The organism is Kitasatospora sp. NPDC058190 (assembly GCF_042883685.1).
Taxonomy (GTDB): Bacteria; Actinomycetota; Actinomycetes; order Streptomycetales; family Streptomycetaceae; genus Kitasatospora.
The window spans coordinates 1-57,671 of record NZ_JBHVVI010000002.1; the positions used below are offsets into that span (position 1 = coordinate 1).

A 57,671-nucleotide genomic window follows, 5' to 3' on the forward strand; every position below is an offset into this window, starting at 1 on the left:
GGCTCCCAGTAGACGACTGGGTTGATAGGCCGGATATGGAAGCCCTGTGAGGGGTGGAGTTGACCGGTACTAATAGGCCGAGGGCTTGTCCTCAGTTGCTCGCGTCCACTGTGTTGTTCTGAAACAACGACCCCAACCATGCGTGGTTGGTGCGGTTGACAGTTTCATAGTGTTTCGGTGGTCATAGCGTGAGGGAAACGCCCGGTTACATTCCGAACCCGGAAGCTAAGCCTCACAGCGCCGATGGTACTGCAGGGGGGACCCTGTGGGAGAGTAGGACGCCGCCGAACAATCATTCAGAAGAACCCCCATCCGGATTCCGGATGGGGGTTCTTCGCGTTTCCGGGGCGTCGACCGCGAAAGAATCTTGGCCGGTGATGTCGAGAACCCGTGGCCTGCTCCGTCCCCGGGGTGAACGCGGCCACAATGGGTCGCATCAGCACCGAGGGAGAAGCACGATGGCCAAGTACCTGCTGCTCAAGCACTACCGGGGCGCTCCGACGGCGGTCAACTGCGTACCGATGGACCAGTGGACGCCGGAGGAGGTCACGGCGCACATCACGTACATGCAGGACTTCGCGGCCCGGCTGGAGAAGACCGGCGAGTTCGTCGACGGCCAGGCGGTCGCGCCCGAGGGAACGTGGGTCCGGTACGACGGCGAGGGGCGTCCGCCGGTCACCGACGGCCCGTTCGCCGAGACCAAGGACCTCATTGCCGGCTGGATGGTGATCGACGTCGACAGCTACGAGCGCGCCGTCGAGCTGGCCGGCGAACTGTCGGCCGCCCCCGGGGCAGGGGGCAAGCCGATCCACGAGTGGCTGGAGCTTCGTCCGTTCCTGGCGATGCCGCCGACCATCACGGAATGACCTCTCCGTTGAACGAGGTTCTGATCCGGAGCCTCACCCCGAGCGTGCTCGGCGTCCTCGTCCGCCGCGGAGCCGACTTCGCGGCGGCCGAGGACGCCGTGCAGGAGGCGTTGATCGAGGCGGTTCGCGTCTGGGAGGCCGATCCGCCGAGGGACCCCAAGGGCTGGCTGGTCACCGTTGCCTGGCGCAAGTTCCTGGACGCGACCCGGGCGGACTCCGCCCGCCGTCGGCGTGAGGACCTCGTCGACCAGGAGCCGGAGCCCGGGCCCGCGGCCGAGGTGGACGACACGCTCCAGCTCTACTTCCTGTGCGCCCACCCGTCGTTGACGCCGTCGTCCGCGGTCGCGCTCACGCTGCGGGCGATCGGCGGGCTGACCACCCGCCAGATCGCCCAGGCCTACCTGGTGCCCGAAGCGACCATGGCGCAGCGGATCAGCCGCGCCAAGCGCACGGTCTCCGGCGTGCGTTTCGAGCAGCCGGGCGACGTCGCCACCGTGCTTCGGGTCCTCTACCTGGTCTTCAACGAGGGCTACTCCGGCGACGTCGACCTCGCCGCCGAGGCCATCCGGCTCACCCGGCAGCTCGCGGCGGCGATCGACCACCCCGAGGTGGCGGGCCTGCTCGCGCTGATGCTGCTTCACCATGCCCGGCGGGCCGGGCGGATCGCGCCGGACGGAAGCCTGGTACCGCTCGCCGAGCAGGACCGCAGCCGGTGGGACACCGGGTTGATCGCCGAGGGGGTCGGGATCCTGCAGGCGGCCCTGGCCCGCGACCGGCTGGGCGAGTTCCAGGCCCAGGCCGCCGTCGCGGCGCTGCACGCCGACGCGCCCACCGCCGAGGAGACCGACTGGGTGCAGATCGTGGAGTGGTACGACGAGCTCATGCGGCTGACCGACAGCCCGGTCGCGCGGCTCAACCGCGCGGTCGCGGTCGGCGAGGCCGACGGGGCGCGCGCCGGGCTGGCGGCGCTCGGAGAATTGGACGACTCGCTGCCCCGCTACACCGCGGTGTCGGCGTACCTCCACGAGCGCGACGGCGATCTGGTGACGGCGGCCCGGCTGTACGCCGAGGCGGCGGACAAGGCGTCCAACCTCGCCGAGCGCGACCACCTGACACGCCAGGCCGCTCGGCTGAACGCCGGCCGCAACAGCTGAACGGCCGACTCGGCTGACTCAGCGGGTCAACTCACAGCCGGCCGGCGGCCTTCAGCGCCAGGTAGGTGTCCGCCAGCGCCGGGGCGATCCGGCTCGGCGGGGCGTCGAGGACGGTGACGCCGTGGCGAGTGAGCCGGTCGGCGGTGGCGCGGCGGTCGGCGCGGGTCTGCTCGGCGGCGGCGGCGCCGTAGACGGCCTCCAGGGTGCCGCGCCCGGCGGCGAGGACGTCCAGCTGCGGGTCGGCGACCGAGGCGAGGACGACCTCGTGGCGCTTGGTGAGCAGCGGCAGCAGCGGGCGCAGGCCGTCCTCGACGGGCGCCGCGTCCAGGCCGGTGAGCAGGACGATCAGCGAGCGGTGCGGCGCCATCTTGAGGGCCGTGGAGACCAGCGAGCGCATGTCGGTCTCGTGCAGCGCGGGCTCCAGGACGGCCATCGCGTTGGTGAAGGCGGGCAGGATCTCGTTCGCCGAGCTGCCGACCACGGCCGCGCGCTTGCGGGCGTCGTGGGCGAGCAGGTCGACCCGGTCGCCGGCGCGGGTGGCGAGGGCGGTGAGCAGCAGGGCGGCGTCGAGGGCGGCGTCCAGGCGGGGCGCGTCGCCGACCCGGCCGGCCGAGGTGCGGCCGGTGTCGAGGACGACGAGGATGTGCCGGTCGCGTTCGGGCCGCCAGGTGCGGACGGCGACGGTGTGGCGGCGGGCGCTGGCGCGCCAGTCGATGGAGCGGACGTCGTCGCCGGGCAGGTACTCCCGCAGCGAGTCGAACTCGGTGCCCTGGCCGCGGGTCAACACCGAGGTCCGGCCGTCGAGTTCGCGCAGTCGGGCGAGTCGGGAGGGCAGGTGCTTGCGGCTGGCGAACGGGGGGAGAGCGCGGACCGTCCAGGGGACGTCGTGCGAGCCCTGACGGGCGGCCAGGCCGAGCGGGCCGTGCGAACGGACTGTCACCCGGTGGGCGTGATGGTCGCCGCGGCGGCTCGGGGTGAGCACGGAGATCGCCCGGCGGCGTTCGCCGGCGGGGACGGCGAGGGTGTGTCGGGAGGCGGTCTCGGCGGTGCCGGGGCGCCAGGCGGAGGGGGCCCAGGCGTCGCGGACCAGGGCCCGGAGCGGTCGCCCGGCGGGGTTGGTGACGGTCAGTTCGACCGAGGCGCTCTCGCCGAGTCGGACGGTGGTGTCGCCGCCCCGGTCGATCCGCAGGCTGCGGACGGGGGCGGCGAGCACGAGGTCGACCAGGACAGCGAGCAGGACCGCGCCGGTGACGAGTCCGATCCCGGCCCAGGAGGGCAGCAACAGGCCCACGACGAGCGCGCCGAGCGCGGCGAGCAGGGCGGTTCGCCCGGTGAGGGCCATGCGGATGCGCTCCTTCGGAAGCCCGTGGATTCGGGAGCCCGTCAATTCCGGGTGCCCGTGGGCCGGAAGCTCCGGGACGCCGACGGGCGGTGGATCTGAGGGCGGTGGGTCAGCGGGGGGCGGGCGTCTGCGCCAGGACGGCCTGGATGACGGAGTCGGCGGTGACGCCCTCCATCTCGGCCTCGGCGCGCAGCGCGACGCGGTGCCGCAGGGTGGGCAGGGCGAGCGCCTTGACGTCGTCCGGGGTGACGTAGTCGCGCCCGGCCAGCCAGGCCCAGGCGCGCGAGGCCGCGAGCAGGGCGGTGGCGCCGCGCGGGGAGACGCCGATGGACAGGGACGGGGACTGCCGGGTGGCGCGGCAGAGGTCGACGATGTAGGCGAGGACCTCGGGGGAGACGGTCAGCTCGGCGATCTGCGCGCGGGCGGCGGCCAGGTGCTCGGGCCCGGCGACCGGGCGGACGCCGGCGGCGGCGAGGTCGCGCGGGTCGAAGCCGGCGGCGTGCCGGGAAAGGACCTGGAACTCCTGGTCGCGGTCGGGCAGCGGCAGGATCAGCTTGAGCAGGAAGCGGTCCAGCTGGGCCTCGGGCAGCGGGTAGGTGCCCTCGTACTCGACCGGGTTCTGGGTCGCGGCGACCAGGAACGGGACGGGCAGCGCGCGCGGTTCGCCGTCCACGGTGACCTGCCGCTCCTCCATGGCCTCCAGCAGGGCGGCCTGGGTCTTCGGCGGGGTGCGGTTGATCTCGTCGGCGAGCAGCAGGTTGGTGAAGACCGGGCCGGGCTGGAAGGAGAACTCGGCGGTGCGGGCGTCGTAGACCAGCGAGCCGGTGACGTCGCCGGGCATCAGGTCGGGGGTGAACTGGATCCGCTTGGTCTCCAGGCTGAGCGCGGTGGACAGGGTGCGGATCAGCAGGGTCTTGGCGACGCCGGGGACGCCCTCCAGCAGCACGTGGCCGCCGCAGAGCAGCGCCACCACGAGGCCGGTGACGGCGGCGTCCTGGCCGACCACGGCCTTGCCGATCTCGGCGCGCAGGGCGGTCAGGGCCGCGCGCGGGTCGGTGGCGGGGGTAGCGGGCGCCGTGGCGGGGGTGGCGGGTGCCGTGCCGGGGGTGATGCGGAGCTGGGCGGTTGCCTGTTCGGTCACGGGTTCCGTACCTGCCTTTCGAGGGCGTCGAGGTCGTCGGCGAGCCGCAGCAGTGCGGCGTCGTCGGTCGGGGGCGGGCCGTACAACAGGGCCCGGACGTCCCCGGCGGGGTGTGTGGGGAGGCGGCCGGCCACGGCCGCGCAGAGGGCTTCGGGCTCGGGCGCGCCGGCCTGCAGCGGGACGCCCAGGGCGGGGGCGAGGCGGTGGGCGGCGGCGCGGCGCAGGGCCTCGGCGGCCCGGCCGCGGGCCTTGGCCCGCCGGTAGAGGCGGGCGCGGCCTTCGGTGGTCTCGGCGGCGCGGACCACCACGGGCAGGTTCTCGCTGACCACCGGGCCGAGTCGGCGCCCGCGCCAGAGCGCGGCCAGGCCGGCGGCGATCGCGAGCTGGTAGAAGGCCCAGTGCCAGCCCTTGGGGATGTAGTCGTCGAAGGTCTTGCGGCCGGTGCCCTCGGCCGGCGGCGCGGAGTAGTCGGGCAGGTGCCAGGTGAGGCGCGGCTGCGAGCCGAGCAGGCCGAGCGCCAGCGAGGCGTTGCCGTCCTTGGCGAGTTCGCCGTTGGTCAGGAAGGTGCCGCTGCCCAGCACGATGACGTCGCCGTCCTCGGTCGGGGTGCTCACCAGCGGGTAGCCGTGGCCGTGCGGGTAGCAGCCCTCGCCGCGGCTGCCGCTGGTGTAGAGCATGCCGCCCATCGAGGCGCTGCCGGCCCGGACGGCCTCGGGGAGCGAGCAGCTCATGCGGGTGCTGCGGACGGGGGCGTACGGGACGCCGCCGTCCTCCTCGGAGGGGCGGATGCCGGGGACGAGCGCGGTGAGGGCGGCCGGGCCGGGGGCGATCAGGATCAGCCGCTTGTGCCCGGCGGCGGCGATGGCGCGCAGCTGGGCCTTGTCGAGCAGGTCGGGCTCGGGCAGCACCAGGGTGTCGGCGCCGCCGGTCGCGGCCGCGGGGTCGGTGGTGAGGTCGGTCTTGAGGCCCTGGTGTTCGAGCAGCGCGACCACGGCGTGGGTGCCGTCGGCGTCGTAGGAGCGCGGGTCGGCCGGTGGGTACCGGTGTCCCCGGCCGAGGGTGGCGATGCAGACGGCGCCGATCAGCAGGGCGACGAGGAAGACCAGGTACCAGCGGGCCCGGCGGAGCAGGCCGCGCCCGGTGGGGGCGAGGCTGGTCGGTGCGGGGGCGGCGGTGGGCCGCTCGGCGGCGGGGGGAGCGGGGGCGGTGCTGGTCATGCGGCTCCTCCCGTGGTCGGACCCGGGGCGGAGGCCGTGACCGGGGCCTGGGCGAGGGCCGGGCGGGTGCGTTCCAGGGTCCGGTCGAGGTCCAGCAGCAGCTGGTACGCGGCCTGGTCGGCGGTCCGGTCGCCGTAGGCGATGTCGTCGAAGGTACGGGCGGCCGCGGTCAGCGCGGCGGCGTGTCGGGGCAGGGCCAGGCCGGCCTCGGCGGCGGCCTCGTCGGCGGTGCGCCCGGGGCGGGTGTCGAGCAGGGTGCGTTCCTCCAGGGCCCGGACCAGTGCGCGCATCTGCTCGCGGACGGCCTCGGCCCAGCGCCCGGCGGCGGCGTGCCCGGCGGCGTCCGCCCGGTACTGCGCGGCGCTGCGCGGGCCCTCGGTGCCGTACACGCCCAGGACGGTGCGGGCGGCGCGCTTGGGCGCGCCGAGGCGCCACCAGACGGCGGCGGCGATCAGTGCGGCGACGACCAGGAAGAGCACCAGTCCGGTGGTGCCGTCGGTGCCGTCGCCGGAGATGCTGCCGAGCGCGTGGTTGATGTGGTCCCAGAACCAGTCGGTGACCCGTTTCAGGACGGACGGGTCGTTCTTGTGGTACTCGGCGTTGAGCAGCTCCTCGCGGGCGGCGTCGCGGGCCGGGTCACGCGGAACGGTGACCGGGGCGCCGCCGGCGGCGAGGAGCCTGTCCCCCCAGATAGGCATCCGGCTCAGCGCCTCGCCGGGCTCTGGTCGGCCCGGCCGTTCCAGTCGGTGCCGCCCTGGTCGGGCAGGCCGGCGGCGCGGGCGAGCTCGATGTCCAGGGCCTCGCGGCGGATCCGCTGGTCGATGTAGACCAGCACGCCGACCGCGGCCATGAACGGGGTGGTGAGCGCGGAGGCGATGATCCCGGCGACGGCGACCACGACCAGCATGCCGATGGACTGCTTGCCCTGGTCCCCGAGGCTGTCGATGCTGCCGAAACCGAGCACCAGGCCGATGAACCGGGCCGGGATGAGCAGGACCATCCCGATGACCACGGACAGCACCTTGCTCAGCAGGACGATGCCGAAGACCCGCCACCAGGAGCCGCGGACCAGCCGCCGCGAGCGGGACAGCGCCGTCACCACGCCCTGCTTCTCCAGCATCAGCGCGGGGGCGGCCAGGCTGTAGCGGATCAGCAGCCAGCCGGCGACCGGGACGGTGAGCAGACCGACGAACGCCAGCAGGGCCTCCGTTCCGGGCGCGCCGGAGCCGCCGGCCCGGTAGCCGAGCAGCGGGGTGAAGCCGAGCAGTACCACGCCGGCGCTCATCAGGGTGGTGAGCACGGTGAGCCCGAGCAGCTGCAGCAGCCGGGGGCGGGAGTCGCGCCAGGCGTCCCCGGCGGTCACCGGCCGGCCGAGGACGGCCCGGCTGACCACCACGGTCAGCAGCGCGGTGGCGAGCGCGTTGAGCAGTAGCAGCACCGGCATCCGGGCCAGCAGGGTGAGCAGCTGGGTGGACGCTCCGGTCTTGCCGTTGACCAGCAGCTCGGAGGCGATCGCCCCGGCCTGGTCGACGACGGCGATGCCGAGCGAGAGGGTGAGGGCGGTGCGCCAGTGCCGGCGCACGGTGGTGACGGCTCCGTCGAGCAGTTCGCCGACGGCGAGCGGGCGCAGCGGGATGACCCCGGGCCGGGGGCTGCGCGGGGCGTTCCAGCCGTACGGGTTCGGGCCGCCGGGCGTCTGCCCGCCAGCGGACTGTCCGGGCCGGGTGTTCCAGCCGGGGGCGGCCTGCGGTGGTGCCGACGGTCCGGGCACGGCGGCGGGCGCGTCGGCCGGGGGCCGGGTGCCGTCGCGGGATGGCTCGGACGAGCTGGGCGGGGCCCAGCCCGGAGTGTCGGTCATCACTGCTCCTCGGAGGGCGTCACGGGCGCGGCTCCGGGCGGATCTTTCGCCCGCGCGCGGTGCCCATCGTGCCATGGGGCCCGAACAGGCCCCAGGGGTATCCGGTTGCTGATCGGCAACAGGGCTTTCCGGGAGGTGGGACGGCAGGTTCCGGACCGTTCGGAGGCGCTCCGGCGAGGGCTATTCGCCTGGTATGACCGGAATGCACCGGCGGGGGAGTTGGCCGTTGTGGAGCATTGGCACTGCTGTGCGGCAGGTCACAATCCGGTAATGAGAAGATGGACGCATGAAGGGACGCGTCCTCGTCGTTGATGACGACTCCGCACTGGCCGAGATGCTCGGCATTGTGCTGCGTGGTGAGGGTTTTGAGCCGTTTTTCGTCGCCGACGGGGACAAGGCGCTAGCCGCGTTCCGGGAGAGCAAGCCGGACCTGGTGCTGCTGGACCTGATGCTGCCCGGTCGGGACGGCATCGACGTGTGCCGGCAGATCCGGGCGGAGTCCGGTGTTCCGATCGTCATGCTGACCGCGAAGACCGACACGGTCGACGTCGTGGTGGGCCTGGAGTCCGGCGCCGACGACTACGTCACCAAGCCGTTCAAGCCCAAGGAGCTGGTGGCCCGGGTGCGCGCCCGGCTGCGCCGCGCCGAGGAGCCGACCCCCGAGCAGCTGACCATCGGCGACCTGGTGATCGACGTGGCCGGCCACTCGGTGAAGCGGGATGGCCGCAGCATCCCGCTGACCCCGCTGGAGTTCGACCTGCTGGTCGCGCTGGCCCGCAAGCCCTGGCAGGTGTTCACCCGCGAGGTGCTGCTGGAGCAGGTCTGGGGCTACCGCCACGCGGCGGACACCCGCCTGGTCAACGTCCACGTCCAGCGACTGCGTTCCAAGATCGAGAAGGACCCGGAGCGCCCCGAGATCGTGGTGACCGTCCGCGGCGTCGGCTACAAGGCCGGACCCAGCTGACGTGACGGACCGGGTTGACGACACCCCGCCGGGTACCGCGACCGGCGGGGCGGGGGCCGTGCGCGGGGACGTGCTGAGTTCGACCACCCGCCGCCGTCGCGGCCCTTCCGGAGTCTTCGGCCTGATGAAGCGTCAGTTCCGCCGTCCCGCGCACCGGGCGTCCGCGCTGTACCGCCGCTCGATCCAGCTGCGCGTGGTCGCGGTCTCCCTGCTGGCCTCCATCGCGGTGGTCCTGGTGCTGGGTGTGGTCGTGGTGGCACAGGTGCGCACCGGCCTGCTCGACACCAAGATCGACGCCGCCCGGGCGCAGGCCCGGATCGGCTTCCAGGTCGAGCAGAAGAAGATCGACGAGGCCCGCGACCTCAAGCTGCGCAACATCGCCGACCCGACCACCGAGGAGACCGGCACCTGGCTGCTGCGGCAGGTCAACGACCTGGCCGCGAGCGGACAGACGGTCTACTCGGTGATCGCGATGGCCCCCGGCACCGGTGCCGTTGTCCCGGACACGGCCGGCTTCGCGCCGCGCTACTCGGGCGACATCCAGCCCAGCAGCGTCCCGGACACCCTGCGGGCCAAGCTCTTCGACGAGCCCGGCCAGATGTTCGACCAGTCGACCCGGATCCACCGCTCGCCCGAGAGCGGCGGCAAGAGCGAGCCCGGTCTGGCCCTCGGCATGCAGTTCGTCGGCCCGGCCGGGACCAGCTACCAGCTGTTCTACGTGTTCTCCTTCGGCCAGGAGACCGACACCCTCAACCTGATCACCGGCACCCTGGCGACCGCCGGCGTGTTCGTGGTGATCCTGATGGGCGGCATCGCCTGGGTCGTGGTGCGCCAGGTGGTCACCCCGGTGCGGATGGCCGCCGGCATCTCCGAGCGGCTCGCCGACGGGCACCTGGAGGAGCGGATGAAGGTGACCGGGACGGACGACATCGCCCGCCTCGGTGAGTCCTTCAACCGGATGGCCAACGCCCTCCAGGCGCAGATCCGCCAGCTGGAGGAGCTGTCCCGGGTCCAGCGGCGCTTCGTCTCGGACGTCTCGCACGAACTGCGCACCCCGCTGACCACGGTCCGGATGGCCGCCGACCTGATCTACGACAGCCGCGAGGACCTGGACCCGATGGCGGCCCGCTCCGCGGAGCTGCTCCAGGGCCAGCTGGACCGCTTCGAGTCGCTGCTGGCCGACCTGCTGGAGATCAGCCGCTTCGACGCCGGCGCCGCGATCCTGGACGCCGAGCCGGTCGACCTGCGCGAGATCGTCGCCCGGGTGGTGGAGGCCGCCGACCCGCTGGCCCAGGCCAAGGGCAGCACGATCGTGATCCGCGGCGACGGCGAGCCGGTGCTGGCCGAGGTGGACTCCCGCCGGATCGAGCGCATCCTGCGCAACCTGGTGGTCAACGCGTTGGAGCACGGCGAGGGCCGCGACGTCGTGGTCCGGCTGGGCTCGGCCGACGGCGCGGTCGCGGTCGGCGTGCGCGACTACGGCATCGGCCTCAAGCCGGGCGAGGCGTCCCGGGTGTTCCACCGCTTCTGGCGGGCGGACCCGTCCCGGGTGCGCACCACCGGCGGCACCGGCCTCGGCCTGTCCATCGCGGTCGAGGACGCCCACCTGCACGGCGGCTGGCTCCAGGCCTGGGGCGAGCCCGGCGGCGGCTCGCACTTCCGGCTCACCCTGCCGCGCACCCGCGGCGGCGACATCAACCGGGCACCGTTCCGGCTGGAGCCGGAGGACTCCCGCAACAACCGGGGCCTGGGCGCCTACGGCACGCCGTACCGGCGGGCGATCGCCCCGGCCGGCTCGACCGCGCTGTCCGCCGCCGAGGAGCAGGCGGAGGCGCCGGAGGGGCCCGGCAGCGGGTTGGGCAGCGGGCTGGGCGGGGTGCTGAACATCGGCCCCGGGCTGGGCCGGAACCGACTGCCCGAGGGACCGCGTGCGGACCCCTCGGACGTACGGACCGCAGGGGCCGGCTACGGCGCCACCGGCGCCCAGGTCATGGTGGACCCGACGCCCGGACGGCCGTCGGTGGCACAGCGGACGGCGGAGCCGGACGTGACGGGTGGGACGGACCTGGAGGGGTCGCAGCGTGCGAAGGACGAGCAGCAGGACTGAGCCGCGGCTCACGGCGGTGGCCGGCGCGGTGCTCGGCGCCCTGGTGGCGAGCGGCTGCGCGGCCATGCCGGACTCCGGCGGCATCACCAAGGTGGAGCTGTCCCAGGGCTCGGCCGACAAGAACCTGCAGGCCAGGGTCTACCCGGTGGCGCCCGGCAAGGGCGCCAAGCCGCGTGAGCTGCTGACCGGGTTCCTGGACGCGGTGACGGCCGACGAGGGGTACGACACCGCGCGCAAGTACCTCACCGAGAGCGCCGCCGCGAGCTGGAACCCGGAGGCGGGCATCCAGGTGCTCGCCAGTACGACCATCAAGGAGCCCGGTCAGGCCGTCTCCGACGCCGACACCACGGTCTCCGAGACGGTGACCGGGCAGATGGTCGCCAAGGTCGACGAGAAGCACTCGTACCTGCTGGTCGCCGGGCAGAACAACAACGCCTCCTCCGACTTCACCTTCGTCCGGGAGAAGGACGGCGAGTGGCGGATCGACACCCTGCCGCCGGGCGTGATCATGAACGAGGCCAACTTCCGGAACAGCTTCCGGCAGGTCGAGCGCTTCTTCTACACCGCTCCGGACCCGTCCTCCGGCAACGGCGGCCAGGAGGTGCTGGTCGCCGACCCGATCTACCTGCGGCGCCGGATAGACCCGCTGACCGCGGCCGCCAAGGCGCTGGTCGCCGGACCCTCGAACTGGCTCTCGCCGGTGGTCCGGACGGCCTTCCCGGCCGGCGCCTCGGTCGACAAGGTCAGCATCGACGACAGCCGGGCGGCCCACGTGCAGCTCGGCGGGGCGGACCTCGGCGAGCCGACGACCTGCCGCCGGATGGCCACCCAGCTCTTCTACACCCTCGCCGACCAGGGCAAGGGCCAGGTCGAGCGGCTGGAGCTGAAGGGCCAGCGCGGCTCCTGCACGGCCAGCCGCGCCGACGCGCCCGCCACCGGCCCGGGCGCCCTGACCGCCCAGACCTCCGTCCAGTACTACCAGCGCTCCGACAACGGCGTCCTGATGGCGACCGACGACGGCCGCACCGGGGACCCGGTGCACGGCGTGCTCGGCAAGCCGCAGTCGAACCCGGCCGCCCAGCCGGGCTCCGTCGCGGTCAGCCGGGACGGCTCCTGGGCCGCCGCGATCAGTGCGGACGGCCACCAGCTCTACTCGGTGGCGCTGTCCGACAGCACCGTGGCGATGCCCGAGCCGCTGCTCACCTCGCCGGTGAAGGCGGGCAGCAAGGACGAGGGCTTCGCCTCGCCCAGCTGGGACGGCCGCGGCGACCTGTGGGTGGTGGACCGCAACCCGCAGGGCCCCCGGGTGGTCATGGCGCGCGGCAACAAGTCGTACACCGTGCCGGTCGAGGGGCTGACCGGGCAGACCGTGCAGGCGCTGCGGATCTCCTCCGACGGCACCCGGGTCGCCCTGGTGGTGAAGTCCCCGGGCGTGGCCACCAGCTCGCTGATGTTCGGCCTGGTGGTGCACGGCGGCACCACGGCGGCGCCGACCGCGAAGATCACCGGGCTGCGCCGGGCCGCGCCCTCGCTCACCGACGTGGCCTCGGTGTCCTGGGCGGAGAGCGACCAGCTGCTGGTGCTCGGCAACGAGGCGGACCGCCCCAAGCAGCTGTACTACATCAGCACCGACGGCTCGCAGAGCACGGACAGTCAGCTGCAGGGCGGCCTCGGCATGCTGAGCGTCTCGGCCTCGGAGTCCCGGGGTGACAGCCTGGTTCCGGCGCCGCCGGTGCTCGCGGTGGCCGAGGGCAAGGTCTACCGGCTGGTCAACAACCAGTGGCGGGAAGCCCAGTTGCTGGACAAGGCCCGCTCCTTCTTCTACGCGGGCTGACGCGCGGCCAGGCGTACGCCCCGGCTTGAGGCACGCCCCGGCGGATCAGCCCTCCGGCCGCACCGCGGTGGCCGCGACCGTGGCGGCCGCCCGGGCCGGCAGTCCGGCGTCGGCCAGCGCCCTGGCGGCCTCGGCCAGGCTCGCCCCGGTCGTCACCAGGTCGTCCACCAGCACCGGCTGACGGCCGGCCAGGCCGCGCCGGGCGCGCGGCAGGACGGTGAGCGCCCCGTGCAGGTTGCGCCGCCGCTCGGCCGCGTTCAGCCCGGTCTGGTCGGCGACCGGACGGGCGTGCCGCAGCAGCGGTGCCGCCCGGGCGTCCAGGCCGGCCCGGCGCAGCGAGCGGGCGGCGGCCCCGGCCAGCCGCAGCGTCGGGTCGTGGCCGCGGGCGCGGACGGCCGCGCGGGCCGAGGGCATCGGGACCAGCAGCAACGGCGCGGCTCCGGCCCTGGCCCCCAGCGCGGAGCGCACCGCCCGTCCGAGCGCCTCCCCGAGCGGCCCGGCCAGCCGCAGCGCGCCGCGCTCCTTGTGCGCGAGCAGCAGCTGCCGGACCGGGTCGGTGTACGGGGCGGCGGCGTGCGCCCAGGGCAGCAGGGTGGGGCCGGGGCGGGCGGTGGCCAGCGTGTGCCGGCAGGCCGGGCAGAGCTGGGTGCGCTCGGTGCCGCAGCCCGCGCAGTCGGCGGGGAGCAGCACGTCCAACAACCCGGACAGTGCGTGAGCGAAGGGTGTCCGGGCGGACGGCGGACGGGCGGGGGAGGGGGTCGGCGACACGGCTGCTCCTGGCGGCGGCAGGCACGGAGAGTCAGCAAAGGATGCGCCGTATGGGGGGTGTTGTCTAGGTATTTACCCATACTTCACTCGTGGGAGGGTAGACAGGGTGCAGCAGCTTGACCGCCTGCCCGCAGTATCGGGTCCTACCCACCTCCTCGCCCGGGGAGGCGAAATCCCCGCGTGAGGTGTTCGATAAGGCTCCAGGGGGTTTCAACCGTCCCTGATGGGGAGGAAGTGAGATGAGGGCCAGTCGTTTCCGCCGCTGGCGGCGGGGGCGGGGGCCGGCAGTGGATGGGCTGGTCCAGCTGGAGCTCAGTCCGGTCCGGTAGCACCCGGATCGGCGTCAGCACGAGGGATCGGAGTTCTGCGTGGACATCGTCGTCAAGGGCCGCAAGACCGAGGTGCCCAAGAGGTTCCGCGAGCACGTGGCCGAGAAGCTGGAGAAGGTCCAGAAGTTCGACGGCAAGGTGATCAGCCTCGACGTCGAGGTGTCCAAGGAGCACAACCCGCGGCAGGCCGACCGCTCTGACCGCGTGGAGATCACTCTCCGTACCCGGGGCCCGGTGATCCGGGCCGAAGCAGCCGCCGCCGACCCGTACGCGGCGCTCGACCTGGCGTCGGCGAAGCTCGACGCCCAGCTGCGCAAGTCCGCGGACCGGCGTCGGGTGCACAAGGGCGGCGCGAACGGCCGCACCCCCATCAGCGTCGCCGAGGCGACCGCGGCCCTGGCCGCGCTGCCGTCGACGACGGCGATGGAGGGCGAGACCAACGGCGCCGTCCGCAAGACCATGATGGGATCCCTGGAAGTGGAGGGCGAAGGCCCGCTGGTGGTCCGGGAGAAGACGCACTCGGCCGCCCCCATGGCGCTGGACCAGGCGCTCTACGAGATGGAGCTGGTCGGCCACGACTTCTACCTCTTCGTGGAGAAGGACAGCGGCCTGCCGAGCGTCGTGTACCGCCGACACGGCTACCACTACGGTGTCATCCACGTGCAGCCCGACATGGCGGCAGGCGTGGCCAGCGGTGCGGGCGGTGCGATCGGTCGGTCCGACGACGAGGACTGACCGTCCGAGCAGTGATGGAGGGGTGACCCCCGCGGCAGCGGCCGCCGGGGTCACCGGCGTTCGGCGGCGGGGCGGGCCGCACGGTGGGGCGGGGCGGGCGCCGCGACGGGACGGGTTCGAACGGTGCTCGGACGCACTGGGGTCGAGGGGTCACCCGAAGCGGGGGAATCGGCGCCGGAGGGTGACCGTGGCGACGGCGGGGCGTGGAATGATTGGCGGACGACGACCCGCGAAGGGGGAGGAGCGGATGGGGGATCACTTCGGGCTGGGGCCCGGTGCGGGGCCGGTCGCCGGACTGCCGCCGGGGCCGGAGGAGGAGCCCGCGTACGCGCCGCGCCGGGGTGAGCCGATCCGCGTGCTGGTGGTGGACGACCACGCACTGTTCCGCCGGGGGCTGGAGATCGTGCTCGCGGAGGAGCCGGACATCAAGGTCGTCGGCGAGGCCGGGGACGGCGCCGAGGCGGTGCTGAAGGCCGCCGACCTGCTGCCCGACATCATCCTCATGGACGTCCGGATGCCGCGTCGCAGCGGGATCGAGGCGTGCACGGCGATCAAGGACGTGGCGCCCAGCACCAAGATCATCATGCTGACGATAAGCGACGAGGAGGCCGACCTCTACGAGGCGATCAAGGCGGGGGCCACCGGCTACCTGCTCAAGGAGATCTCCACCGACGAGGTCGCCACCGCGATCCGCGCGGTCGCCGACGGGCAGTCGCAGATCAGCCCGTCGATGGCCTCCAAGCTGCTCACCGAGTTCAAGTCGATGATCCAGCGCCGCTCCGACGACCGGGACCTGGTGCCCGCGCCCCGGCTCACCGACCGGGAGTTGGAGGTGCTCAAGCTGGTGGCGACCGGGATGAACAACCGGGAGATCGCCAAGGAGCTGTTCATCAGCGAGAACACCGTGAAGAACCACGTGCGCAACATCCTGGAGAAGCTCCAACTGCATTCCAGGATGGAGGCGGTGGTGTACGCGATGCGGGAGAAGATCCTCGAAATAGGGTGAGCCGGGGCCGCTACTCGGCGAGCAGCTTCTCCAGGGCCGGGCGCAGCCGCTCGTCGTGCAGCGCCCCGACCCGCACGGTGTCGCAGCCGACCCAGGCGGCGGCCTCGCGCAGGGCGGTGGCCAGCGCCTCGACGTGCCGGGCGCCGGATCCCCGGTCGCCGGTCAGCGAGACCTGGCGGGCGACCAGGGTGCGTCCCTCCCTCGCCGGGTCGACCCGGCCGACCAGGCGACCGCCGGTCAGCAGCGGCATCGCGAAGTAGCCGTGCACCCGCTTGTGCTTGGGGGTGTAGGCCTCCAGCCGGTGCGTCATGCCGAAGATCCGCTCGGTGCGGGCGCGGTCCCAGACCAGCGAGTCGAACGGCGAGAGCAGCGTGGTGCGGTGGCGCCCGCGCGGGGCGGTGGCCAGCGCGGCCGGGTCGGCCCAGGCGGCGGCGGTGCCGCCGTCCGGTCCCCAGCCGGCCACCTCGACCGGGACCAGCCCGCTGTCCTCGAGCACCGGGTCCAACTCCTCGGCGCGCAACCGGTGGTAGTCCAGCAGGTCGGCCCGGGTGGCCACGCCGAGCGCGGCGCCGGCCTGGGCGACCAGGGTGCGCACGCACTCCCGGTCGGACCGCTCCTGGCCGAACAGCGCGTCGGGGACGGCCTGTTCGGCCAGCGCGTAGACCCGCTTCCAGCTCCGGCGCTCGGTGCAGACCACGTCGCCGAAGGCCAGCGCCCGTTCGACCGCGATCTTGGTGTCGGACCAGTCCCACCACTCGGCGGTCCTCTTCGCCCCGCCGAGCTCGGTGGAGGTCAACGGCCCCTCGGCGCGCAGCTTGTCGAGCACGGCCCGGTACGTCTCGGGCGCGACCTGGTGGCCCCAGAGGTGACCGCGGTCGCGGTAGCGGCGGCGCCGGAAGGCGAACAGCGGCCACTCCTCGACCGGCAGGATGCAGGCCGCGTGCGACCAGTACTCGAAGCTCGCGCCCGCGCCCCAGTACGCCGCCTCGACGGCCGGGCGGCCGACCGCGCCGAGGCGGGCGTACGGCACCAGCTCGTGCGAGCGGGCCAGCACCGAGATGGTGTCCAACTGGACGGCGCCCAGGTGCCGCAGCACCCCGCGGACCCCGGCGCGGCGGTCCGGTGCGCCCAGCAGGCCCTGGGCGCGCAGGGCGATCCGGCGGGCGTCGTCGGCGCCCAGGACGGTGACGGGGGTGCGGTCGTCGGCTGCGGCGGTCATGCCGGCGAGCGTAGCCGGGGGCACCGACAGCGGGCCGGGGCCCCGGGTTCGGCTCGGGTCGGGTTCCGTCCGGGTCCGTTCAGTCCAGGTCGGAGGGGAGCAGCGAGGCGACCCAGGAGTCCTGGAAGACGCCGCGCTGGTCGGCGTACGAGCGCAGGGTGCCCTCGTAGCGGTAGCCGACCCGCTCGGCGACGGCGCGGGAGCCGTCGTTGCCGACGTAGGCGAGCCACTGGAGGCGGCGCAGGCCGAGGTCGGTGAGGGCCCAGCGGGCGACCGCGCGGGCAGCCTCGACGGTGTAGCCGCGGCCGCGCTGCTCCTTCACCGTCCACCAGCCGACCGAGGCGGCGCTCGGGTCGGCGGCGAAGCGGACGACCGCCTGGGCGCCGACCAGCCGCCCGGTGTCGCGTTCGACCACGCACCAGATGAACTCGCTGTCCTTGCCCAGGCCCTCGGGGGCCAGGGTGCGTACGAAGAACTCCGCGTCCTCGCGCCGGTACGGGACCGGCACGACCGTCCAGCGCTGGATCTCCTCGTCCTGGCAGGCCGCGAAGATCGCGTCGATGTCGGACTCCCGCGGGGCCCGCAGGACCAGGCGGTCGGTGGTGAGGGTCGCGAGTTCGCCGCGGGATTCTTCCATGAACGGATTATTTCGCCGATCGGGGAATGCGGGCATCCGAATACGTGGCCAACTCCCGGCCCCTTCGACCGTTTTGTCCCGGTGGACGGTGCTATCGGTCCATGTGCTCGGTCGGGTGACACGGGAATACCGTGCTGACGCACCTCCCGGCGCATTGGACTCCTCGCATACGATGGCCCGTGCGGTGGGGTGGACCCGCCGTGCAGTCGTCCAGTGCCAATACAGGCAAGGAGCCCGCTCAAGTGTCCGTCTTCGACAAGATCCTGCGCGCCGGCGAAGGCAAGATCCTTCGCAAGCTGCAGCGGATTGCTGCCCAGGTCAACTCCATCGAAGAGGACTTCGTCAACCTCACCGACGCCGAGCTGCGCGCGCTGACCGACGAGTACAAGCAGCGGCTCGTCGACGGCGAGTCGCTGGACGACATCCTCCCCGAGGCGTTCGCCACCGTCCGCGAGGCCGCCAAGCGCGTGCTCGGCCAGCGGCACTACGACGTCCAGCTGATGGGTGGCGCGGCCCTGCACTTCGGTTACGTCGCCGAGATGCGCACCGGCGAGGGCAAGACCCTCGTCGGCACCCTGCCCGCGTACCTGAACGCGCTGACCGGCAAGGGCGTCCACCTGATCACCGTCAACGACTACCTCGCCGAGCGCGACTCGGAGTGGATGGGCCGGGTGCACCGCTTCCTCGGCCTCGAAGTCGGCGTGATCCTGGCCAACATGACGCCCGTCGAGCGCAAGCGCCAGTACGCGATGGACATCACGTACGGCACGAACAACGAGTTCGGCTTCGACTACCTGCGCGACAACATGGCCTGGTCGAAGGACGAACTCGTCCAGCGCGGCCACAACTTCGCGGTGGTCGACGAGGTCGACTCGATCCTCATCGACGAGGCCCGCACCCCGCTGATCATCTCCGGCCCGGCCGACCAGGCGACCAAGTGGTACGCCGACTTCGCCAAGCTGGTGCTGCGTCTGAAGATCGACCGCGACTACGAGGTCGACGAGAAGAAGCGCACCGTCGGCATCCTGGAGGAGGGCGTCACCCGGGTCGAGGACTACCTCGGCATCGACAACCTCTACGAGTCGGTGAACACCCCGCTCGTCGGCTTCCTGAACAACGCCATCAAGGCGAAGGAGCTGTACAAGAAGGACAAGGACTACGTCGTCATGAACGGCGAAGTCATGATCGTCGACGAGCACACCGGCCGCATCCTGGCCGGCCGCCGCTACAACGAGGGCATGCACCAGGCGATCGAGGCCAAGGAGGGGGTGGAGGTCCAGAACGAGAACCAGACCCTGGCCACCATCACCCTGCAGAACTTCTTCCGCCTGTACGACAAGCTGTCCGGCATGACCGGTACCGGCACCACCGAGGCGGCCGAGTTCCACCAGATCTACAAGCTCGGCGTGGTGCCGATCCCGACCAACAAGACGCCGCTGCGCATCGACCAGCCCGACCTGATCTACAAGTCGGAGCCGGCCAAGTTCGCCGCCGTGGTCGAGGACATCGCCGAGAAGCACGAGAAGGGCCAGCCGGTGCTGGTCGGCACCGTGTCGGTCGAGAAGTCCGAGTACCTGTCGCAGGAGCTGCGCAAGCGCGGCATCCCGCACGAGGTGCTGAACGCCAAGCACCACGAGCGCGAGGCGCAGATCGTCGCGCAGGCCGGCCGCAAGGGCGCCGTCACCGTCGCCACCAACATGGCCGGCCGTGGCACCGACATCATGCTCGGCGGCAACCCGGACCACCTCGCGGCGGCCGAGCTGGCCCAGCGCGGGCTCTCCGCGGGCGACAACCCGGAGGAGTACGAGGCCGAGTTCCCGGCCGCGCTGGAGAAGGCCAAGGTCTCGGTCAAGGCCGAGCAGGAGGAGGTCAAGGAGGCCGGTGGCCTCTACGTCCTCGGCACCGAGCGGCACGAGTCCCGCCGGATCGACAACCAGCTGCGCGGCCGCTCCGGTCGTCAGGGCGACCCGGGCGAGTCCCGCTTCTACCTGTCGCTGGGCGACGACCTGATGCGCCTGTTCAAGGCCGGCATGGTCGAGCGCGTGCTCTCGATGGCCAACGTGCCCGAGGACGTGCCGATCGAGTCCAAGATGGTCACCCGCGCGATCGCCTCCGCGCAGACCCAGGTCGAGCAGCAGAACTTCGAGATCCGCAAGAACGTCCTCAAGTACGACGAGGTGCTCAACCGCCAGCGCGAGGTCATCTACGGCGAGCGCCGCCGCGTGCTGGAGGGCGAGGACCTGCAGGAGCAGGTCGGCCACTTCATGGACGACACCGTCGAGGCCTACGTCAAGGCGGCCACCGGCGAGGGCTTCGAGGACGACTGGGACCTGGACAAGCTCTGGTCCGCGCTCAAGCAGCTCTACCCGATCACCCTGGACCTGGAGGAGCTGGAGGAGGAGGCCGGCGGCAGCGCCGGGCTGACCCCCGAGTTCCTGACCAAGGCCATCCAGGAGGACATCCAGGCCCAGTACGGCGCCCGCGAGGACCAGCTCGGCGAGGAGATCATGCGCGAGCTGGAGCGCCGGGTCGTCCTGTCGGTGCTGGACCGCCGCTGGCGCGAGCACCTCTATGAGATGGACTACCTCCAGGAGGGCATCGGCCTGCGGGCCATGGCGCAGCGCGACCCGCTGGTCGAGTACCAGCGCGAGGGCTTCGACATGTTCACCGCGATGATGGAGGGCATCAAGGAGGAGTCCGTCGGCTACCTGTTCAACCTGGAGGTCCAGGTCGAGCAGCAGGTCGAGGAGGTCCCGGTCGAGGACACCCAGGTGGTGCTCGACAAGCTGGAGAAGGACGCCGCCCGCCCGGAGATCAAGGCCAAGGGCCTGGAAGCCCCCAAGCCCCAGCGGCTGCACTACACGGCCCCCTCGGACGAGGTCGGCGGCGGTGTCATCGAGGGCGACTTCGAGGACCTGGCGCCGGAGGACGAGGGCGACGGGCTGACCCGCGCCGAGCGCCGCAAGGCCGCCAAGTCCGCCAAGGGTCGCCGCCGCAAGGGCTGAGCCCACGGAAGGACGCCGGACAGGGCGCCGCACCCGTACGGGTGCGGCGCCCTGCGCCGTCCCCGGGCACCGTGTGGTCATCGGGCCTCCACGGCGGTGCACTGCCACTGCCCGGCCGGGCCGCGCTGCTCCAACCGGAAGGCCACCATGTGGTGCCGCCGGCCGAGGTCGACCCGGACGCAGGCCTCGACCGCGTCGGGCGAGGGTGACCGGTCGTGCACCGGGCCGAGCCGCGGCCGGTCGGCGGGGCCGCCGCGGCGCAGCGCGCCGACCCGGACCAGCGAGGCGAGCTGCCCGTAGCCGTCCAGGCTGGTGTGCCGCATCAGCTGGCCGGAGGGCCGGGCGCCGGTGAGCACCTCGACCAGCTGGTGGGCGAAGCGGGCGGCGAGCGCCCGGGGGTCGTGCTCGCGGGGCGCCGCGGCGGCGGTGCAGGCGGCGCGCGGCCGGCGCGGTCGGCGCCCGGCCGGGTCACAGCTCCCGAGGGTGCGGACGCGGCGGTGCGGGCGGGCGGTGAGATGGGCGGTCACGGTGGCTCCCGGTACGGGTGGTGCGAGTACGGACGGGTCCAGGCTGGCGGCGCCGCGCGCGGGGCGGCAACGCGTTTCCCGGCCGCCCGCGGCCAGGCACGAAGTTCACCTATCCGGGTGAATCGACCAATGTGGCGACGGGCCCGGCGGGCCGTCCGGCGGTGCCCCGGTTGACGCGCGGGGACGGTCCGTACGGTCCAAAAGGGGACGCCCCGATACGGCGGATCGGGTGGTCCCGCTCGAGCCTCCCGTTGCCCGTGCGACCGTCCGCGGGCACCATCGGAGCCTGATCCGTTCCCGACGACGACGGGCGGCCGGGATGACGACAACCGGAATCACGACACGGACGGCGGCGGCCCCGACCGCCACCGCCGGGGGCGCGCCCCGGCGCGGCCTGGTGCTGGGCGGCGGCGGGATGCTCGGCGCGGCCTGGACGGTGGGCGCGCTGTGCGCCGTCGAGGAGGTCACCGGGCGGCAGCCGGGCGGGGCGGACGTCCTGCTCGGCACCTCGGCGGGCGCGATCCTGGCCGCGATGCTGGCCGGCGGCGTGCGCCCCGAGCAGCTGCGCGCCCACCAGTGCGGCCTGCCGATCACCGAGGGCCCGCTGGCCGGGGTGGCCTTCGACTACGGCACGGCGGTCGGCGGGCCGCTGCCGCCCCGTCCGCGGGCCGGGATCGGCTCGCCGGACCTGCTGCGGGACGCCGTCCGGCACCCGCGCGAGTACCCGCTGCTGACCATGGTCTCGGCGATGGCACCGCACGGCCAGGGCTCGCTGGCGTCGGTCGGCGAGCTGGTGCGCGACCTGCTCGGCCCGGGCGGCTGGCCGGCCCCGGGAACGGCCGAGCCGGGCCCGGCCGCGTTGCCACTGCGAGTGGCCGCCGTGGACTACCGCAGCGGCCACCGGGTGGTCTTCGGCGACCCGGACGCCCCGGCCGTCGCCGTCGCCGACGCCGTGATGGCCTCCTGTGCGATTCCCGGCTGGTTCGCGCCGGTCCGGCTGAACGGCTCGGCGTACGTGGACGGCGGCTGCTGGTCGGCCACCAGCGCCGACCTGATGCTCGGCCGCGGCCTGGAGGAGGTGTACGTGCTCGCCCCGATGGCCCTGCGGCTGGACCCGCACGCCGATCGCTCCGACCGCGGCACCCTGGCCGCGCTGCGCGAGTGGCGGGACCGGGACCGGGACCGCCCGCGCGGCGTGCTGGCCCAGCTGGTCAGCCGCTACCGCCGGGCCGTCACCCGCCAGCTGCTGCGCGAGGCCGCGCTGCTGCGGGCCGAGGGCGTACGGGTGCGGCTGCTCGCACCGACCCTGGCCGACCTCGCGGTGATGGGCCCGAACATGATGGACCCGGCCCGTCGGGGCGAGGTGCTGGAGAGCGGCCTGCGGACCAGCCGGGAGGCCCTGCGGGCCGCGCGCTGATCGGGCTGGAGGGTGATCACGACCGGCCCGGCTGAGCTTATTCTTGGGGCGCTGGAGAAGCTGTGCCGCTGGACGAACCCCGCTGGACGAACCGGAGAGTGCCACCGATGCGCGTGTACGTGCCCACCACCCTGACCGGCCTGGCGGCGGCGCACGAGGGCGGTGCCCTGGAGCAGTCCGCGGCGTACGCCGTGACCCCCGCGCTGCGCGAGTGGTACGTCAGCGACGACCTGGAGGAGCTGGAGTACGCGGCGCTGAACCGGGCTGCCCAGTCCTCGCTGCGGCTGCTGGCCGCCGACCCCCGGGCCCCGCGTCGGCGGGTCGTGGTGGCGCTGGACGTGGCCGACTCGGCCGTGCGGCCCTTCCCCGGTGACGAGTACCAGGACCAGGCCTCGCTGGGCCGGGTGGTGCTGGCCGGCCCGCTGAAGCTCGCCAAGGCCGCCTCGGTGCACGCGGACGTCGCCGACGACGAGGTGGTCGCGGACGTCACGGCGGCGGTGGCGGCGGTGGCCGCGGCCGACGCGGGCGACCAGGACGCCCAGTTCACCGTGGACGGCGCCGAGGACCACGACCTGCTCTGGTTCGCGACCCAGGAGATCCCCTCGCTGCTGGCCTGAGCGAGCGAGCGAAGCATGGGGGTCCCCCCGGCCGAAGGCTGGGGGAGAACCATCGAGAGGTGCGCGTGACCCCGGTCCTACCGGTGTGTCGTCCGTCCGGGTTACCGTCTGAACCCGTGCGCACTCACATCGTTTGGGACTGGAACGGCACCCTCTTCCACGACATGGACGCGGTCCTCGCAGCGAGCAACGCCGCGTTCGCGACCATCGGCGTCGGGCCGATGACCATGCAGCAGTACCGCGAGCAGTACGAGATCCCGATTCCGCGCTTCTACGAGCGGCTGCTCGGCCGGATGCCCTCCCAGGAGGAGTGGCTGAAGCTGGACGACGCGTTCCAGGACCGCTACCGCGAGCTCAGCCCGGCCTGCGGCCTGACCGACGGCGTGCTGGAGCTGCTGGAGGGCTGGCAGTCGGCCGGGCACAGCCAGTCCCTGCTGTCGATGTACACGCACGACATGCTCGTCCCGCTGGTCGAATCCTTCGGCCTGACCGGCCGCTTCCTGCGGGTCGACGGCCGCAGCGGCCCGTCCGGTGGCCAGAAGGCGGAGCAGTTGCGCAAGCACCTGGCCGCGCTCGGGGAGCGGGTGGACCCGGCCCGCACGGTGCTGATCGGCGACGCCGCCGACGACGCCCTGGCGGCGCTGGGCGCGGGTGCCCACGCGGTGCTCTACACCGGCGGCTCGCACACCCGGGAGAAGCTGGAGCCGGTCGGCGTCCCGGTGGTGGACAGCCTGGCCGAAGCGGTCGAGCTGGCGGGCCGGCTCGCGGGCTGAGCCGCCGGCGGGCCGGACGGCCGAGTCGATGTTCCGACGGCGGACGTGGGGGGCGCCACGTCCGCCGTCGGCGTGTCTGGACGGGCGGATTCGGCCGGCCCTGGTCAGGCTGGGGATGACACCAGTGGAGCGACAGCCCGCAGCAGCCAGCAGGACGGAGCGGCCATGCCCATCGACGCAGTCACCGAGGTGCCGACCCCGGTCAACGAGCCGGTGCTGGCGTACGCGCCCGGCAGCCCGGAGCGGGAGCGGCTGGTCCGGCGGCTGGACGAGCTGGCGGCCGAGCAGATCCCGCTGCCGATGACCGTCGGCGGCGAGCAGCGCTTCGGCAGCGGCGAGCGGATCGACGTCGTCCAGCCGCACCACCACGCCGCCAAGCTGGGGGTGCTCGGCAACGCCACCCGGGAGGACGCCCGGGTGGCGGTGGACGCGGCGCTGGCGGCCGGGCGGCAGTGGCGCTCGCTGTCCTTCGACGACCGCGCGGCGGTCTTCCTGCGCGCCGCCGACCTGCTGTCCGGGCCCTGGCGGGAGACGCTCAACGCGGCCACCATGCTCGGCCAGTCCAAGACCGTGCAGCAGGCCGAGATCGACTCCGCCTGTGAGCTGATCGACTTCTGGCGGTTCAACGTCCACTTCGCCCGGCAGATCCTGGCCGAGCAGCCGAGCTCCTCCCCGGGCGCGTGGAACCGGGTGGACCACCGGCCGCTGGAGGGCTTCGTCTACGCGATCACCCCGTTCAACTTCACCGCGATCGCCGGGAACCTGCCCACCGCGCCCGCGCTGATGGGCAATACCGTGGTCTGGAAGCCCGCGCCGACCCAGACGCTGGCCGCGTACCACCTGATGCGCCTGCTGGAGGCGGCCGGCCTGCCGCCCGGGGTGATCAACCTGGTCACCGGCGACGGCCTGCAGGTCTCCCCGGTGGCCCTCGCCGACCCGGCGCTGGCCGGGCTGCACTTCACCGGCTCCACCGCCACCTTCCAGTCGCTGTGGCAGACCATCGGCGCGAACATCGGCGGCTACCGCGGCTACCCGAGGATCGTCGGCGAGACCGGCGGCAAGGACTTCCTGCTGGCCCACCCCTCGGCCGACCCGGAGATCCTGAAGACCGCCATGATCCGCGGCGCCTTCGAGTACCAGGGCCAGAAGTGCTCGGCGCTCTCCCGCGCCTACCTGCCGCGCAGCGTCTGGCTGAGGATCAAGGACGACTTCCTGGCCGAGGTGGACGCCCTCACCGTGGGCGACGTCACCGATCTGTCCAACTTCATGGGCGCCCTGATCGACAAGCGCGCCTTCGAGAAGAACCGCGTCGCGATCGAGCGGGCCAAGGCCGACCCGACCGTCGAACTGGTGGCCGGTGGCCAGTACGACGACGCGATCGGCTGGTTCGTCCGCCCGACCGTCCTGGTCTCCTCCGACCACCGGGGCGAGATCTTCCGCACCGAGTACTTCGGCCCGATCCTCGCGATCCACGTCTACGAGGACTCCCGCTGGGAGGACGTGCTCGGCCGGGTCGACTCCGGTGCCCCCTACGGCCTGACCGGCGCGGTGATCGCGCAGGATCGTTACGCCATCGCCCAAGCCGTGGAGGAACTGCGCTTCACCGCCGGAAACTTCTACATCAACGACAAACCCACCGGCGCCGTCGTCGGCCAGCAGCCCTTCGGTGGCTCCCGGGCCTCGGGGACCAACGACAAGGCGGGCGCCGCCCAGAACCTGCTGCGCTGGACCTCGGCCCGCGCGATCAAGGAAACCTTCGTCCCGCCGACCCACCACGGCTACCCGCACATGGGCTGAGAGTGAACATGAGGCTCCGGTTTGGACATGCTGTCCAGGACGGACCGGACATCCTTAGGGTTTGCGCCTCCCTGTCCCTGTGCACCTTCGATTGATCCGGTTAGGCTGGCTGGCGTCGTCGGGTGGCTTGCAGGACGAATGGGTCGTCCTACCCACTGTTAGGACGTTTCATGCGTGCCATGAGCCCCTTTCAGTCGGATGGTGCGGCAGGATTGCGGTGACCCGTCGGTGTACATCCACACACCACCGAGTCACGCAACGGCGCGCGACAGGAGCCAAGAAGTCATGCAGACCAAGCTGGACGCAGCCAAGGCCGAACTGCTCAAGAAGGCAGCCGCAGCCGCTGAGAACAGCCAGGTGGGGGGAGCGGCGCCGGGGGAGGGTCTGAGCAACGGTGCTCTGACCGCGTACCTGCACCACTACTACCTGCACACCGCGCCCGAGGACCTGGTCGACCTCGACCCGGTCGACGTGTACGGCGCGGCCGCCTCCCACTACCGCCTGGGCCTCAAGCGCCCCCAGGGCACCGCCGAGGTGCGGGTCCACACCCCCTCGGTCGAGGAGAACGGCTGGTCCTGCGGCCACACCGTGGTCGAGGTCGTCACCGACGACATGCCCTTCCTGGTGGACTCGGTCACCAATGAGCTGTCCCGCCAGGACCGCGCGATCCACATCGTCATCCACCCCCAGCTGGTCGTCCGCCGTGACATCACCGGCAAGCTGCTGGAGATCCTGGACGTCGACGCCTGCTCCCGCAGCCAGGCCGCCGGCACCGAGTGGCCCGCCGACGCGACCGTCGAGTCGTGGATGCACATCGAGATCGACCGCGAGACCGACCGCGACGACCTGCGCTCCATCGAGACCAACCTGCGCCGCGTGCTCGGCGACGTCCGCGAGGTCGTCGAGGACTGGGGCAAGATGCGCGAGAGCGCGCTGCGCCTGGCCGACGAGCTGGCCGAGGAGCCCCCGAGCGGCCTGCCCGAGCAGGAGGTCGGCGAGGCCTGGGAGCTGATGCGCTGGCTCGCCGACGACCACTTCACCTTCCTCGGCTACCGCGAGTACGACCTGGTCGAGCACGAGGGCGAGGAAGTCCTCAAGGCCGTCGCCGGGACCGGTCTCGGCATCCTGCGCTCCGACCCGCACAGCCACGACGACCGCCACCACGCGGTCTCCGAGGCCTTCGGCCGCCTCTCCGCGCCGGTGCGCGCCAAGGCCCACGAGAAGAAGCTCCTCGTCCTGACCAAGGCCAACAGCCGCTCCACCGTGCACCGCCCGGCCTACCTGGACTACGTCGGCGTCAAGAAGTTCAACGCCGCCGGCGAGCCGATCGGCGAGCGCCGCTTCCTCGGCCTGTTCTCCTCCGCCGCCTACACCGAGTCGGTCACCCGCATCCCGGTCGTGCGCCGCAAGGTCCAGGAGGTGCTGGACGGCTCCGGCTTCTCCAGCGAGAGCCACGACGGCCGCGACCTGCTGCAGATCATGGAGACCTTCCCGCGCGACGAGATCTTCCAGACCTCGGCCGCCGAGCTGCTCTCCATCGCCACCAGCGTGCTCTACCTGCAGGAGCGCCGTAAGCTGCGCCTCTTCCTGCGCCAGGACGAGTACGGGCGCTACTTCTCCGCGTTCATCTACCTGCCGCGCGACCGCTACACCACGCGCATCCGGCTGCTGCTCACCGACATCCTCAAGGAGGAGCTGAACGGCGCCACCATCGACTACACGGTGTACGCCACCGAGTCGGTGCTGACCCGCCTGCACTTCGTGGTCCGGGTCGCCCCGGGCACCGAGCTGCCCCAGCTCACCGACACCGACATCGAGCGGATCGAGAACCGCCTGGCCGAGGCCGCCCGGTTCTGGATGGACGGCTTCCACGACCAGCTGCACCTGGAGCTGGGCGAGGAGAAGGCCGCCGAGCTCGGCCACAAGTACGCCAACGCCTTCCCCGACGGCTACCGCGCCGACTTCCCGCCGCGCACCGCCGTCTCCGACATCAAGCAGATCGAGTCGCTGCACGGCGAGGGCGACTTCCGCCTGAACCTGTACCAGCCGGTCGGCGCCGGCGACGACGAGCGCCGCTTCAAGATCTACCGGGTCGGCGGCCCGATCTCGCTCACCGAGGTCCTGCCGGTGCTCCAGCGCCTGGGCGTCGAGGTGCTGGACGAGCACCCGTACGCGCTGCGCCGCTCCGACGGCACCACCGCGTGGGTGTACGACTTCGGCCTGAAGCTGCGTGAGGCCACCGGGCTCACCGACGAGGCCCGCGAGCGCTTCCAGGAGACCTTCGCGGCCACCTGGACCGGCAAGGCCGAGAACGACGGCTTCAACGAGCTGGTCCTCACCGCCGGGCTGAACTGGCGCCAGGCGATGGTGCTGCGCGCGTACGCCAAGTACCTGCGCCAGGCGGGCTCGACGTTCTCCCAGGACTACATGGAGGACGCGCTCCGCAACAACACCCACACCACCCGCCTGCTGGTCAACCTGTTCGAGGCCCGGCTGAGCCCGAGCCACCGTTCGGGCGCCCTGGAGCTGACCGAGGCCGTCCTGGAGGAGCTGGCCGGCGCGCTCGACGAGGTCGTCTCGCTGGACGAGGACCGCATCCTGCGCTCCTTCCTGCACCTCATCAAGGCCACTCTGCGGACCAACTTCTTCCAGCACGACGGCTCCGGTGAGTGGCACTCCTACGTGTCGATGAAGTTCGACCCGAAGGCCATCCCGGACCTGCCGGCTCCGCGCCCGGCGTTCGAGATCTGGGTCTACTCGCCGCAGGTCGAGGGCGTGCACCTGCGCTTCGGCAAGGTCGCCCGCGGCGGTCTGCGCTGGTCCGACCGGCGCGAGGACTTCCGCACCGAGATCCTCGGCCTGGTCAAGGCCCAGATGGTCAAGAACACCGTCATCGTCCCGGTCGGCGCCAAGGGCGGCTTCGTCGCCAAGCAGCTGCCGGACCCGTCGGTGGACCGCGACGCCTGGCTGGCCGAGGGCATCTCGTCCTACAAGACCTTCATCTCGGCGCTGCTGGACATCACCGACAACCTGGTGGCCGGCGAGGTCGTCCACCCGGCCGACGTGGTCCGCCACGACGAGGACGACACCTACCTGGTCGTCGCCGCCGACAAGGGCACCGCGACCTTCTCCGACATCGCCAACGGCGTCGCGGAGTCGTACGGCTTCTGGCTCGGCGACGCCTTCGCCTCCGGCGGCTCGGCCGGCTACGACCACAAGGGCATGGGCATCACCGCCCGCGGCGCCTGGGAGTCGGTCAAGCGCAACTTCCGCGAGCTCGGCGTCGACACCCAGACCGAGGACTTCACCGTCATCGGCATCGGCGACATGTCCGGCGACGTCTTCGGCAACGGCATGCTGCTCAGCGAGCACATCCGGCTGGTCGCCGCCTTCGACCACCGCCACATCTTCCTCGACCCGAACCCGGACGCGGCCGTCTCGTACGCCGAGCGCCGCCGACTGTTCGACCTGCCCCGCAGCTCCTGGGACGACTACGACAAGTCGCTGATCTCGGCCGGCGGCGGGGTCTTCCCCCGCAGCGCCAAGTCGATCCAGCTCAGCGCGCACGTCCGGGCCGCCCTGGGCATCCAGGAGAGCCGCCTGACCCCGGCCGATCTGATGAAGGCGATCCTGCAGGCGCCGGTCGACCTGTTCTGGAACGGCGGCATCGGCACCTACGTCAAGGCCTCCACCGAGACCAACGCCGAGGTCGGCGACAAGGCCAACGACGCCATCCGGGTCAACGGCGAGCAGGTCCGCGCCCGGGTCATCGGCGAGGGCGGCAACCTCGGCTGCACCCAGCTCGGCCGCATCGAGTACGCGGCCTCCGGCGGCCCGGAGAGCACCGGCGGCTGGATCAACACCGACGCCATCGACAACTCGGCCGGTGTGGACACCTCGGACCACGAGGTCAACATCAAGATCCTGCTCAACCAGGTCGTCACCGAGGGCGACATGACGGTCAAGCAGCGCAACGTCCTGCTCGCCGAGATGACCGACGAGGTCGGCCACCTGGTGCTGCGCAACAACTACGCGCAGAACGTGGTGCTGGCCAACGCCGTCGCCCAGGCGCACAGCATGGTCAACGTCCACGCGCGGATGATCAACCGCTTCGAGGCGGCCGGCCAGCTCGACCGGGCCCTGGAGTTCCTGCCCGCCGAGCGCCAGATCCGCGAGCGCCAGCAGAACGGCCGCGGGCTCTCCCAGCCCGAGATGTCCGTGCTGCTCGCCTACACCAAGATCATCCTGGCCGACGAGCTGCTGGCCACCGACCTGCCCGACGACCCGTACTTCCGCACCGCGCTGCACGAGTACTTCCCGAGCGCGCTGCGGGCGAAGTTCGCCGACGCGATCGACAACCACGCGCTGCGCCGCGAGATCATCACCACGCTGATCGTCAACGACACGATCAACCGCGGTGGCTGCACCTTCGCCTTCCGCCTGAAGGAGGAGACCGGCGCGACCTACGAGGAGATCGCCCGGACGCACACCGCCGCGCGGGCCGTCTTCGGCCTGGAGGAGATCTGGGCCGAGATCGAGGGCCTGGACAACAAGGTCCCGGCCCGGGTCCAGACCAAGATGCGGCTGCACTCGCGCCGCCTGGTCGAGCGCGCCACCCGGTGGATGCTCAACAACCGCCGCCAGCCGCTCGACATCGCCGGCACCATCGAGTTCTTCCACGACCGGGTCAACCAGGTCTGGGGCTCGCTGCCCAAGCCGCTGCGCGGCGAGGACCTGACCTGGTTCGAGTCGATCTACAACGAGCTCGCCTCGGCCGGGGTGCCGGAGGAGCTGGCCACCCGGATCGCCGGCCTGTCCTCGGTCTTCCCGACCCTGGACATCACCGAGGTCGCCGACCGCTCCGGCAAGGACGTCGCCGACGTCGCCGAGCTGTACTACGACCTGGGCGACCGCCTGCAGATCTCGCACCTGCTCGACCGCATCATCGACCTGCCCCGCACCGACCGCTGGTCGTCGATGGCCCGCGCCGCGATCCGCGAGGACCTCTTCGCGGCCCACGCGGCGCTGAGCGCCGACATCCTGGTCTGCGGCCCCGAGGGCGCCACCCCCGAGGAGCGCTACAACGCCTGGGCGGACCTCAACGCCACCCTGCTGAACCGCGCCAAGAGCACCCTCGACGACATAAGGGGTTCGGACAACTACGAGCTGTCCAGCCTCTCGGTCGCGATGCGCGTCATCCGCACCCTGCTGCGCACCGGTTCGATGCGCTGACGGACGGTTGGTAGGAAGGGGCCCGCGTCCTCGGACGCGGGCCCCTTCCGCTTTTCCGGCCCCGGCCGCCCGGGGCGGCGCCGGTGACCGTAGGTGTCGCCTCTTCGGGGCGGGCCCGTGGCTGCTGACACGGGCCCGCTCTGTTACGGGGTGTGGTGGTGGGCTCGGGTCCGGGGACGCGAGCCCACCCCACGTTTCCGGGCTGTCGTAGGGCCTGCGGCAGGGCCTACCGCGAGGCGGCGCGTTGGAGGGCGCTGGCGAGGAGGGCCAGGTCGGTGGGGCCGTTGCCGAGTTCGCGGACCGGGCGGCGGGCCGGCGGGGCGCCGAGTTGGAGGGGGTCTATCGCGACGACGGTGGGCCGCAGGGTCGCCGTGCGGGGGATGCGGCCGCTGATCCGGGCGGTCTGGAAGGCGGTGACGCCGCCGTCGGGGCGGCGCAGGTAGCCGCGGCCGGGAGTGTCCTCCGGGAGGGCGGCCGCGTCGCCGAGGTGGATCAGCAGGTCGGAGTCGGCCGGGTCGTCGGTGCGCAGGGCGATCCGGAGCAGGGCGGCCTCGTCGACCTCGGTGCCGGCGCTCTCCTCCGGACGGCCGGTGGCGACCGCGAGGTGGATGCCGAGCGGGCCGCCGCGCCGGGCGACGGCGGCGAGCGCGCGGGCCAGCGGGCGGCCGGCCGGGGAGGTGGGGGAGAGCAGGGCCTCGTAGTCGTCGACGACGACGACCAGCCGGGCCGGGGCGGGGTCGGCGGGGGAGGCGGCCGGCCGGGCGTCGGAGGAGCTGCGCGGCTGGATGATCCGCGGGCCGCCGGTCGAGGCGGCGCCGACCGTGGCGGGCACCGGGACCTGCGGGCGGTCCGCGGCCAGGGGCCGGCCGTCGAGGCCGTGCCCGTCCAGGCTGTGGCCGTCCAAGATGCGCGCCGCGTGCCAGGAGGCGAAGTCCAGCCCGTCGAACAGCCGCTCCCGCAGGGCGAGTTCGTCCTCCAAGGCCTCGGCCGCGAGCAGTGCGGCGCGCGGGTCGGCGGCGGCGTTGACCCGCCCGATGACGTGCGGCAGCTCGGTGCAGCCGTCCAGGCCGTCCTGCCCGTCCGAGCCGGCCCGGCCCTCGATGAGGGTGACGGTCAGCCGCTCGGGCCGCTCGGAGACGGCGAGCGAGGCGACCAGGGTGCGCAGCAGCTCGGTCTTGCCGGAGCCCCGCGCGCCGCCGATCAGCAGGTGCGGGCCGCCCGGGTCGGGGGAGGGGAGGGCGAGTTCGGGGTCGGCCAGGTCGAGGGTGCACAGCTCGTCCCGGGTGGTGCCGAGCAGCGCGGTGGCCGCGCCGATGCCGCCGGCGTGGGCGGCCCAACGGGCGGACAGCTTGGCCGGGGTGACGGTGTCGAGCTGGAGCAGGTCGAGCAGCCGCAGCGCGTCCGGCAGCGGCCCGCGGGCGGCCGGGGTGGCCTCGCGCAGCGGGGCGAGGACGCGGGCCAGCCGTTCGGCCCAGGCGTCGGAGACGGCGTCCAGCGAGACCTCGTGCAGGGTCTCCCGGCCGCGGGCCACCGGGCGGTCGATGGACAGGTGGGTGCCGACCTCGCCGGTGATCAGCGCGGTGGCACCGAGGCCGCGGGGGAGCAGCTCGGGCTGCTCGGCGAGGCAGATCGGGAAGATCCCGACCGCAGGGCCCTGGCGCAGCAGCAGGTCGAGCGCGTGCCGGGCGTCCTCGGTGGCCGGGCGGCCGTCCACCACGACCACGGTGGCCGGGTGGCCGCCGAGGCCGGTGGGGCCGCTGAGCCGGGCGGTGAGTTCGGTCAGCCGGGCGGTGGCCTGTTCGTCGTCGAGGCCGAGCAGCAGCCGGCAGTCCTGGCCGTCGGCGGGGCGCAGGTGGGGCAGCCACAGGGCCCAGGCCCAGGTGTCGACGCGGTCCTCGGGACTGCGGGCCGGGTCGGCGTCGACCACGACCAGGCTCAGCCCGGTCGGCGGGTGCAGTGCGGCGAGCTGGGCGACGACGGCGCGGGTGAGCGCGTCCAGGCGTTCGCGCGGACCGCAGAGGCCGAGGCTGCCGGCGGTCTGCAGGTCAAGGGTGACCGGGACGGCGGGCAGCATGGTGCCGGGCGTGGTGCCGGGGCCGCCGGGTCGATCGGCGGTGCCCAGCCGCAGGGTGAGCGCGTCGGGGTGGCCGGGGCCGCGCTCCCAGAGTCGGGGGCCGGGGCCGACGGCGTTGAGCAGCACGGTGGCGAGGTCGGGCCAGCGCTCGCGCTGGGCGGCGGCCTGGCGCAGCCGTACCGCGGCGTGGTGGCGCTCGGCGCTCTCCTCGGGCGGTTCGGCGGTGCGGCCGGACAGCAGTGAGAGCAGGCCGAGGCCGCGCCCGTGGGTGGGCTCGGGGGCGGCGGGCGGCTCGATGACGGGCGGCGCGGGCCGGACCGGGCCGGGGGCGGCGAGCTGGAGGTGGCCGTTGCCGTCGGGCAGGGCGGCGCGGGCGGGCTCCCCGGTCGGTTCGAAGACCTGCAGGGTGGATTCGCCGATCCTCAGCAGGGCGCCGCTCTCCAGCGGGACGGCGGCCTCGGCCGGGCCGGGCGGGACGAGTCGGCCGTCCAGGGTGGTGCCGTTGGTGGAGCCGAGGTCGCGGACGGCGATCCGGCCGTCCTCGCCGAGGTGCAGGGCGAGGTGCAGCCGGGAGACGTCCGGGTCGTCGAGCGGGACGTCGACCTCGCCGGAGCGGCCGATCCGGATCTCCCGGCCGTGCAGGCGGTGGACGCCGCCGGCGTCGGGGCCGCCGACGATCCGCAGCTCGGCGGCGGCGGTGGTGTCGTCGGGGTCGTCGGCGGTCGGGTCGGGCTCGTTGAGGCTGAGGACGGCGCCGTCGAGCAGCGGCGGGTGGCCGAGCAGCGTGTGTTCGTCCACCCGGTGCGCCCCGGCGTACAGGTGCACATGGGTCGCGGCGCGTGGCCCGCGCACGCCCACGGCGCCCGCGAGCGCGCCCGCGATGGCGCCGAGTGCGGTGCCGACGGGCGCGGTGACCAGCACGTCCACGTAGGGGATGGCGGCGCCGGCGGCGGTCGGGCCGCTGCGCGGTCGGAGGACGGTCAGCCGGATCTGCATCTCGCCCGCGGGTCCCTTCTGCTGGTGTGATGCCTGGTACCGCTGCCCGGTGTCGTCGCGGTCGCACCGGGCGGTCGCGGCAACCCTTTGGGCCACACGAGTGGCGAGTGTCCATCCTGCCATCCGGCGTGGACAGTCCGCGCACCGTACCGGATTTGACGATCTTGCGATCATCGCCATGGTGGAGGCGACGGGGAGTCAGGTCAACCGCCGCCGTGACGGCCCCGCGGCGAGCCCCGGCGAGCGGCTCCCGCCGGTCCCCCGAGATGCGTCAGGGCAGTCCCCTAGGGGATGTCCCCCAACCCTGCTCGGATGGCCCGCCGGTCACCTCAGAAACCTGAACGGACACCGTTAGAGTGGCCGCAAACACGGGCCCGGCAGGCTCACCGCACCGGCGGAGGAGCGCCCCGCGCGGGCGGCACGGCGAGGAGTGCGACAGGTGCGGCCAGTCGGCAGCAAGTATCTGCTTGAGGAGACCCTGGGGCGGGGTGCCACCGGGACCGTCTGGCGCGGCCTGGTGCGACCGGACGTCCAGGTGCCCGGCAGTGAGCCCGGGCAGCAGGTGGCGATCAAGGTGCTGCGCGAGGAGCTGGCGGCCGACCCGGACGTCGTGATGCGCTTCCTGCGCGAGCGCTCGCTGCTGCTGCGGCTGACCCACCCGAACATCGTCCGGGTCCGCGACCTGGTGGTCGAGGGCGAGCTGCTGGCCCTGGTGATGGACCTGGTGGAGGGCCCCGACCTGGCCCGCTACCTGCGCGCCAACGGCCCGTTCAGCCCGATCGCGGGCGCCCTGCTGATGGCCCAGGTCGCGGACGCGCTGGCGGCCAGCCATGCGGACGGGATCGTCCACCGCGACCTCAAGCCGGCCAACGTGCTGCTCGCCTCCGTCCTGGTGGACGGCACCGAGCAGATGCACCCGATGCTGACCGACTTCGGCATCGCCCGGCTCGCCGACTCCCCGGGCGTCACCCGCACCCACGAGTTCGTCGGCACCCCCGCGTACGTCGCACCGGAGTCCGCCGAGGGCCGCGCGCAGACCTCCGCGGTGGATGTCTACGGCGCCGGGATCATGCTGTACGAGCTGGTCACCGGCCGCCAGCCGTTCCAGGGCGACAGTGCCCTGGCCGTCCTCCAGGCCCACCTGGCGCAGGAGCCGCAGCGGCCCAGCACCATGCCCGAGCCGCTCTGGACGGTGATCGAGCGCTGCCTGCGCAAGGACCCGGCCCAGCGGCCGAGCGCCACCTCGCTGGCCCGCGCGCTGCGGGTGGTCGCGGCCGGGGTCGGCGTGCACGCCTCCCCGGCGGCGGTGGACGAGGCGCTGGCGGTCGCCGCCCTGCTGCTGCCCGACCCGCAGCCGACCAGCGTCCCCGGCACCCTGTCGGCCGCCCCGACCGGACCGGGCGGGACGGGTGCCGAGGACCGCACCCAGGTGCTGCCGCCGCCCCCGGGCGGCCCGCAGTACGACCCGGCCGCGGCGACCCGGGTGATGGGCACCCAGCCGCCGCCCGCGCCCCCGTACGGCGGCCAGGACCGCACCCAGGTGATGCCGCCCACCGCCGTGCCCCCGCCCCCGCCCGGGGCGCCCACAGGGCCGCAGGAGGAGGCGCCGCACCCGTGGCAGACCCAGCTGCGCGCGGCGCGCGACCGCAACCAGCAGACCCAGGTCGGCTACTTCGGCCCGGAGGACTTCGAGGACCCGCAGGTCGCCCCGCCGCCCTACCAGGCCGGCCAGGGCGCGCCCGGCTACCAGCCGCAGCCACCGGCCGGCTACCGCCCGGACCAGCGCCGCCAGGGCCCGCCGCCCGGCTACTCCCAGCGCCCGCCGGTCGCCCCGCCGCCCTACCAGGGCGGCCAGGGCGGCCAGCGGGGTCAGGGCGCCCCGGGCGCGCAGGGGGGCTACCGGCAGCCCCCGGCGGGCTACGGCCAGCCGCAGGGCGCCTACCCGCCGCCGCCCCCGCCCACCCCGGTGCCGCGCCGGGCCGAGCCGCCCGCGCCGCAGTACCGGGAGCCCCCGCAGCGCCGCGAGGAGCCGCCCGCGCCGCCCCGCCGTGAGCCCGCCCCGCCGCGCGAGCGGCGTCCGCGCAGCCGCAACCGGATGTACATCCCGGGGCTCGGCTGCCTCAAGGGCTGCCTGATGGTGCTGCTGGTGCTGGGCCTGGCCGGTGTGGCGTTGTGGCACTTCACCCCGCTGCCGCACTACTGGGACAACGTCGTGGGCTGGTGGGACTCGGCGCGGGACTGGGTGAGCAGCGTCTTCGGCAAATAGGCGCGGATCGCCTCCGGGGCAGCAGGATTGACGCTTTGTCGACAATTCACGAGATTTCTCGCCCCGGAGTCCCGCCCGGAGGCGGTCAGGCGGCCCGCGCAGGGGGTCGGGGCGCGTAGGTTGGTCGCTGTTGTCCCGCCCCACCGAGCGCGCCCGGACCCCCGGAGCGCTCCCGCGCCGCCCACGGAGCAGCATTGGCACGCAAGATCGGCAGCCGGTACACCGTCCACCAGGTGATCGGCCGGGGTTCGGCCGGGACGGTCTGGCTCGGTGAGGGGCCGGACGGCCCGGTGGCGGTCAAGCTGCTGCGCGAGGACCTCGCCGCGGACCAGGTGCTGGTCGGCCGCTTCGTCCAGGAGCGCACCGCGCTGACCAGTCTCGACCACCCCCGGGTGGTCGGCGTGCGCGACATGGTGGTGGACGGCAGCGACCTCGCCCTGGTGATGGAGCTGGTCCAGGGCACCGACCTGCGCTCCCGGCTGGAGCGCGACGGCGCCCTCCCGCCGCAGACCGCCGCCTCGATCATCGCCGACGTCGCCGACGGCCTGGCCGCCGCGCACGCGGCCGGGATCGTCCACCGCGACGTCAAGCCGGAGAACGTCCTGCTCGACCTCGCGGCCGCCCCCGGCCCCGGCGGCGCCCCGCGCGCCAAACTCACCGACTTCGGCGTGGCCCGCCTGGTCGACGCCCCGCGCCGCACCCGGGCGACCCGGATCATCGGCACCCCCGACTACCTCGCCCCCGAGATCATCGAGGGCCTGGAGCCGCGTGCCGCCGTCGACATCTACGCCCTCGCCACCGTGCTGTACGAGCTGCTGGCGGGCTTCACCCCGTTCGGCGGCGGCCACACCGGCGCGGTGCTGCGCCGGCACGTCACCGAGCAGGTGCCGCCGATCCCCGGCCTGCCGGACGGCCTGTGGCGGATCATCTCCGAGTGCCTGGCCAAGGCCCCGGCCTCCCGGCTGCGCGCCGCCGAGCTGGCGGCCCGGCTGCGCGAGCAGCTGCCCTCGCTGGCCGGACTGCCGGTGCTGGCGGTGCCCTCCCAGGGCCGCGCCCCGGCCGAGGAGCAGCTGAGCCCCGGCGAGGCCGTCTACGCCGAGGTCGACGCCGGTCCGGGCATCCACAAGCGCCGCCGCGGCCCGGCCGTCCCGCTGGTGCCCGGCGTCGCCCCGGACTCCACCCGGGACACCCACACCAGCCTGCGCCGCCCCTCGGCCGAGGAGCTGGCCGCGTACGCCGCCGAGTCCCGCGCCCAGCGTGCCGCCCCCGGCCACCGCCGGGACCGTCAGGCCCTGCTGCGCCGCCGCCGGCTGCTGGCCGTGCTGCTGGCCACCGTCCTGCTGCTGGCGGGCGCCGCCGCGGCCTGGACGGCCTTCGCGGCCACCGAGCCGGACCGCGGCCACCCGGCCCGACCGGCCGTGCACGGCACCGCCCCGCGGGCGCCGTAGCGCGCCCCTGGACGGGGGTGTCGTCATGACCACTCCCGGAACCATTACCCTGGGGGGCGTGGCAGCCGTCGATCCTTCCGAAGAGCTCAAGAACCTCGATACGACCATGGGGTCGATCGAGGCCGTCCTCGACCTGGACAAGATCCGGGCCGACATCGCGGTCCTGGAGGAGGAGGCAGCCGCCCCCACCCTGTGGGACGACGTCGCGAACGCGCAGAAGGTGACCAGCCGGCTCTCCTTCCTCCAGGGCGAACTGCGCCGGGTCGAGGGCCTGCGCAGCCGAATCGACGACCTGGGCGTGCTGTTCGAGCTGGCCGAGGCCGAGGACGACGCGGACACCCGCGCCGAGGCCGAGGCCGAGCTCGTCTCGCTCCAGAAAGCGGTCGAGGAGCTGGAGGTCCGCACCCTTCTGTCGGGCGAGTACGACGCCCGCGAGGCGCTGATCAACATCCGTGCCGAGGCCGGTGGCGTGGACGCCGCCGACTTCGCCGAGCAGCTGATGCGCATGTACCTGCGCTGGGCCGAGCGGCACGGGTACCCCACCGAGGTGTACGACACCTCGTACGCCGAAGAGGCCGGCATCAAGTCCGCGACCTTCACCGTGAAGGCGCCGTACGCCTACGGCACCCTCTCGGTCGAGCAGGGCACCCACCGCCTGGTCCGCATCTCGCCGTTCGACAACCAGGGCCGCCGGCAGACCTCCTTCGCCGGTGTCGAGGTGCTCCCGGTCGTCGAGCAGTCCGACCACGTGGACATCGACGAGGGCGACCTGCGGGTGGACGTCTACCGCGCCTCCGGCCCCGGCGGCCAGGGCGTCAACACCACCGACTCGGCGGTGCGCATCACCCACATCCCGACCGGCATCGTGGTCTCCTGCCAGAACGAGCGCTCGCAGATCCAGAACAAGGCGTCCGCGATGAACGTCCTCCAGGCCAAGCTGCTGGAGCGGCGCCGCCAGGAGGAGAAGGCGGCGATGGACGCGCTCAAGGACAGCGGCAGCTCCTGGGGCAACCAGATGCGTTCCTACGTGCTGCACCCGTACCAGATGGTCAAGGACGTCCGCACCGCGTTCGAGGCCGGCAACCCGCAGGCCGTGCTGGACGGCGACATCGACGGCTTCATCGAGGCCGGGATCCGCTGGAGGAAGCAGCGCGAGACCGCCAACGAGGCGTGAGGATTTCGGGCTCGATGAAGATCGAGCACAGCATCGAGGCCGGTGCCGAGTAAGCGCCGGACACCACCCGGACACGGAGAAGGCCCCCGACCGCAGCGGTCGGGGGCCTTCTCCGTACGTCGTGCCTCGTCTGTCCTCAGGCCAGCGCCTGCCGCGCGATCAGCGCCACCGCGAGCAGACCGGCCAGCAGGGCCAGCAGCATCGCGGGGGAGAGCGCGGCGAACGGCCCCTGCTGCTCCTGCAGTCGGGCCCGGTTGGCGCGGCACACCGGGCAACGCCCGTCGCTGACGCGGCCGTTGCAGTTGGCGCACACCAGATGGTCGCAGGTCATGCGATCTCCTCCTCGCTGCTACAGCCAACGCACCGGACGGGGCTTTGGTTCCTTTTCCTGCCCTGTACGGGGGAGCGGCCGAACACGGTCGCCACCTCCACTCTGCCAGGTTCTGGCGGTTCCGGCTCCCGGGCTGTGAGATGGCTCGCAATATTCAGGGCATAAGCGGACATTCTCCCCCAGATTTCGACCGCTGCCCTGGGCCGCCCCTGCGGGCCGGTCGCCGATTCGCGTATGGTCCCAGACCGGGAGCGGCCCTCCGCGCTCCCATCGCCCGCCCAGGGACCGGGCCTCCGGGGCGGACCGACCAAGGACTGGCGCCGCCTAGGATGGCCTCCGTGATGCAGCCGTGATCAGATTCGACAACGTCTCCAAGACCTATCCCAAGCAGAACCGTCCCGCCCTGGACAACGTCTCGCTGGAGATCGAGAAGGGTGAGTTCGTCTTCCTGGTCGGCTCGTCCGGCTCGGGGAAGTCCACCTTCCTGCGCCTGTGCCTGCGCGAGGAGCGCCCCAGCACCGGTGCGGTGCACGTGCTGGGCAAGGACCTCGGCAAGCTGTCCAACTGGAAGGTGCCGCACATGCGCCGCCAGTTGGGCACCGTCTTCCAGGACTTCCGCCTGCTGCCGAACAAGACGGTCTCGCAGAACGTCGCCTTCGCCCTGGAGGTGATCGGCAAGCCCAAGAGCGCCATCAACAAGGTGGTGCCCGAGGTGCTCGAGCTGGTCGGCCTCGGCGGCAAGGAGGACCGCATGCCGGGCGAGCTGTCCGGTGGTGAGCAGCAGCGCGTGGCGATCGCCCGTGCCTTCGTGAACCGTCCGATGCTGCTCATCGCGGACGAGCCCACCGGTAACCTCGACCCGCAGAACTCGGTCGGCATCATGAAGCTGCTCGACCGGATCAACCGCACCGGCACCACGGTGCTGATGGCCACCCACGACCAGGCCATCGTCGACCAGATGCGCAAGCGAGTCATCGAACTCGACAAGGGGCTGCTCGTCCGCGACCAGGCTCGCGGCGTCTACGGGTACCAGCACTGACCCACCAGCGCTGACCCGTAGGGCCGCCGGCCCGAACCGCCAGACCGAGCAGTACCGACCCTGGAGTTGTTTCCGCATGCGTGCCCAGTTCGTCCTGTCGGAGATCGGTGTGGGTCTCCGACGCAACCTGACCATGACCATCGCGGTCGTGGTCAGTGTCGCGCTCTCCCTCGCCCTCGCCGGTTCCTCGCTCCTGGTCCGCGACCAGGTGAACTCCATGAAGGGGTACTGGTACGACAAGGTCGAGGTGAGCATCTACTTCTGCACCAAGGCGGACGCCCGCAACTCGCCGCAGTGCGACAAGGGAGCGGCCACCGACCAGCAGGTCCAGGACATCAAGGACCAGCTGGACAAGATGAGTTCGGTGGTGCAGTCCTCCACCTACGAGAGTTCCGCCGACGCGTACAAGCACTGGAAGGAGATGAACCCGGACAACCCGCTCATCTCCGTCCTGGGCGCGGACGCCATGCCGCAGTCCTGGCGGGTCAAGCTCAACGACCCGACCAAGTACGACGTCATCCAGAGCGCCTTCGCCGGAAAGCCCGGCGTCAAGTCGGTCGAGGACCAGCGGAAGATCCTGGAGAACCTCTTCGGCCTGCTCAACGGTCTCCAGACGGCGGCCTTCGTGATCATGGTGCTGATGCTCTTCGTCGCCTTGCTGCTGATCGTCAACACCGTCCGGGTGTCGGCGTTCAGCAGGCGGCGCGAGACCGGCATCATGCGCCTGGTCGGTGCTTCGAACTTCTACGTCCAGATGCCGTTCATCGCCGAGGCCGCGTTCGCCGCGCTGCTCGGTGCGGTGATGGCCTCGGGCCTGCTGCTCGGCGGGCACTTCTTCGTCCAGCACTGGCTGGCCGACCGGGTGCAGTTCATCCACTTCATCGGCCTGAGCTCGGTGCTCGCGGTGATCCCGCTGCTGATCGTGGTGGGTATGGGCATGGCCGGCATCGCGGCGTTCTTCACGCTGCGCAAGTACCTCAAGGTCTGATCCCCACCGGATGCTTCGGCTCCGGACGGCACTGCGCTGTCCGGGGCCGTCGCCGTTCCGCGGTCCGCCGTTCCGGCCCGCCGCGCGCGATGCGGTGTCTACACTCCGGTGCCATGCTGCAAACTCCGTGCAGGGCACGTCAGGTGGCCACCCTCGGCCTGGTGTTCGGCGCCGTGCTGATCGCCGGTGCCGCCACCGGCGCCTGGGGCGACCCGAGCGCGCCGCCCCCGCACCGCGCCTCCGTCGACCTCGCCCCGGCCGCCGCCGGGCTCCCGGTGGACCCGGCGGGCACCGCGCTGTCCGAGCAGCAGGCCGAGCACCTGCTCGCGGCCGGCGGCGACCGCTGGGGCGCGTACTACAGCGCCCAGGAGTACGCCGAGTTCAGCCAGGGCCTGGACGGCCGCTACCTGGGCGTCGGCCTCTCGGTCGGCCGCGGCGAGGACGGCGTCACGGCGGTCTCCCAGGTCACCCCGTCCGGACCGGCCGCCGAGGCCGGGATCGCCCCCGGAGACCGGCTGCTGCGGATCGACCGGGACCAGGCCGACCGCCTGCCGGTCACCGAGGTGGTCGCCCGGCTGCGCGGACAGGGCGGCGAGCGCAGGGCCGGCTCCGAGGTCACCCTGGCCGTCCAGCGCGGCGACGGCCAGGTGCGCGAACTGCGGCTGCGGCGGGTGCTGCTGGACAGCCAGCAGGTCACCGCCGAGCGGCTGGACCAGGGGGACCTGCGGATCACCGTACGGGCCTTCACCAGCGGCGTGGCCGATCAGGTGCGGGCCGCGCTGCGCGCCCCGCACACCGGCGTGGTGCTCGATCTGCGCGGCAACTCCGGGGGGTTGGTGGACGAGGCGGTCGGCACCGCCGGGATCTTCCTGGACGGCGGGGCGGTCGGCTCGTACCAGGAGCGCGGCGAGACGCGGGAGTTGACCGCCCCGCCGGGTGGAGACCAGCGCACCCCGCTGGTGGTGCTGGTGGACGGCGGAACGATGAGCGCCGCCGAGCTGCTCGCCGGCGCCCTGCAGGACCGCAGCCGCGCCGTGGTGGTGGGCTCCCGCACCTTCGGCAAGGGCACCGTCCAGCAGCCCAGCAGGCTCGCCGACGGCGCCGTGCTGGAGATGACCGTCGGCCGCTACTACACCCCGGCCGGCCACTCGCTGGACGGCACCGGTCTCACCCCGGACGTCCCGGCCGCCGTCGGCCGGGACACCGACGCGCTCGCCCTGCGCGTCCTCGCCGGGCTCGGTACCCGGGCCCAGGACGCGGTCACCCCCGTGCCTAAAGCAGCTGCCCGACCGGGCCCCGAAGTGCGAGAATGACCGCGTTATGGCAAAGGAAACCGGACAGAAGCTGATCGCGCAGAACAAGAAGGCGCGACACGAGTACACGATCCTCGACACCTACGAGTGCGGCCTCGTGCTCACCGGCACCGAGGTGAAGTCACTGCGCGAGGGGCGGGCCAACCTGGTCGACGGCTACGCCTACGTCCAGAACCACGAGGCGTGGATCGACAACGTCTTCATCCCCGAGTACACCCAGGGGACGTGGACCAACCACGCGGCCCGGCGCAAGCGCAAGCTGCTGCTGCACAAGCTGGAGATCCGCAAGATCGAGACCAAGGTCCGCGACGCCGGCCACACCCTGGTCCCGCTGTCGCTGTACTTCAAGGACGGCCGGGTCAAGCTGGAACTCGCGCTCGCGGTCGGCAAGAAGTTGTACGACAAGCGCCAGACGCTCCGCGAGAAGCAGGACACCCGCGAGGCGGCCCGCGCGGTGGCGGCGGCCCGGCGGCGCCAGCGTTAATCAGCTGGACCCTCGCCCGTCGCCTCGCGTACTATGGCGCAAGCAACACGGACGGTCACCGTCCGAGCTGTTTCTCAAAAAAACATGGGGATGATCGGTTTCGACAGGGGATGTTGAAACAGGGGAAGCGAGCCGAGGAACGCGGCAATGATCTCGTTAACCACGTGTCGCAAAAAAATAATCGCCAACTCTAAGCGCGATTCCCAGCAGTTCGCTCTCGCTGCCTAATAAGCACCGATAGCGCTTGGGTGTCAGACCGGGGAGTTCCCGACCCGGACCCTGGCATAATCTAGGGAACTCAACCGTCCGCCCGGGCTGCGAGGGCGGAGGGGAAATCAAACAGCAGCTGGGCCTGTTGGCGGCTTGTCCGTGTGACCGCCAGGGCCGAGAAAAGCACAGCGGACTGCGCTCGGAGAAGCCCTGAATTAACTCCACTGGACCCGGGTTCGATTCCCGGCATCTCCACCACCCCATGTTCACACCGAAGGCCGTCCACCGCTCCGCGCGGGGGGCGGCCTTCGAAATTTTTTACCGTTCCGGTGCGGCGCGGCCGCCCGTCCCGGCGTAGGATCATCCGTCCGCTCGTTTTCCGGAGCCGGATTCCGTCGTAACCCCCGAGGCCATGCAGAGCAACACGGACACCACCCCCGCCACCGACCACGAGACCGTCCGCGAGCGCGAGATCGCCGGTGAGCAGCAGCACCTCGACACCGTCTACCACCGGCTGGAGGAGAAGCTCGCCGAGGCCGAGTACATCCTCGAGGACGCCGCCAAGCGGGTCCAGGTCGGCACTCCCGGCGCGCTCGCCGAGCGCGACGCCCAGGTCTACCGGGCCGGCGCCCACCTCCAGCGGCTCAACAACGAGTTCGAGGACTTCCTGTTCGGCCGGATCGACCTCCAGCGGGCGGACGCCCCGGAGGAGCACGGCATCCCGTCCGACACCCCGCTCGACCCGGCCGACCCGGCCGTCGCCGAGAGCCTCCACATCGGGCGCCTGGGCGTGCTGGACGCCGAGTACGGCCCGCTGGTGATCGACTGGCGGGCCCCCGCCGCCGCGCCGTTCTACCGGGCCACCCCGGTCGAGCCGGGCCGGGTGATCCGGCGCCGGGTGATCCGCTCCAAGGGCCGCAAGGTGATCGGCGTCGAGGACGACCTGCTGCGCCCCGACCTCACCCCCACCCTGAACGGCCGGGAGCTGGCCGTGGTCGGCGACGGCGCGTTGATGGCCTCGCTCGGCCGCGCCCGCAGCCACTCGATGCGCGACATCGTCTCCTCGATCCAGAAGGAGCAGGACGAGGTGATCCGTGCCGCCGCGGCGGGCGCCACCCTCGTCACCGGCGGCCCCGGCACCGGCAAGACCGCCGTCGCCCTGCACCGCGCCGCCTACCTGCTCTACCAGGACCGCCGCCGCTACGCCGGGGGCATCCTGGTGGTCTCGCCGACCCCGCTGCTGGTCTCCTACACCGAGGGCGTGCTGCCCTCGCTCGGCGAGGAGGGGCAGGTCGCGATCCGCGCGGTCGGCTCGCTGGTGGACGGCATCGAGGCCGGCACCTACGACACCCCGGAGGCGGCCCGGATCAAGGGTTCGGCCCGGATGACGCAGCTGCTGCGCCGGGCCGCCCGGGCGGCGCTGGAGCTGGGCGCCCCGCAGGAGCTCAAGGTGGTCGCCCGCGGCGAGGTGCTGAAGCTGGACGCGGGCCGGCTGAAGGCCGTCCGCGGCAACGTCGTGGGCTCCGGCGGCACCCCGCTGAACCTGCTGCGCCCGCGGGCCCGCCGGCTGCTGCTGGACGCGCTGTGGCAGGAGGCGACCAGGCACCTGCCCAAGCCCGCCGACCACTACGCCCGGGAGCAGCGCCAGGAGGAGAAGGAGTCCTTCGACGAGTACGTCTCGGACGAGGCGCCGTTCCTGGACTTCCTGGACGCCTGGTGGCCGGCCCTGACCCCGCGCGGGGTGCTCGGCACGCTCAAGCAGAGCCGGCACACCAACCGGATCGCCCGCCGCGCCGTCACCCCGGACGAGGCGAAGCTGCTGGCCGCTTCCTGGCGCCACCTGTCCCCGGCGGGTGAGGGTGCGCTGTCCGCGCACGACGTGGCGCTGGTGGACGAGCTGCAGGTGCTGCTCGGCGAGGCAGCCCGGCCCAAGGTCCGCGAGGTGGACGCGGTGGACCTGCTGAGCGGCCTGGAGGAGGTCACCACCTTCGCCGACCGCAGCGCCCGTCAGCGCGACCGCCAGCCGGTCGAGCGCAAGGAGTACGCGCACGTCATCGTGGACGAGGCGCAGGACCTCACCCCGATGCAGTGGCGGATGATCGGCCGCCGGTCCCGGATGGCCACCTGGACGATCGTCGGCGACCCGGCGCAGTCCTCCTGGCCGTTCCCGCAGGAGGCCCAGGCCGCGCTGGACGAGGTGCTCTCCGGCAAGCCGCGCCGCCGCTTCACGCTGACCGTCAACTACCGCAACCCGGCCGAGATCGCCGAGGTCGCGGCCAAGGTGCTGGCGCTGGCCGCGCCGGGCACGCCCTCGCCGAGCGCGGTGCGCCACGTGGGCGTGGAGCCGCGTTTCGCGGCCGTCACCGACCCCGCGCCGGAGGCCTTCGGCAAGGGCGCCCGGGCCGAGCTGGAGCGGCTGCTGGGGGAAGTGGACGGCACCGTGGCGATCGTGGTGCCGATGGACCGCCGGGCCGAGGCGGCGGGCTGGACCGAGGGCCTGGGCGAGCGCGTGGTGGCGCTGGGCAGCCTGGAGGCCAAGGGCCTGGAGTACGACGCGACGGTGGTCGCCGACCCGACCGGCATCGCCGGCGAGTCGGAGGCCGGGCTGCGGGTGCTGTACGTGGCGCTGACCCGGGCGACCCAGCGGTTGACCGTGCTGTCCGGCCCGGACGACCTGCCGGACGCGGCCGGCGTGCCCGCGCTGCTGCGCGACTGACCCGGACCAGCACGAAGGCCCCTCACCGACGGTGAGGGGCCTTCAGACGTTAACGACACCGACCCGCCATGCTCGCCTCGCGGCAAGTGGTCCCTCTAAGGGACGAAGGTTGGGCCCGGGGGCTTGGATCGAGCCGGTGTCCCGTCCAATGTAACGCATCGGCCCGGAGAGGCAAGGAGCCGGCGGCGGGAGACCTCGGACGGCGGGTCCGGGTTGTCGGGTCCGCACACTCAATGAACGTTATTTCTGGGTACCCCTTGGTAGGTGCGACGATCGAGGTCTAGCATGCGCAGGCGATGCCTTCAACAAAATGTTGAGCCTGCGGGACAGACGGAAGAAGGATGCGTCGATGGCGACGGTGCCCAGTGTCTCCAACTCGATCACGGTGCGACTGGAGGTCCCGGCTCGCGGCAACGCGGTCAGCGCGATCACCACGGCCGTGGAGTCCTCCGGCGGATCGGTGACCGGCCTCGACGTCACCGCGTCCGGCCTGGAGGCGCTGCGGATCGACGTGACCGTGGCGGCCAGCTCGGTCGCGCACGGCGAGGAGATCGTCGAGAAGCTGCGGGCGATCGACGGCGTGTCGATCGGCAAGGTCTCGGACCGCACCTTCCTGATGCACCTCGGCGGCAAGATCGAGATGTCCTCGAAGCTGCCGATCCGCAACCGTGACGACCTCTCCATGATCTACACCCCGGGTGTCGCCCGGGTCTGCATGGCGATCGCCGAGAACCCCGAGGACGCCCGCCGCCTCACCATCAAGCGCAACAGCGTCGCGGTGGTCACCGACGGCTCGGCGGTGCTGGGCCTGGGCAACATCGGCCCCGCGGCCGCACTGCCCGTCATGGAGGGCAAGGCGGCCCTGTTCAAGCGCTTCGCCGGGATCGACGCCTGGCCGATCTGCCTGGACACCCAGGACAGCGACGAGATCGTCGCCATCGTCAAGGCGATCGCCCCCGGCTTCGCCGGCATCAACCTGGAGGACATCTCCGCGCCGCGCTGCTTCGAGATCGAGGCCCGGCTGCGCGAGGCCCTGGACATCCCGGTCTTCCACGACGACCAGCACGGCACCGCGATCGTGGTGCTGGCCGCCCTCACCAACGCGCTGAAGGTGGTCGGCAAGGAGATCGGCGACATCCGCGTGGTGATGTCGGGGGCCGGCGCCGCCGGTACCGCGATCCTCAAGCTGCTGCTGTCGGCCGGTGTCGAGCACGCCACCGTGGCGGACGTGCACGGTGTGGTCCACGAGGGCCGTGAGGACCTCAACGACAGCCTGCGCTGGATCGCCGAGCACACCAACCGCTCGGGCCGCACCGGCAGCCTCAAGGAGGCCGTGGCGGGCGCCGACGTGTTCATCGGCGTCTCGGCCCCGAACGTGCTGGACGGCGACGACCTGGCCACCATGGCCGAGGACGCGATCGTCTTCGCGCTGGCCAACCCGGACCCGGAGGTCGACCCGAACGTCGCCCGCCAGACCGCCGCCGTGGTCGCCACCGGCCGCAGCGACTTCCCGAACCAGATCAACAACGTGCTGGTCTTCCCGGGAGTCTTCCGCGGCCTGCTGGACGCCCAGAGCCGCACGGTCAACACCGAGATGATGATCGCCGCCGCCCGGGCGCTGGCCACCACCGTCGCCGACGACGAGCTGAACGCCAACTACATCATCCCGAGCGTCTTCAACAAGGACGTCGCCAAGACCGTCGCCGCCGCCGTGCGCGAGGCGGCCCTGGCCGGCGCCCAGGAGGCCCCCGCCCCGGCCCGTCCGACCCCGGGCATCGTCGGCACCCTCGACACCGCCGCCTTCCCGACCGTCAAGCTCTGAGGGTCGCCGTCAAGCTCTGACGGTCCGCCCGGCGACGTGTTGCCGATCGGTCAAATGTCCGATTAGCGGCCATGCTCCCCCAAGCCCGCCCCGAACCCTTGCGACACAAGGGCGAGGGGCGTGTTTGGGCTTGTCGTGCCTAGGGCGTACGGTAGCCCTGCACGGGGCAGGCGTGTCCGACAAGTACGGAACGTCCCCCTGGTCTTCCGGCGAGTCGTCCCGACCGCCGCCCGCGCCCGGTCCGCCGGAGCCGACGGAGCGTCACACCTCCAACGGGCGGGCGATGTTCGGGTGGCCCGGCCGGGGCCCGATTGGCTTTCTCGGGGCCGGTCGGGGCAGGATTCGTTCCCAGGCGGGCGGGCGGGCCTTCGACGGCTCCGGCGCGCGGCACCGGGTACGGACCCGGCCTGCGACCACGCATTGCCTGCATGAGCACAGTGTGCGGACCTGCGGCCCATCCGGGTGCCCCCCGGTGGGAGCACCGATGGGCCCCCGCACACCGCAAGCGAACAGACCACAGGAGTACACATGAACCGCAGTGAGCTGGTGGCCGCGCTGTCCGAGCGCGCCGAGGTGACCCGCAAGGACGCCGACGCCGTTCTGGCCGCCTTCGCCGAGATCGTCGGCGAGGTCGTCGCCAAGGGCGACGAGAAGGTCACCATCCCCGGTTTCCTGACCTTCGAGCGCACCCACCGCGCTGCCCGCACCGCCCGCAACCCGCAGACCGGCGAGCCGATCCAGATCGCGGCCGGCTACAGCGCCAAGGTGAGCGCCGGCTCCAAGCTGAAGGAAGCCGCCAAGGGCTGAGTCACCCCTTGAACGCCCGAGAGGCCGGGCTCCCCGCGGGGGAGCCCGGCCTCTCGCCGTACGACCCGCTCGTCAGGCGTCGACCAGCTGCTCGCTGGGCAGCTCCACGTGGGCACCCAGGTCGCGCAGCTTCTCCATGAAGTTCTCGTAGCCGCGGTTGATCAGGTCGATGCCGTGCACGGTCGAGGTGCCCTCGGCCGCCAGCGCCGCGATCAGGTACGAGAAGCCGCCGCGCAGGTCCGGGATGACCAGCTCGGCGCCCATCAGCTTGGACGGGCCGGAGACCACCGCGGAGTGCAGGAAGTTGCGCGCGCCGAAGCGGCACGGGGTGGCGCCCAGGCACTCGCGGTAGAGCTGGATGTGCGCGCCCATCTGGTTGAGCGCGCCGGTGAAGCCGAGGCGCGACTCGTACACCGTCTCGTGCACGATGGACAGCCCGGTGGCCTGGGTCAGCGCGACCACCAGCGGCTGCTGCCAGTCGGTCTGGAAGCCCGGGTGCACGTCGGTCTCCAGGGCGATGGCCTTGAGCTCGCCGCCCGGGTGCCAGAAGCGGATGCCCTCGTCGTCGACCTCGAAGGCGCCGCCGACCTTCCGGAAGGTGTTGAGGAAGGTCATCATCTCCAGCTGGCGGGCGCCGCGGACGTAGATGTCGCCCTTGGTGGCGAGCGCCGCGCAGGCCCAGGAAGCGGCCTCCAGGCGGTCCGGCAGGGCGCGGTGGGTGTAGCCGCCCAGCTCGTCCACGCCGGTGATCAGGATGGTGCGGTCGGTGCCCAGCGTGATGATCGCGCCCATCTTCTGCAGCACGCAGATCAGGTCGACGATCTCCGGCTCGATGGCCGCGTTGCGCAGCTCGGTGACGCCCTCGGCGAGGACGGCGGTGAGCAGCACCTGCTCGGTCGCACCGACCGAGGGGTAGGGCAGCTCGATCTTGGTGCCGCGCAGCCGCTGCGGGGCGACCAGGTAGGTGCCCTGCGGGTGCTTCTCGATGGTGGCGCCGAACTGGCGCAGCACCTCGAAGTGGAAGTCGACCGGGCGGCCGCCGATGTCGCAGCCGCCGAGGCCGGGGATGAAGGCGTGGCCGAGGCGGTGCAGCAGCGGGCCGCAGAACAGGATCGGGATCCGCGAGGAGCCGGCGTGCGCGTCGATGTCGGCCACATTGGCGCTCTCGACGTGCGAGGGGTCGAGGATCAGCTCGCCGTCCTCGTCACCGGTGCGCACGGTCACGCCGTGCAGCTGCAGCAGGCCGCGGACCACCTTGACGTCGCGGATGTCCGGGACGTTGCGCAGTCTGCTGGGGCCCTGGCCGAGGAGGGCGGCGACCATGGCCTTGGGGACCAGGTTCTTCGCACCGCGGACGCGGATCTCGCCTTCGAGCGGGTTTCCGCCGTGGACCAGCAGGACGTCGTCGGTCATCGTTCTCGCAATCCGGGGTGCCAGAGGGGTGGGACGGGCTCCGGTCCGGAGCCGCCGGTGGACCGGTGGTACGGCGTACGGGCGCGTTCGGGCCCCCGGAGAATCCGAGTCGGCACCGTAGAAGGGCGTCCACCATCCGTAGATGGTAGTAGGCGTCCCGATGGTTCCCGTTTGCCTCTCCCGTGATGGTGCTCTCCCCGGGGCCGCTCCCGCCCGCCCGGTGCGGCCGTACGGGTGTTCTTTCGGCGTGGCGGGGTTTCGAGTGTTGCGGTGTCCGACCGGTGCCGTTCTGCGGGATCATGTGTGGCATGACGGCGGCCCATTCGCACGGAGGCCGGTCCCACACCGGCCGTCTGCTCGTCGCGACGCCCCTGCTCACCGATCCGAACTTCGCGCGGGCGGTGGTGCTCCTCCTCGACCACGACGCCGAGGGGGCGCTCGGTGTGGTCCTCAACCGGCCGACGCCGGTCGAGGTGGGCAGTGTGCTGGACGGCTGGGGCAGACTCGTCGGGCAGCCGGCGGTGGTGTTCCAGGGCGGGCCGGTGGCGCTGGACTCGGCGCTGGGCCTGGCCGTCGCGCCGGGGGAGCCGGGCACCGGCGACCCGCTGGGCTGGCGGCGGGTGCACGGCGCGATCGGCCTGGTCGACCTGGAGGCGCCGCCGGAGGTGCTGGCCGGCGAGCTGGGGAGCCTGCGGATCTTCGCCGGGTACGCCGGCTGGTCACCGGGCCAGCTGGAGGCCGAGCTGGAGAGCGGCGCCTGGTACCTGGTGGACTGCGAGCCCGGGGACATCTCCAGCCCCGAGCCGGAGCGGCTGTGGCGCTCGGTGCTGCGCCGCCAGCGCGGGCCGCTGGCGCTGCTGGCGACCTACCCGGACGACCCGACGCTGAACTGAACCCCGCCCGGTTGTCCGGTCCGCCCGCGCGACACTGGCCCGGTTTCCGGGGGCGCCCATAGACTTGTCACCTATGAGCACTCTTGAGCCCGAGCGCGGCCTCGGCACCGGCACCCTGGTCGAGCCCGTCCCGCAGGTGTCCCACGGGGACGGCGACCACGAGCGCTTCGCGCACTACGTCCAGAAGGACAAGATCATGGAGAGCGCGCTCTCCGGATCCCCGGTGGTCGCGCTGTGCGGCAAGGTGTGGGTGCCCGGTCGCGACCCGAAGAAGTATCCGGTCTGCCCGATGTGCAAGGAGATCTACGACGGCATCGGCAAGCCGCAGGGCGGCGACGGCGACGACAAGTAGTCCCCGGCGGCCCCCGCTTCCGACGAACGCCGGGGAACGCCGTTCCGCGTAGCACCGGGTTTCCACGGTGGTCTATGCCAATCGTTCCGGGCGCGGGCAGGATGTCGGAATGGACCTCATTCCCGCGCCTTCGAGTGCCGTCCGCCGCCCGGACGAGGACTTCCCGCTGGACGCCGCCACCACGCTGACCGCGCCGCCCGGGCTGGCCGACGCCGAGCGGTGGCTGCGCGGCACGCTGTCCGCCGCGACCGGACTGCCGTTCGGCCCGGGCCGGCCGGGCGCGGGCATCGAACTGGTCCAGGACGACGCGCTGGCCGCCGAGGCGTACCGGATCACGGTGCGCCCCGGCCACGCCCTGCTCGCCGTCGGCGGCCCGGCCGGTGCGCTGTGGGCCGCCCAGACCCTGCGGCAGCTGCTCGGGCCGGACGCCTACCGGCGCTCCCCGCTGCGCCGCGAGGGCTGGGTGCTTCCGGGCGCCGACATCGCGGACGCCCCCCGGTTCGGCTGGCGGGGCGTGCTGCTGGACGTCGCCCGGCACTTCCTGCCCAAGTCCGACGTGCTGCGCTACGTCGACCTGCTGGCGGCGCACAAGCTCAACGTGCTCCACCTGCACCTGACCGACGACCAGGGCTGGCGGGTGGAGATCAAGCGCTACCCGAGGCTGACCGAACGCGGCGCCTGGCGGGAGCGCTCGATGGTCGGCTACCGGGCCGGCCGGCGCCGCGACGACCGCCCGCACGGCGGCTACTACACCCAGGACGACCTGCGCGAGATCGTCGCCTACGCGGCCGCGCGCGGGATCACCGTCGTCCCGGAGATCGACCTGCCCGGCCACACCCAGGCCGCCGTCGCCGCCTACCCCGAACTGGGCAACACCGACGTGGTGGACACCGCCGCGCTCGGGGTGTGGACGGACTGGGGGGTGAGCCACCACGTGCTCAACGCCTCCGAGGAGACCCTGCGCTTCTTCGAGGGCGTGCTGGAGGAGGTCCTGGAACTGTTCCCGTCCGAGTTCGTCCACCTCGGCGGCGACGAGTGCCCCAAGGAGCAGTGGAAGGACAGCGCCGCCGCGCAGGCCCGGATCCGCGAGCTCGGCCTGGTCAACGAGGACGAGCTGCAGAGCCACCTGATCCGGCACTTCGACCGCTGGCTGGCCGGGCGCGGCCGCCGGCTGATCGGCTGGGACGAGATCCTGGAGGGCGGGCTGGCGCCCCGCGCGGCGGTCTCGTCCTGGCGCGGCTTCGGCGGCGGGATCGCGGCCGCGAAGGCCGGCCACGACGTGGTGATGTGCCCCGAGCAGCACGTCTACCTCGACCACCGGCAGGCCGACGGGCCGGACGAGCCGATCCCGGTCGGCTTCGTGCGCACCCTGGAGGACGTCTACCGCTTCGAGCCGGTCCCGGAGCAGCTGGACGGGGCCGCCGCCCGGCACGTCATCGGCACCCAGGCCAACTTGTGGAGCGAGTTCGCGGACAGCGCCCGGGACCTCGACTACCGGGCCTTCCCCCGGCTGGTCGCCTTCGCCGAGGTCGCCTGGTCCGACCTGCCCGCCGCGCCGGCCGAGCGCGACTTCGCGGGCTTCGAGCAGCGGCTGGCCGGGCACCTGAGGGTGCTGGACGCGCTCGGCGTCGAGTACCGCCCGGCCGACGGCCCGCACCCCTGGCAGCGCCGGCCCGGGGTGGCCGGCCGGCCGATCGACGGACCGCCGCCGGTGCGGTGATCGTGACTCCCGCTGCGAAACGGGGGCGTGGGAACTTATGGGTGGTCATCTGACGTCAAGAACAGATGAACATCTGCCCTGGCCCGGCCCGGGTCGGGGCAGATACCGCCCGGTATCCGTCCCAATCGGGCAGTCCCGTTCACCGGTCCCGAAATGATCATCGAGCATTGTGTGCCAGAGTTGCCCAACCCGGCCCGATCGCCCGTACCCTACGGGCCAGGCCGGGCTGCTGACGCGGACAGGACGGCCACGGCCGCGGGCGGCAGGCGATCGATGAGCAAGTGGAGCACGGTGGGACCCAGGTGAACCGGACGATCATGCTGCCGGCCTCGCTCGACGAGGCCGTCGACGCGCTGGCCGCCGCCCCGGCCGCGGTACCGGTGGCCGGAGCCACCGACCTCATGGAGGCCGTCAACGCCGGACGGCTGCGCCCCGCCGCCCTGGTCGGCCTCGGCCGGATCACCGAACTGCGCGGCTGGCGCTACGAGGACGGCGGCACCGCCGTCCTGGGCGCCGGACTCACCCACGCCCGGATGGACCGCCCCGACTTCGCCGCGCTCATCCCCGCGCTCGCCGACGCCGCCCGCACCGCCGGCCCGCCGCAGGTCCGCAACGTCGGCACCCTCGGCGGCAACATCGTCACCGCCGCCCCGGCCGGCGACACCCTCCCGGTGCTCGCCGCGCTGGAGGCCAGCGTCACCCTGGCCCGGGCCGGCGGCAGCCGCGAGGTGCCGGTCAGTCACCTGCTCACCGGCCTCGACCCGGTGCGCCCCGGCGAACTGCTCACCTGGGTACGGGTCCCGCTGCTGCACGCGCCGCAGGTCTTCCTCAAGGCCACCGGCCGCAGCGGCCCGGCCCGTGCCACCGCCTCCGTCGCGCTGGTCCTCGACCCGGCCCGGCGCGCCGTGCGCTGCGCCGTCGGGGCCGTCGCCCCGGTGCCGCTGCGCCCGCTGGAGGCCGAGGCCTGGGTGGCCGGGTGCATCGACTGGGACGGCAGCCGGGAGATCGACCCGGCCGCCACCGCCGCCTTCGGCGAGTACGTGGCCGCCGCCTGCGTCCCCGACAACTACGGCGCCGAGGGCGCCTGGGAGGCCGTGACCGAGGGGCCGACCGCGGCCGCCGTTCGGCTGCGGCGTACCGTATCGGTGCTGGCCCGACGGGCACTGGGAAGGGCGCTGAAGTGACCACAGACCCCATCGAGACCCTCGACGCCGACCCGCTCGGCCTCACCCCGCAGGTCACCCGCGAGCTGCGCCCGTGCGCCTCCTACACGCTGCGGGTCAACGGTTTCGAACGGCCCGTCACCGACGCCTGGATCGGCGAGAGCCTGCTCTACGTGCTGCGCGAGCGGCTCGGCCTGGCCGGAGCCAAGGACGGCTGCGAGCAGGGCGAGTGCGGCGCCTGCTCGGTGCAGGTGGACGGCCAGCTGGTGGCCGGCTGCCTGGTGCCCGCCGCGCTGGCCGCCGACAGCGAGATCAACACCGTCGAGGGCCTGTCGGCCGGCGGCGGCGCGAGCGACGTCCAGCAGGCGCTGGCCGCCTCCGGCGCCGTCCAGTGCGGCTACTGCACCCCCGGCATGGCGATGGCCGTGCACGACCTGCTCCAGCGCAACCACCGGCCCACCGACGTCGAGGCGCGGCAGGCGCTGTGCGGCAACCTCTGCCGCTGCACCGGCTACCGCGGGGTGCTGGCCGCCGTCCAGACCGTCGCGGACGCCCGCGCGCTGGAGGCCGAGGAAGCGGAGGAGGCCGCCGCGGCCGCCGCCGAGGAGGCCGTCGCCGAGCAACCGGTGGGCGGGGCCCCGGCCGAGGCGACGGTCGGGCAGCCCGCCGCCGTCGAGCCGGAGCCGGTCGTCGAGCCGCCGGTCTACGCCGACGCCGAGGCCTGGATCGAGCACGTCCCGCAGCCGATCGCCGAGCCGGCCCCCGTCCCGGCCCAGGCCGACCCCGGGTACGGCGACGGCGGCTACGACACCGGCGTGTACGACACCTCCGCGCTGGCCGCGATGCCGCCCGGCATCCCCGCCCAGGCCGCCGACGACCACGTCTACTACCCGCCGCAGGGCTACCCCGAGCAGGCCTACCAGGCCACCCCCGCGCACGGCACCTACGTGCCGGCCGGCTTCCCGGACGGCCACCCGCCGCAGCACGGCTACGACACCGGCTACGACGCCCCGGTCTACGAGCCGACCCCCGCGCACGGCACCCCGTACGCGGACCCGCACGGTGCCCCGGCCGAGGGCGGCGCCCCGGCCGGTGCCCCGTACACCGCCACCCCCGCCCACGGCATCCGCCTCCCCGAGGACGACCACGCATCATGACGTCGCCTACCGACATCGGCGCAGCAATCCAGCAGGACGGCGGCGAGGGCGGCGCGCCGGAGCCGTTCGGCCTGGGCAGCTCCCCGCTGCGCAGCGACGCGCTGCCCAAGGCGCTCGGCATCTACCCGTACGCGGCCGACCTGTGGGCCGAGGGGCTGCTGTGGGGCGCGGTGCTGCGCTCGCCGCACCCGCACGCCCGGATCCGCGGCATCGACACCTCGGCCGCGCTCGCCCTGCCCGGCGTGCACGCCGTGGTCACCGCCGCCGACCTGCCGCCGGGCCCGGACGGCACCCCCGACGGCGCCCCGGCCGGCCCGATCGTCGCCGACCGGCCGGTGCTGGCCTCCGGCGTGGTGCGCCACCACGGCGAGCCGATCGCCGCGGTGGCCGCCGACCACCCGGACACCGCCCGGCTGGCGGTCGGCCTGATCACGGTCGACTACGAGCCGATGGAGGCCGTGACCGACCCCGAGCAGGCCTTCACCGCGCCGCCGCTGCACCCGGACGGCAACCTGTTCCGCCACCTGCCGCTGCGCGCCGGGGACCCGGAGGCGGTCGGTGAGATCGTCGTCGAGGGCCTCTACCAGGTCGGCCGGCAGGACCCGGCCCCGCTCGGCGCCGAGGCCGGCCTGGCCGTACCGCGCCCGGACGGCGGCGTCGAACTGCACCTGTCCTCCACCGACCCGCACGGCGACCGCGACCGCACCGCCGCCTGCCTGGGCCTGGAGCCGGACCGGGTCCGGCTGGTGGTCACCGGCGTGCCCGGCGCCACCACCGACCGCGAGGACCTCGCCTTCCAGGTCACCCTGGCGCTGCTGGCGCTGCGCACCGGCCGCCCGGTGAAGATGACGCTGACCCGCGAGGAGTCCTTCCACACCCACGCCTCGCGTCACCCCGCGCTCCTGCGCTACCGCCACCACGCCGACGCCGAGGGCACGTTGGTGAAGGTCGAGGCGCAGATCCTGCTGGACGGCGGCGCCTACGCGGACGTCTCCGCCGAGGCGCTGGCCGCCGCGACGGCCTTCTCGGTCGGCCCGTACGTCTGCCCGAACGTGTTCGTGGACGCCTGGGCGGTGCGCACCAACAACCCGCCGGCCGGGCGGATGCGCGGCGAGGGCGCGCTGCAGGCCTGCTTCGCGTACGAGTCGCAGATGGACCAGCTGGCCGCCCGGGTGGGCGTGGACCCGGTGGAGATCCGCCGTCGCAACGCGATGTCCACCGGCGACCCGATGCCCACCGGGCAGGCCGTCACCTGCCCGGCGCCGGTGAAGGCGCTGCTGGACGCGGTGGCGGCCGAGCCGCTGCCGGCCCTGCCGGTGGACGACCCGGACGCCGAGTGGCTGCTGCCGGGCGGGCCCGGCGGCGCCGGGGACCCGTCGGCGGTGCGCCGCGGCATCGGCTACGCCGTCGGCATGGTGCACATGCTGGGCGCGGAGGGCGAGGACGAGGTCTCCACCGCCACCGTGCGGGTCAGCGGCGACCACGCCACGGTGATCTGCGCGGCCGTCGACGCCGGGCAGGGCTTCGCCACGCTGGCCCGCCAGATCGTGCAGACCGTGCTGGGCGTCAGCGAGGTCTACATCGCACCGGCCGACAGCGACCAGTCGATCGCCGGGCCCTCCGCCCGCGGCCGGCACACCTGGGTCTCCGGCGGCGCGGTCGAGCGGGCCGCGCTGATGGTCCGCCACCAGCTGCTGCAGCCGATCGCGGCCAACTTCGGGATGTCGGCGGAGCTGCTGCAGATCGCCGACGGCAAGATCACCTCCTATGACGGGGTGCTCGGCATGCCGGTCGCCGAGGCGCTGGAGGGCAAGGAGCTCTGGGCCACCGCACAGTGCCGCCCGCACCCGACCGAGCCGCTGGACGAGTCCGGGCAGGGCGACGCCTTCGTCTCCATCTCCTTCTGCGCGATGCGCGCGGTGGTGGACGTGGACATCGAGCTGGGCACCGTTCGGGTGGTCGAGATGGCCGTCGCCCAGGACGTCGGGCGGGCGCTGAACCCGCGGCAGATCGAGGACCGGATCGAGGCCGGCGTGGCCCAGGGCGTGGGCCTGGCGCTGATGGAGGACCTGCAGACCTCGGGCGGGGTGCTGCTCAACCCCTCGCTGACCGGCTACCGGCTGCCCACCTCGCTGGACACCCCGGAGGTGCGGATCGCCGCTCTGCTGGAGGAGCGGGACGTGGTCGCCACCTTCGGGGCCAAGGCGGTCAGCGCCGTCCCCGCAGTGGTCGCTCCGTCGGCCGTCGCCGCCGCCGTCCGGGCCGCCACCGGCCTGCCGGTCGGCCGGCTGCCGATCCGGGCGGAGGACGCGGTCACGGCCTGACCGGAAAGGCTGACCGGAAAGGCTGACCGGAAAAGTCTGGCCCGAAAAGCGCGAAGGGAATTGCCGGTCGACGTTCCGAGTCGACCGGCAATTCCCTTTTCCGAGGCCGTGGCGGGAATTGAACCCGCGTTCACCGCTTTGCAGACGGTCCCCTGAACCACTCGGGCACACGGCCAGTGAATTCAGGATGGCGGAGCCGGGGAATGGGGTCAACGAAGTTTTGTAAATTCTGTATGGCAATGTGTGCTACCGTCGGAGGCGGTGGCTGTTTTCCCGCCACCCCGGACGAGCGCGTCGTACCCGGTGACGACAAGACGACGCAGTTCAGCGGCAAACCGGCCGCTGTGGACTGCGGAGGTACGGCCGTCATGGCTTGGCTCGTTCTGGTCGTCTCGGGTCTCCTGGAGACCGTGTGGGCGGTGGCCCTGGAATCGTC

At 72.9% G+C, this 57,671-nt stretch carries 42 protein-coding genes, 1 tRNA gene, 2 rRNA genes, 1 other RNA gene and 1 riboswitch (1 of these 47 running past the window's edge); of the genes, 33 read left to right on the forward strand and 13 right to left on the reverse strand.

All coding sequences use genetic code 11. The features are described 5' to 3' along the window. The 4 genes from ACFVWU_RS00990 to ACFVWU_RS01005 all read left to right on the forward strand — a co-directional run. Positions 1-93 (forward strand): 23S ribosomal RNA (locus ACFVWU_RS00990); the annotation flags it as partial. A gap of 80 nt (positions 94-173) precedes the next feature. Continuing rightward, a 5S ribosomal RNA gene (rrf, locus tag ACFVWU_RS00995) occupies positions 174-290 on the forward strand. Positions 291-458: 168 nt separating this feature from the next. Beyond that, positions 459-866 (forward strand): YciI family protein, encoded by a 408-nt coding sequence (locus tag ACFVWU_RS01000; RefSeq protein WP_387613704.1) that lies wholly within the window; start codon positions 459-461, stop codon positions 864-866. Positions 867-874: 8 nt separating this feature from the next. After that, positions 875-2,020, forward strand: coding sequence for an RNA polymerase sigma factor (locus ACFVWU_RS01005; protein ID WP_387614088.1), 1,146 nt, complete (start codon positions 875-877; stop codon positions 2,018-2,020). Between the two features lie 31 nt (positions 2,021-2,051). Here the strand turns inward: ACFVWU_RS01005 and ACFVWU_RS01010 are convergent, their stop codons facing one another. From ACFVWU_RS01010 to ACFVWU_RS01030, 5 genes are all read right to left on the reverse strand, one after another. Beyond that, on the reverse strand, positions 2,052-3,362 hold the full coding sequence (locus ACFVWU_RS01010) for a DUF58 domain-containing protein (protein WP_387613706.1): 1,311 nt from the start codon (positions 3,360-3,362) through the stop codon (positions 2,052-2,054). A 109-nt stretch (positions 3,363-3,471) separates the two neighbouring features. Then, positions 3,472-4,473, reverse strand: coding sequence for an AAA family ATPase (locus ACFVWU_RS01015; RefSeq protein WP_387614091.1), 1,002 nt, complete (start codon positions 4,471-4,473; stop codon positions 3,472-3,474). A 26-nt stretch (positions 4,474-4,499) separates the two neighbouring features. After that, positions 4,500-5,720, reverse strand: coding sequence for a DUF4350 domain-containing protein (locus ACFVWU_RS01020; protein ID WP_387613708.1), 1,221 nt, complete (start codon positions 5,718-5,720; stop codon positions 4,500-4,502). Next, positions 5,717-6,418, reverse strand: a complete 702-nt coding sequence (locus ACFVWU_RS01025; protein ID WP_387613710.1) for a DUF4129 domain-containing protein — start codon at positions 6,416-6,418, stop codon at positions 5,717-5,719. The genes ACFVWU_RS01020 and ACFVWU_RS01025 overlap by 4 nt, the downstream gene beginning before the upstream one ends. Positions 6,419-6,423: 5 nt before the next feature. Continuing rightward, complete coding sequence (locus tag ACFVWU_RS01030; RefSeq protein ID WP_387613713.1) at positions 6,424-7,578, reverse strand: hypothetical protein; 1,155 nt, start codon at positions 7,576-7,578, stop codon at positions 6,424-6,426. A gap of 286 nt (positions 7,579-7,864) precedes the next feature. On the opposite strand from ACFVWU_RS01030, the gene mtrA reads away from it, so the two are divergent. The 3 genes from mtrA (at position 7,865) to ACFVWU_RS01045 (ending at position 12,483) form a co-directional block, all read left to right on the forward strand. Further along, positions 7,865-8,542 carry an MtrAB system response regulator MtrA gene (gene mtrA, locus ACFVWU_RS01035; protein ID WP_030283937.1) on the forward strand — a complete coding sequence of 226 codons (678 nt, stop codon included), beginning with the start codon at positions 7,865-7,867 and terminating at the stop codon, positions 8,540-8,542. 124 nt (positions 8,543-8,666) lie between these two features. After that, positions 8,667-10,649, forward strand: a complete 1,983-nt coding sequence (mtrB, locus tag ACFVWU_RS01040) for an MtrAB system histidine kinase MtrB (RefSeq protein WP_387614094.1) — start codon at positions 8,667-8,669, stop codon at positions 10,647-10,649. Beyond that, positions 10,624-12,483, forward strand: coding sequence for an LpqB family beta-propeller domain-containing protein (locus ACFVWU_RS01045; RefSeq protein WP_387613716.1), 1,860 nt, complete (start codon positions 10,624-10,626; stop codon positions 12,481-12,483). Before mtrB ends, ACFVWU_RS01045 begins: the two co-directional genes overlap by 26 nt. Before the next feature lie 45 nt (positions 12,484-12,528). Here the strand turns inward: ACFVWU_RS01045 and ACFVWU_RS01050 are convergent, their stop codons facing one another. After that, positions 12,529-13,251, reverse strand: a complete 723-nt coding sequence (locus tag ACFVWU_RS01050) for a ComF family protein (protein WP_387613719.1) — start codon at positions 13,249-13,251, stop codon at positions 12,529-12,531. Positions 13,252-13,619: 368 nt separating this feature from the next. Here ACFVWU_RS01050 and hpf point away from each other — a divergent pair, with 368 nt between their 5' ends. Together hpf and ACFVWU_RS01060 are read left to right on the forward strand one after the other, a co-directional pair. Beyond that, the gene (gene hpf / locus ACFVWU_RS01055; protein WP_387613721.1) at positions 13,620-14,315 is read left to right on the forward strand and encodes a ribosome hibernation-promoting factor, HPF/YfiA family; all 696 of its coding nucleotides are present in this window, start codon (positions 13,620-13,622) and stop codon (positions 14,313-14,315) included. A gap of 247 nt (positions 14,316-14,562) precedes the next feature. Then, complete coding sequence (locus ACFVWU_RS01060) at positions 14,563-15,321, forward strand: response regulator (protein WP_380613669.1); 759 nt, start codon at positions 14,563-14,565, stop codon at positions 15,319-15,321. A gap of 10 nt (positions 15,322-15,331) precedes the next feature. Here ACFVWU_RS01060 and ACFVWU_RS01065 read toward each other — a convergent pair whose 3' ends face one another. Further along, the gene (locus ACFVWU_RS01065; protein ID WP_387613724.1) at positions 15,332-16,540 is read right to left on the reverse strand and encodes a winged helix-turn-helix domain-containing protein; all 1,209 of its coding nucleotides are present in this window, start codon (positions 16,538-16,540) and stop codon (positions 15,332-15,334) included. Positions 16,541-16,619: 79 nt separating this feature from the next. Next, positions 16,620-17,177 (reverse strand): GNAT family N-acetyltransferase, encoded by a 558-nt coding sequence (locus ACFVWU_RS01070; protein ID WP_387613726.1) that lies wholly within the window; start codon positions 17,175-17,177, stop codon positions 16,620-16,622. 242 nt (positions 17,178-17,419) lie between these two features. Here ACFVWU_RS01070 and secA point away from each other — a divergent pair, with 242 nt between their 5' ends. Then, positions 17,420-20,182 carry a preprotein translocase subunit SecA gene (gene secA, locus ACFVWU_RS01075; protein WP_387613729.1) on the forward strand — a complete coding sequence of 921 codons (2,763 nt, stop codon included), beginning with the start codon at positions 17,420-17,422 and terminating at the stop codon, positions 20,180-20,182. A gap of 77 nt (positions 20,183-20,259) precedes the next feature. On the opposite strand, the gene ACFVWU_RS01080 is transcribed toward secA, so the two are convergent. Next, positions 20,260-20,709 carry an Rv3235 family protein gene (locus ACFVWU_RS01080; RefSeq protein ID WP_387613731.1) on the reverse strand — a complete coding sequence of 150 codons (450 nt, stop codon included), beginning with the start codon at positions 20,707-20,709 and terminating at the stop codon, positions 20,260-20,262. Between the two features lie 319 nt (positions 20,710-21,028). On the opposite strand from ACFVWU_RS01080, the gene ACFVWU_RS01085 reads away from it, so the two are divergent. The 5 genes from ACFVWU_RS01085 to ACFVWU_RS01105 all read left to right on the forward strand — a co-directional run bounded on the left by ACFVWU_RS01085 (position 21,029) and on the right by ACFVWU_RS01105 (position 30,545). Beyond that, complete coding sequence (locus tag ACFVWU_RS01085) at positions 21,029-22,126, forward strand: patatin-like phospholipase family protein (protein ID WP_387613734.1); 1,098 nt, start codon at positions 21,029-21,031, stop codon at positions 22,124-22,126. 107 nt (positions 22,127-22,233) lie between these two features. Beyond that, a complete protein-coding gene (locus ACFVWU_RS01090; RefSeq protein ID WP_387613737.1) occupies positions 22,234-22,743 on the forward strand; it encodes a DUF6912 family protein in 510 nt (169 codons plus the stop codon). Positions 22,744-22,859: 116 nt separating this feature from the next. Next, positions 22,860-23,516: an HAD family hydrolase gene (locus tag ACFVWU_RS01095; RefSeq protein WP_387613739.1), complete on the forward strand. Its 657-nt coding sequence runs from the start codon at positions 22,860-22,862 to the stop codon at positions 23,514-23,516. 171 nt (positions 23,517-23,687) lie between these two features. Further along, positions 23,688-25,313 carry an L-glutamate gamma-semialdehyde dehydrogenase gene (pruA, locus tag ACFVWU_RS01100; protein ID WP_387614096.1) on the forward strand — a complete coding sequence of 542 codons (1,626 nt, stop codon included), beginning with the start codon at positions 23,688-23,690 and terminating at the stop codon, positions 25,311-25,313. Between the two features lie 285 nt (positions 25,314-25,598). Then, positions 25,599-30,545 (forward strand): NAD-glutamate dehydrogenase, encoded by a 4,947-nt coding sequence (locus tag ACFVWU_RS01105; RefSeq protein WP_387613741.1) that lies wholly within the window; start codon positions 25,599-25,601, stop codon positions 30,543-30,545. Positions 30,546-30,771: 226 nt separating this feature from the next. Here the strand turns inward: ACFVWU_RS01105 and ACFVWU_RS01110 are convergent, their stop codons facing one another. Continuing rightward, entirely contained in the window at positions 30,772-33,615 is a 2,844-nt protein-coding gene (locus tag ACFVWU_RS01110) for an FtsK/SpoIIIE domain-containing protein (RefSeq protein WP_387613744.1), read from the reverse strand. A gap of 439 nt (positions 33,616-34,054) precedes the next feature. Between ACFVWU_RS01110 and ACFVWU_RS01115 the strand changes: the two genes are divergently transcribed. From ACFVWU_RS01115 to prfB, 3 genes are all read left to right on the forward strand, one after another. Further along, positions 34,055-35,881, forward strand: coding sequence for a protein kinase (locus tag ACFVWU_RS01115; RefSeq protein ID WP_387613747.1), 1,827 nt, complete (start codon positions 34,055-34,057; stop codon positions 35,879-35,881). A gap of 194 nt (positions 35,882-36,075) precedes the next feature. After that, on the forward strand, positions 36,076-37,329 hold the full coding sequence (locus ACFVWU_RS01120; RefSeq protein WP_387613750.1) for a serine/threonine-protein kinase: 1,254 nt from the start codon (positions 36,076-36,078) through the stop codon (positions 37,327-37,329). A 58-nt stretch (positions 37,330-37,387) separates the two neighbouring features. Beyond that, positions 37,388-38,503 carry a peptide chain release factor 2 gene (prfB, locus tag ACFVWU_RS01125; RefSeq protein WP_387613752.1) on the forward strand — a complete coding sequence of 372 codons (1,116 nt, stop codon included), beginning with the start codon at positions 37,388-37,390 and terminating at the stop codon, positions 38,501-38,503. A gap of 136 nt (positions 38,504-38,639) precedes the next feature. Here prfB and ACFVWU_RS01130 read toward each other — a convergent pair whose 3' ends face one another. Then, positions 38,640-38,834, reverse strand: coding sequence for a hypothetical protein (locus ACFVWU_RS01130; RefSeq protein ID WP_030059729.1), 195 nt, complete (start codon positions 38,832-38,834; stop codon positions 38,640-38,642). A gap of 349 nt (positions 38,835-39,183) precedes the next feature. Between ACFVWU_RS01130 and ftsE the strand changes: the two genes are divergently transcribed. The 8 genes from ftsE to ACFVWU_RS01170 all read left to right on the forward strand — a co-directional run bounded on the left by ftsE (position 39,184) and on the right by ACFVWU_RS01170 (position 48,213). Beyond that, positions 39,184-39,873 carry a cell division ATP-binding protein FtsE gene (gene ftsE / locus ACFVWU_RS01135; RefSeq protein WP_380611500.1) on the forward strand — a complete coding sequence of 230 codons (690 nt, stop codon included), beginning with the start codon at positions 39,184-39,186 and terminating at the stop codon, positions 39,871-39,873. 76 nt (positions 39,874-39,949) lie between these two features. Further along, positions 39,950-40,861, forward strand: a complete 912-nt coding sequence (gene ftsX, locus ACFVWU_RS01140) for a permease-like cell division protein FtsX (protein ID WP_350741098.1) — start codon at positions 39,950-39,952, stop codon at positions 40,859-40,861. A 113-nt stretch (positions 40,862-40,974) separates the two neighbouring features. Next, the gene (locus tag ACFVWU_RS01145) at positions 40,975-42,174 is read left to right on the forward strand and encodes a S41 family peptidase (RefSeq protein ID WP_387613757.1); all 1,200 of its coding nucleotides are present in this window, start codon (positions 40,975-40,977) and stop codon (positions 42,172-42,174) included. Between the two features lie 7 nt (positions 42,175-42,181). Next, positions 42,182-42,658 (forward strand): SsrA-binding protein SmpB, encoded by a 477-nt coding sequence (smpB, locus tag ACFVWU_RS01150; protein WP_270146671.1) that lies wholly within the window; start codon positions 42,182-42,184, stop codon positions 42,656-42,658. An 86-nt stretch (positions 42,659-42,744) separates the two neighbouring features. After that, positions 42,745-43,126: a transfer-messenger RNA gene (ssrA, locus tag ACFVWU_RS01155) on the forward strand. A gap of 154 nt (positions 43,127-43,280) precedes the next feature. Beyond that, the gene (locus ACFVWU_RS01160) at positions 43,281-45,584 is read left to right on the forward strand and encodes a HelD family protein (RefSeq protein WP_387613761.1); all 2,304 of its coding nucleotides are present in this window, start codon (positions 43,281-43,283) and stop codon (positions 45,582-45,584) included. 349 nt (positions 45,585-45,933) lie between these two features. Beyond that, positions 45,934-47,406 carry an NAD-dependent malic enzyme gene (locus ACFVWU_RS01165; protein ID WP_387613764.1) on the forward strand — a complete coding sequence of 491 codons (1,473 nt, stop codon included), beginning with the start codon at positions 45,934-45,936 and terminating at the stop codon, positions 47,404-47,406. A gap of 528 nt (positions 47,407-47,934) precedes the next feature. Continuing rightward, the gene (locus tag ACFVWU_RS01170) at positions 47,935-48,213 is read left to right on the forward strand and encodes an HU family DNA-binding protein (RefSeq protein WP_280680124.1); all 279 of its coding nucleotides are present in this window, start codon (positions 47,935-47,937) and stop codon (positions 48,211-48,213) included. A 72-nt stretch (positions 48,214-48,285) separates the two neighbouring features. On the opposite strand, the gene murA is transcribed toward ACFVWU_RS01170, so the two are convergent. Next, positions 48,286-49,626: a UDP-N-acetylglucosamine 1-carboxyvinyltransferase gene (gene murA / locus ACFVWU_RS01175; RefSeq protein WP_380611496.1), complete on the reverse strand. Its 1,341-nt coding sequence runs from the start codon at positions 49,624-49,626 to the stop codon at positions 48,286-48,288. A gap of 299 nt (positions 49,627-49,925) precedes the next feature. Between murA and ACFVWU_RS01180 the strand changes: the two genes are divergently transcribed. The 6 genes from ACFVWU_RS01180 (at position 49,926) to ACFVWU_RS01205 (ending at position 57,235) form a co-directional block, all read left to right on the forward strand. Further along, positions 49,926-50,519 carry a YqgE/AlgH family protein gene (locus ACFVWU_RS01180; RefSeq protein WP_387613768.1) on the forward strand — a complete coding sequence of 198 codons (594 nt, stop codon included), beginning with the start codon at positions 49,926-49,928 and terminating at the stop codon, positions 50,517-50,519. A 73-nt stretch (positions 50,520-50,592) separates the two neighbouring features. Continuing rightward, positions 50,593-50,871, forward strand: coding sequence for a DUF3039 domain-containing protein (locus ACFVWU_RS01185; protein ID WP_196947467.1), 279 nt, complete (start codon positions 50,593-50,595; stop codon positions 50,869-50,871). Positions 50,872-50,980: 109 nt separating this feature from the next. Continuing rightward, a complete protein-coding gene (locus ACFVWU_RS01190; protein WP_387613771.1) occupies positions 50,981-52,591 on the forward strand; it encodes a beta-N-acetylhexosaminidase in 1,611 nt (536 codons plus the stop codon). 317 nt (positions 52,592-52,908) lie between these two features. Next, the gene (locus ACFVWU_RS01195; protein WP_387614099.1) at positions 52,909-53,775 is read left to right on the forward strand and encodes an FAD binding domain-containing protein; all 867 of its coding nucleotides are present in this window, start codon (positions 52,909-52,911) and stop codon (positions 53,773-53,775) included. Then, entirely contained in the window at positions 53,772-54,911 is a 1,140-nt protein-coding gene (locus tag ACFVWU_RS01200) for a 2Fe-2S iron-sulfur cluster-binding protein (RefSeq protein ID WP_387613774.1), read from the forward strand. Before ACFVWU_RS01195 ends, ACFVWU_RS01200 begins: the two co-directional genes overlap by 4 nt. After that, positions 54,908-57,235 (forward strand): xanthine dehydrogenase family protein molybdopterin-binding subunit, encoded by a 2,328-nt coding sequence (locus ACFVWU_RS01205; RefSeq protein ID WP_387613777.1) that lies wholly within the window; start codon positions 54,908-54,910, stop codon positions 57,233-57,235. The genes ACFVWU_RS01200 and ACFVWU_RS01205 overlap by 4 nt, the downstream gene beginning before the upstream one ends. A gap of 103 nt (positions 57,236-57,338) precedes the next feature. Here ACFVWU_RS01205 and ACFVWU_RS01210 read toward each other — a convergent pair. Next, positions 57,339-57,410 (reverse strand) — tRNA-Cys (locus tag ACFVWU_RS01210). A gap of 83 nt (positions 57,411-57,493) precedes the next feature. Beyond that, positions 57,494-57,559: riboswitch (guanidine-III (ykkC-III) riboswitch) on the forward strand. A 44-nt stretch (positions 57,560-57,603) separates the two neighbouring features. Here ACFVWU_RS01210 and ACFVWU_RS01215 point away from each other — a divergent pair. Then, on the forward strand, positions 57,604-57,671 hold the start of the coding sequence (locus ACFVWU_RS01215; RefSeq protein ID WP_387613780.1) for a DMT family transporter. The gene runs 247 nt beyond the window's last position; the window shows 68 of its 315 coding nt (coding positions 1-68); its start codon is at positions 57,604-57,606; its stop codon lies beyond the right edge, outside the window.

What these genes read in the sequence shown, in the direction of transcription:
- ACFVWU_RS01180 (WP_387613768.1), top strand. Translation starts at nt 49,926, where the DNA reads ATGTGTGGCATGACGGCGGCCCATTCGCACGGAGGCCGGTCCCACACC.
- ACFVWU_RS01190 (WP_387613771.1), top strand. Translation starts at nt 50,981, where the DNA reads ATGGACCTCATTCCCGCGCCTTCGAGTGCCGTCCGCCGCCCGGACGAG.
- murA (WP_380611496.1), bottom strand. Translation starts at nt 49,626, where the DNA reads ATGACCGACGACGTCCTGCTGGTCCACGGCGGAAACCCGCTCGAAGGC.
- ACFVWU_RS01060 (WP_380613669.1), top strand. Translation starts at nt 14,563, where the DNA reads ATGGGGGATCACTTCGGGCTGGGGCCCGGTGCGGGGCCGGTCGCCGGA.
- ACFVWU_RS01020 (WP_387613708.1), bottom strand. Translation starts at nt 5,720, where the DNA reads ATGACCAGCACCGCCCCCGCTCCCCCCGCCGCCGAGCGGCCCACCGCC.
- ACFVWU_RS01090 (WP_387613737.1), top strand. Translation starts at nt 22,234, where the DNA reads ATGCGCGTGTACGTGCCCACCACCCTGACCGGCCTGGCGGCGGCGCAC.
- ACFVWU_RS01205 (WP_387613777.1), top strand. Translation starts at nt 54,908, where the DNA reads ATGACGTCGCCTACCGACATCGGCGCAGCAATCCAGCAGGACGGCGGC.
- ACFVWU_RS01070 (WP_387613726.1), bottom strand. Translation starts at nt 17,177, where the DNA reads ATGGAAGAATCCCGCGGCGAACTCGCGACCCTCACCACCGACCGCCTG.
- ACFVWU_RS01160 (WP_387613761.1), top strand. Translation starts at nt 43,281, where the DNA reads ATGCAGAGCAACACGGACACCACCCCCGCCACCGACCACGAGACCGTC.
- ACFVWU_RS01025 (WP_387613710.1), bottom strand. Translation starts at nt 6,418, where the DNA reads ATGCCTATCTGGGGGGACAGGCTCCTCGCCGCCGGCGGCGCCCCGGTC.
- ACFVWU_RS01085 (WP_387613734.1), top strand. Translation starts at nt 21,029, where the DNA reads ATGACGACAACCGGAATCACGACACGGACGGCGGCGGCCCCGACCGCC.
- ACFVWU_RS01170 (WP_280680124.1), top strand. Translation starts at nt 47,935, where the DNA reads ATGAACCGCAGTGAGCTGGTGGCCGCGCTGTCCGAGCGCGCCGAGGTG.
- ACFVWU_RS01065 (WP_387613724.1), bottom strand. Translation starts at nt 16,540, where the DNA reads ATGACCGCCGCAGCCGACGACCGCACCCCCGTCACCGTCCTGGGCGCC.
- ACFVWU_RS01195 (WP_387614099.1), top strand. Translation starts at nt 52,909, where the DNA reads ATGCTGCCGGCCTCGCTCGACGAGGCCGTCGACGCGCTGGCCGCCGCC.
- ACFVWU_RS01145 (WP_387613757.1), top strand. Translation starts at nt 40,975, where the DNA reads ATGCTGCAAACTCCGTGCAGGGCACGTCAGGTGGCCACCCTCGGCCTG.
- mtrA (WP_030283937.1), top strand. Translation starts at nt 7,865, where the DNA reads ATGAAGGGACGCGTCCTCGTCGTTGATGACGACTCCGCACTGGCCGAG.
- smpB (WP_270146671.1), top strand. Translation starts at nt 42,182, where the DNA reads ATGGCAAAGGAAACCGGACAGAAGCTGATCGCGCAGAACAAGAAGGCG.
- ACFVWU_RS01130 (WP_030059729.1), bottom strand. Translation starts at nt 38,834, where the DNA reads ATGACCTGCGACCATCTGGTGTGCGCCAACTGCAACGGCCGCGTCAGC.
- ACFVWU_RS01000 (WP_387613704.1), top strand. Translation starts at nt 459, where the DNA reads ATGGCCAAGTACCTGCTGCTCAAGCACTACCGGGGCGCTCCGACGGCG.
- ACFVWU_RS01110 (WP_387613744.1), bottom strand. Translation starts at nt 33,615, where the DNA reads ATGCAGATCCGGCTGACCGTCCTCCGACCGCGCAGCGGCCCGACCGCC.
- mtrB (WP_387614094.1), top strand. Translation starts at nt 8,667, where the DNA reads ATGAAGCGTCAGTTCCGCCGTCCCGCGCACCGGGCGTCCGCGCTGTAC.
- ACFVWU_RS01165 (WP_387613764.1), top strand. Translation starts at nt 45,934, where the DNA reads ATGGCGACGGTGCCCAGTGTCTCCAACTCGATCACGGTGCGACTGGAG.
- ACFVWU_RS01105 (WP_387613741.1), top strand. Translation starts at nt 25,599, where the DNA reads ATGCAGACCAAGCTGGACGCAGCCAAGGCCGAACTGCTCAAGAAGGCA.
- ACFVWU_RS01010 (WP_387613706.1), bottom strand. Translation starts at nt 3,362, where the DNA reads ATGGCCCTCACCGGGCGAACCGCCCTGCTCGCCGCGCTCGGCGCGCTC.
- ftsX (WP_350741098.1), top strand. Translation starts at nt 39,950, where the DNA reads ATGCGTGCCCAGTTCGTCCTGTCGGAGATCGGTGTGGGTCTCCGACGC.
- ACFVWU_RS01030 (WP_387613713.1), bottom strand. Translation starts at nt 7,578, where the DNA reads ATGACCGACACTCCGGGCTGGGCCCCGCCCAGCTCGTCCGAGCCATCC.
- ACFVWU_RS01185 (WP_196947467.1), top strand. Translation starts at nt 50,593, where the DNA reads ATGAGCACTCTTGAGCCCGAGCGCGGCCTCGGCACCGGCACCCTGGTC.